Source organism: Chryseobacterium electrogenes (genome assembly GCF_053553015.1).
The window spans coordinates 1,438,325-1,495,995 of record NZ_JBNPPB010000002.1 but is presented as its reverse complement, the minus strand read 5'-3'; the positions used below and the strand labels follow the sequence as shown (position 1 = coordinate 1,495,995).

Here is a 57,671-nt window from a genome sequence, read left to right as displayed (position 1 = left end):
AAGATTATTTTTTAGGTTATAAAGAACCAAAATCTTCCAGAATTGCCGATACTCAAAAGTGTCTTAGAGTTTCTGGGAAGCATAATGATCTAGATGATGTTGGTCGTGATACGTATCACCATACGATGTTCGAGATGTTGGGCAACTGGTCTTTTGGTGATTACTTTAAGAAAGATGCGATAGGATTTGCTTGGGAATTATTGACAGAAGTCTATAAAATCCCGAAAGAAAATCTTTATGTAACGATATTCGAAGGAGATACCTCAGAAAATCTAGACCGAGATCAGGACGCTTATGATTTCTGGAAATCTCACATTGCAGAAGACCGAATTATCAACGGAAATAAGAAAGATAATTTCTGGGAAATGGGTGCTAGTGGACCTTGTGGCCCATGTTCTGAGATACATGTTGATCTTAGAAGTGAAGAAGAAAAAGCTGCTGTTTCTGGACTAGATCTTGTTAATAACGATCATCCACAAGTTGTAGAAGTTTGGAATCTCGTTTTCATGGAGTTTAACCGTAAAGCAGATGGTTCTCTAGAAAAATTACCAGCGCAGCACGTTGATACAGGGATGGGTTTTGAGCGTCTTTGTATGGCTTTACAAGATAAAAAGTCTAATTATGATACCGATGTTTTCACGCCGTTGATCGCTAAAGTTGAGGCGCTTTCTGGCAAAAAATATACTGGTGTTTTAGAAGACGAAAAAGATATCGCCATCCGTGTAGTTGTAGATCATATCCGTGCAGTTGCTTTTGCTATTGCAGACGGACAATTGCCTTCTAATGGAGGTGCAGGCTATGTGATTAGAAGGATTTTGCGTCGTGCTATTTCTTATTCTTATCGATTTTTAGATATCAAAGAACCATTCTTGTTTGAGTTGGTTTCGGTGCTTAAAAATCAAATGGGGAAATTCTTCCCAGAGCTAGAAAAGCAAGAAACGTTAATAACGGAGGTGATTAAGAGCGAAGAAGATTCTTTCCTTAAAACCATTGAGACAGGCCTTGTTAGAGTCGAAAAGCTAATCCAACAGACCATTACAGATCATAAGAAAGTATTGCCAAGCGAAGATGTTTTTGAGTTATATGATACTTTTGGTTTTCCAGATGATTTAACAAGAATTATCGCCGAAGAAAAAGGATTAACGATTGACGAAGCAGGTTTTGAAGCAGAAATGCAAAAGCAAAAGCAACGTTCTAAAAAAGATTCAGCAGCAAAAGTGCATGATTGGGTTGTTTTAGAAGAAAAGCCAGAAAATTTCGTTGGTTATGATAAAGTTGAAAACGAAGTTCTGATTACCCGTTACAGAAAAATTGAAAATAAAGACGGCGAGTTTTATCAAGTTGTTTTAGATAATACACCTTTTTATCCAGAAGGCGGTGGTCAGGTTGGTGACAAAGGCTTGTTAGAAAACGCAGAAGAATCTCTAGAAGTTCTTGAAACTAAAAAAGAAAATGGATTAATCATTTCTTTAATCCCGAATTTACCTAAAGATATTAGCGCAGTTTTTTATGCTAAAGTTAATGCTGTTGAGAGAAAAAATTCTCAAGCCAACCACTCTGGGACGCACTTGTTACACGAAGCTTTGAGAGAAGTTTTAGGCACGCACGTGGAGCAGAAAGGATCTTATGTTGGACCAGATTACCTTCGTTTTGATTTCTCTCATTTTGGGAAAATGACGGATGAAGAATTGACTTTAGTTGAAGATAAAGTCAATGCGAGAATCAAAGAAAATATCGCACTACAAGAATACCGAAATATTCCTATTCAGGAGGCTTTGGACAAAGGCGCAATGGCTTTATTTGGCGAAAAATATGGAGATAATGTAAGAATGATTGAATTTGGTTCTTCTAAGGAACTTTGTGGTGGAACGCACGTGAAATCTACCGGCGAAATTGGTCATTTCAAATTAGTGTCAGAAAGTTCTGCAGCTGCTGGTATCAGACGTATAGAAGCTATTTCTGGTGATAAATCAGAGGCTTATTTTAAAAATATTGAACATCAAATTACAGAGTTGTCTCAGTTATTAAAGTCTAAAGATATTGTAAAATCTATCGAGAAATTAATTGAGGAAAATTCAGCTTTAAAATCCGAAGTTGATGCTTTGAAAAAAGAGAAGGCTAAAGGAGAAATCGGCGATTGGAAAACTGCTTATGTACAAAGTGGTGACAAGCAATTATTGGTGAAGAAAACTTCTCTAGATGCGGCTTCTGTTAAGGATATTGTTTTCCAACTGAAGAAAGATATTGCTAATTCTGTAACGATTATTCTGTCTGATGCAGACGGAAAGCCAATGATTACAGTTGGCGTTTCTGCAGATCTAGAAGGAACTTATCAAGCTGGAACTATTGTGAAAGATCTGGCTAAAGAAATCCAAGGCGGCGGCGGAGGAAATCCAGGTTTTGCTACGGCAGGTGGTAAAAATCTTGACGGACTAGAAAATGCTTATCAAAAAGCCTTGAAACTTTAATTTTAAATTAAATACTATAAAAACAACAAACCAGCTTCTTAATGAGGCTGGTTTGTTTGGTTAACAATAAATTAAACTATAATATAGAATTAAAAATTTGGTTGCATTTTTATTTTGAACGATAAGGAAAGAAATTGGCAACTTTTTCCATCAGGTTATTCATGAGTTTGTCAGTTTCATCAATCAGTGAGTATTTAGATCCTGCATTTTCATCCATTTTCCAAACCCAATCTCCAGATTCTCCATCAAATAATGTGATTTTGATAATTCCGGATTTACTTTCTTTGTTGTTCATTTTTTGAGTATAATTCCCTGCGATGACAGCATCTACACCCAAGGCCTTGGCGATATCTTCCTTAGAAGTGGTGTATAATGTAGACATAATACCGCTGTTCTTAAGCTTAAGGTTGGTTGTGCTGATATCCTGAAACTCAATAGAATATTTGTTCTGATGTTTTAATAAGAACTTGTATAAACTTTCTTGGACTTTTTCCTCGATTTCTTTTTCGTTTCTTACTCTGTCTTTTTTGCTGGTAATTTGCTTTTTATTCTCGCCTTCGATGTCGACAGAAAAAGGAATAATGGCTACAACTTTGTGTGCTTTTGTATAATCGTCATATCTTTTAGACAGGAAAATATTTTGATTTTTGGATTTATCAATATTCTTCTGAAGATCGCTTCCTTTTAATAAATTATTGGTTAACAGACCGCTTCCAGGTAATGCAACTTCGGACACAACGGATAACGCACCTTTTAACAATTTGGAACCCATTGATTGTTTCTTCTCTTCTGTTTCGGTATTGAGAACATTGAGTGCCTGCTGAGTTGTATTTTGGTTGTAGTTATTATTATTATTATTATTATTATTATTATTATGGTTATTGTTACTTTGATTGTTATTAGCAGTAGAAAATACAATTGTGTTAATAAGTTCTGGCTTTTTAATAATACTTTTTAACAATGCAGGGTTCTCATTAAGTACATTCCCGATCTGAGGATTTAGGGTAAGTGTCATAAGTATCTCAGGCTTCTTGGTTAGTAATTTTAAGAAATCTGGACTAGAATTGATGGTGTTAAGAATTGCAGGATTGTTGCTGACCAAATTAAGAATCTGAGCATCATCCACGACAGCATCTAATAATTTGTCATTAACATTAAGAGAGTTAAGTAATTGAGGATTATTACTAATAGCATTAAGCAGCGCTGGGTTTTTCTTAATAGCTTTGGTAACATCTTTACTCGGTGCCATCATCATTTGTGCATTGGCTTGAGATAGTGATCCTAAAATAAAAGCAAATAGTATAAGTTTTTTCATGGTATGTTATTTATTTACAAAATATGGGAAATTCTTGTTAAGTCTCTTGATAACGGCTGTGATAGTTTTTGCCATGTCGTATATTCTCGTTTTGTTGTTGTCGTTAATGTATTGCCAAAGTACCTTGTCGCTATCTTTTGAGAAAATATTAATTGTGAATTTTGACTTGTCTTTCGGGTCTAAAGTTGGATCTAAAATTGAAGCTGTTGTCTGCGAAAAGGTTTTTTCTCTAAGGCTAACATTGTCGTATTTGTGAGAAATAGCATCTTTCCCGAAATCAAAAAACTGAAGGTCTATCATCTCATTAAGTAGCATCTGATTAATTTTAGAGTTGACAATCACTTCTGACACTGTTTTTTGTTCTTCTGTTAGTCCTTTAGAGATTTGCTTAAAGAGATTTTTGTCTATTCCGAGGTCATTTTTAAGATCTTCATTAGCGAAGTTGGAGAAAATTTCTTGTTCGTTGCCCTTGATAATGCCATTAAGTATGGATTTGCTGTCAGAGATTTTGTAAGCCATAACCGCTAGATCTTCAGGCGTTTTGGATAGAATTGTAAAATCCTCGTCATGTGCAATATTTAAGAGCTGATTAATTTTTGATCTATTGTTAATCAATGCTTCGGCTGTTTTGGACGCTTGCTCTCCTGTGCCTAAGTATTTTGTTAATTGCTCTTTTTCTCCTTTTAATAAAGAAGCTACAGCCTCTTTATTATTGATTAATAGGTCAGAAGTTTGTGACAAAGAGGACTTATCAACACCTAGATTAAGACCAGATAGCCACACGCCTAATGTGCCTTGGGCCGAGTTGTCATTAATTAGACTACTGATGACTTCGGTTGTATTTCCTAGGATTTGAGAAAATTCATTAATTTGGTTAAAGTTAAGATCGACACCAAATAAATTTCTATTCTGTTGTAATAAAGAGCTGATGGTATTCTGAATATTGCCGCTGTTGATATTACTTATAAAATCTTTATTATTGCTAATGAAAAGTCCTAAATGTTGGATGTCAACGCCTTGGATATTGTTTCCAAATAGTTGATTTCCATTCTGGCTAAGGTTAGAAATGATCGTTTCCTGATCTAGTTCTATAAACTTAGTGATGTTATTTTTGTCTGTTAAAATAGCAGTGTATTTTTGGATAACATCCACTGATAACTTATCACTGCCAATTGTAGTAGTGTTACTAATTGCCATAGAAACCAAACCGGAAACATCACCTTTTATAATATTGTTAATATGGTCTTTGTTTTTTAAGACAAGATTGGTGTAGAAAGATGTCGATTCGTCGCCAATACTTCCTACTAATTTGTTGACATTGTTGCTTAAGGCATCTTGCAAAGCATTGGATGTATCGCCATTGGCTAACTTTCCGATAAGCTCTGAGTTGTCCAGAAGAATATTCCCGAATTCTCCAATTTGTGATTTATCTAGTGCAGTTCCTAAAATATTGCTGTCTTTATTGAGTAAAGATGTCAACATATTTTTAGTATCACCATTCATTGCATTTCTGATGAAATCCTTATTATTTCCGATTAATTTTGCAAACTTTTGGACATCAATATTTTCTATTTGGTCACCAAATAATTCTAATCCATTTTCTGTAACAGTGCTTATGATAGCTTGTGTGTCACCAGATAATAGGTCTTGTATAGCTTGCTTATTAGCTAGTAATGATGCGTATTTATTAGCTTCTTCAGATGGTAGTATTTCACCAATCAGCACGCTGTTGCTGGCTAATAAATCCGAAGTGAAATCCGTGAAATCACCAGTAAATGCTTTAGAAACTAGATTTTTATTTTTAAGGATAATGTCAGTATAGAAAGAGGCAGATTTACTGGGCATAACGCCCGCTAGAGAAGAGATGTTTTTATCTAAAGTATCTTGTAATAGGTTAGAAGTATCGCCGGAAGCTAGTTTTACGATAATTTCAGAATTGTTATTTAGTATCTCTCCTAATTTTCCTAATTGTGCGCTGTTAAGAGCTGTACCAAGCAAGTTACTGTCTTTGCTTAGTAAAGTGTTGAGCATTTTTTTAGGATCGCCGTCTATTGTGCTTTGTAAAAAATCCTTATTGTTAGCAATGATTGTCGCAAATTTCTGTACATCGGCATTTCCTAATTTATCCCCAAAAAGTTGTACCCCGCTTTGAGTTAAGGTTTGTACAATAGATTGTGTATTGCCAGATAATAAGCCTTTTATTGCTTCTTTATTAGAAAGGAGTTCTGCGTATTTTTGAGCTTCGCCTAATGGTAGCTTTTCACCAATTAATGATATATTATTGGTTAATAGATCTGTTGTTAATGATGTAAAATCACCTTTAAGTGCTTTGCCTACGAGATCTTTGTTCTTAAGGATTAAGTTAGAATAAAAAGAGGCATTATTACCACCAATCATGCTGGTAACTTGCCCAATATTTTTGTCTAAGACATTATTTAATAGGTTAGATGTGTCACCAGTCGCTAATTTTGCGATGATACTTGCGTTGTTGCTAATTGTAGAAGTCAGAAAAGAATTCTGTTCGCCAACATATTTACTCGTGACACTCTCAACATTGCTGGATATGATATCGAACATAATACCTTTCGTATTACCATCAATGATGTTCTGAGCAACTTTGGAGTTATTCTGAATTAACTTAACAACTTGAGGATTAAGTTTTAATTCGCTTCCTAATAAAGTAGCATTGTTAGCGACAAGATCACTAAAAAGATTGGAGGTATCACCTTTTGCGACTTTAACAATTGTTTTAGAATTTTTTGCGGCAATATCTGCAACTTTTTGCCAGTTTCCTTCAGGTAGCAAAGTTCCGGCAACCGAAGTTATCGCGGCAATATCACCGGATTTTAGTTTTTCATAAAACTCACCAGGCTTGGTAATAACATCAATAAGCGCATTAGGATTTTTAATAAATTTTAAAGCTTGTAAGCCAGGTATATTTCCTTTTAGTTGAGATATTGCAAGATCTGTTACGGCTTTGGATAGATTTTGCCAACCTGTTTTTTGATTATCAACTTCTAGATCATAAGTACAGATAAGCACGGCATCTACATTAAGTAATTTAGCAAGGTACGAAGGCGGGAAATCTGCGGGATGTAGCGCATAACCAATATCCTGAAGAATTTTATTGGTAATTCTGATATCTTGCAAGTAGATTTCGGAACGGTAATTATCAAAAACGTCCCAGAATTGTTCTTGGAGAAGCTTGCCGACCATTTGTTGATTTTCAAACTGTTGCTCAGCATCTTCGGTTGAATATTCTACAGGTTTTATATAGCTAATCATTGTATTAAAAGGAATGATAGCTATTTTAACATGGTCGTTAATTTCTTCGTTTAAATTTTCATCTGCATAAATAACGTCATTTTGATTAGATTTTAAGAGTGTAGCATACTTGCTTGCAATGCTAATTACGGACGTAATCTGACCAATCTGAGCTTGTACAGATGGTGCTAGAAAAAGCCCAAATACAATTAAAATGGCCTTTGTTCTTTTGATCATTATATGGTTATTTTGTTAGTTTTTTGTTGCAAGTCATCTATGCTATTGTAGTATTAGGGAATATACCAAAGCACAAATGATGCAGTGTTGCAAAAGTCAAAATTATTATTGTCATAATCATTTTTTTTTGAGGTAGTGGAGGGGTAGTTAGTGGACTACCCATAGGGTAGTGGGTTATTAAATCATTGGCATTTAGTTATTTATGTGTGTTTTTGTTGCTATAAGAGTTTTAGGAGATGGCAGATGCATAATGCCTGATCTCGGATTGTTTTACAAGAAAAAGGGATGGTTTCTGGAGCTGAAATTATGACCTAACATAAAATCAATGGAGGAGAAATTAATGCGTTTGTTACCTAGGATATTTTGGATCAATATTAAAACTAGGCGGTAAAAAAGTCGTAAAGATGAGTTTTGTTATAGGTCTGATGATGACGAAGAATAGTCCTACTTAATGCTAAACTCCTCAAACAAACTAAGTAGGCTTTCCTTTAATTACACGAGCTTACAAAAAGCCTTGTTTGGGACAAAATACAATTTCAGGCTGTGAAGTATAGAGCTTTTTTTGATGCTGATAATCTCCATGCTTTTGAAAAGGATGCTGTATTTTATTTATTCTATAATATTGTCTCGTCCTAAAAAATCAGTTTCTTAATGAGGTAGTTTTTTTCGGTTATTTATTGCAAATTAATACATTACAGAAGATTGATTTTAGCCAAAAAATATTGTGACCATAATAGAGGGAAATATTAGATAAAAAAATATATAATAAATAGTTAAATTTTTTGTAGTATATTTGTATCATTAAATAGGTGTCTGCCTTTGCTCTTTCTTTAAGTTTAGAATATACATTTTTCTCTCTCAGTTTTTGCTTCCTCAGTTGCCTTATTTTTGCACAATTTTTGTGGTTTGGCTAATGTTTTTATGAATTCATAATTCATAAAATTAGATTGTAAGGTCAAACAATATTTCAAATTATTAACTTAAAATCAAAAATAATTTATGGCAGATTCTTTCTCCAAAAAAGAAAATTTCAAGAAAAAAGCTCAAAAACAAAAAGAAAAAGCACAGAGACGTGAAGAGCGTAAAACCAATAACAACAAAGGAAAAGAATTGGATGATATGCTAATGTACGTGGATGCTTATGGACAGTTGACGTCTACGCCTCCTGGCGAAAAACAAGATGTTAATCTTGACGAAATCCAATTAGGTGCAGCTCCAATTCCGGAAGAAGAAACTACCAAATCTGGTATTGTTACATTCTTTAGTGAGAAAGGTTACGGTTTTATTACAGAAGATAGCACAAAAGAAAATGTCTTCTTCCATAGTAATAATTGCTCGCAAGTTATAAAAAAAGGTAATAAAGTATCCTTTGAAAAAGAAAGATCTGTTAAAGGTTTTTCTGCGATTAATGTACAATTAATCAAGTAATAAAAAGAAAATATTAGAAAGCTGTCTTATTATAGACAGCTTTTTTTTTGGACTATATTTAAAAAGAGTTGAGATATTTATCATTTTTTTTTTTGAATTAAATATTCCCTCAAAAAATATTTCTATAAAGATCTGACGGATTTTTGATCATGATTATTAGGCAAATATTGCTAAAATTAATTGTTAGATAATTTTTTAATAGTAACTAACTTTTGTATCTTTGAGATATGAATTCTTTGACTGAAGAAAATTATCTTAAAGCACTTTATCATCTTATTAATGAGCATAATGAAGTTTCTGTAAATGATCTAAGTAAACATCTACAAATCAAAATGCCTTCTGTAAATAGCATGATAAAGAAATTTGCAGATAAAAAGTGGGTGATTTATGAGTCTTACAAACCAATTGTATTAACCGAGGTAGGCAAAAAAGAAGCTGCATTAATTGTGCGTAAGCATAGATTAACAGAAATGTTTTTGGTCGATAAAATGGGATTTGGATGGGAAAATGTTCATGAAATTGCGGAGCAAATAGAACATATCCATTCTGATGTTTTTTTTAATAAAATGGATGAAATTCTTAATTATCCCAAAATTGATCCACATGGAGAGCCTATACCAGACAAAGATGGCGTAGTGGTACATCCTGATTTTAGAAAACTGAGTGCTTGCAAAGAAAGTCAATTAGTAATTGTATCTGCTGTTACGACTTCTGAGGAAGATTTTCTAAATTATCTTAATAAACGCGAAATTGCTCTGGGAACACAAATGAAAATAGTAAGCATCGAAAATTTTGATCAATCGATGTTGATAGATATTGATGGCAAGCAAGAGCGTTTTAGTAAGCTAGTATGTGATAGATTATTGGTTAGTATGTGATTTCCTAAAAATCTAGTTAATATGCTATAATTCTTGTGTTAAGAACTTGAAACCAACAGTTATCATAATCTAAAATAAATATTTTAAAATAAAAAACCGCAATCGACTGTTTTATAAGTGATTGCGGTTTTGTTTTGTGGAGAATACGGGGATCGAACCCGTCACCTTTAGACTGCCAGTCTAACGCTCTAGCCAGATGAGCTAATTCCCCAATTTTTTTTAGTATTGCAATTTTATAACAAAAAATTGACTTTCGCAACTTGATTTTATCAGTTTTATCTTATATATTTGATTGATAGAAAGTTTTTTAATGAAAAGGTTCGTATTTATTCTTATTGCTGCAGTTACTTTATACTCTTGCTCTAGTCGCAAAAGTAGCTCTTACAAAAAACCTACTCACACGGTTAAAAATACTAATATTAAAAAATTTGAATCAAAAAATACTGGCAATGTCAGTGGTAATCGTAATTCTATCGTGAAAGGCGCTAACCAATATATGGGTGTTCCGTATAAATATGGAGGCAATACCAAGACAGGATTTGATTGTTCTGGATTAGTTGTTAAAGTCTTTGATGAGAATAGTTATAAAATGCCAAGACGTTCTTCTGATCAAGGTAGTGCCGGGAGTTCTGTAAGGATAGAAGACGTTAAGCCTGGTGACTTACTATTTTTTGCAACATCTGGAGGAAGTACGATTTCTCATGTTGGGATTGTTAATAATATCGAAAATAGTGGCGAAATCAAATTTATCCACGCCTCTACAAGCAAAGGTGTGATTATTTCGTCGCTAAATGAATTCTATTGGAATAAAGCTTTTCTTTTTGCACGAAGCGTGCTATAATTTTGTTATTTTTGCGTCGAGTGATTCGCGTGAGGTCGAAGCGCATTGTTGGAGCTCTTTATAATGTGCTGGTGATGAGGCAAAGCCGAAGTTATCAGCACATTATAAAAGCGACTGCGCGTAGACCGACCCGATGTGGCACGGCGCGAGCGTAGCAAGCTGGCAGTGGGAGAACGAGGGTCACACCATAATAAATTAGATAACATTAATTATAGAAATATGTCTTTACAGGAACTAAAAGAAACGATTGAAAAAGTATGGGATAACAGAGATCTTCTAAAAGATTCTCTTTATACAGATGCGATTAGAAATGTTGTAGAAAAATTAGATTTAGGTGAGCTAAGAGTGGCAGAGCCTACAGAAAATGGTTGGCAGGTTAACGAGTGGGTGAAGAAAGCGGTAGTTTTATATTTCCCAATCCAGACCATGGAGACAATTGAAGTAGGTCCATTTGAGTTTCATGATAAAATTCCGTTAAAGAAAAATTATGCAGAGAAAGGTGTAAGAGTAGTGCCTCACGCGATTGCAAGACATGGTAGTTTTGTGGCAAGTGGTGTGATCTTGATGCCTTCTTACGTTAATATTGGAGCTTATGTAGATAGCGGAACAATGGTAGATACTTGGGCAACTGTTGGTAGCTGCGCACAGATTGGTAAAAATGTTCACCTTTCTGGTGGCGTTGGTATTGGTGGTGTGCTAGAGCCATTGCAAGCTGCACCAGTTATTATTGAGGACGATTGTTTCATAGGGTCTAGATGTATCGTTGTAGAAGGTGTACATGTAGAGAAAGAAGCTGTGCTTGGTGCTAATGTTGTATTAACAGCGTCTACTAAAATTATAGATGTAACAGGAGATACGCCGATAGAGATTAAAGGAAGAGTGCCTGCTCGTTCTGTAGTAATCCCAGGAAGTTATACTAAGCAATATCCAGCTGGCGAATATCAGGTACCTTGCGCATTAATCATAGGTCAACGTAAGGAATCTACAGATAAGAAAACGTCTCTTAATGATGCTTTGCGTGAGAATAACGTAGCTGTTTAAGATCAAATAAAACTAAAAACCATTTTAACTTTTGAAAGAGAAACTTTTCAAGTTTATATCTAACCCAAGATATATTGCAATTATATATGTTATTGTAGCGGCTTTGTCTGCTATTTCTAAATATAATAGAGGTCCTGGCGGCTACAATAATTATTTGATTTTTAAAAATGTGTTTTTCAATACATTAAAAGAACGTAATCTCTATTCTCACTATCCTGATTTATATTTTGATTGTAATCATTATGGCGTATTTTTCAGTTTGTTGATTGCGCCTTTTGCGGTAATGCCAGATTGGTTAGGGATTGTCCTGTGGAATGTTGCCAACACTTTATTATTTCTTTATGCGATAAAAAGTTTGCCTTTTTCTAATCAGTACAAAGCCTTTTTTGCATGGTTATGCCTGCAGGAGTTTATTACGGCGGCAGTGAGTTTACAATTCAATATTGCGTTAACAGGCTTATTAATTCTGTCTGCAACTTACATCTATAAAGAGAAAGAAGTTAAGTCTGCTCTTGCTATTATGATAGGTGTTTTTGTTAAAATATATGGCATTGTAGGATTGTCTTCTTTTTTCTTTGTTAAAAATAAATTGAAGTTTATCGCTTCATTGGCTGTTTTTGGAGTATTATTTTTAGTAATTCCGATGGTGTACTCTTCTACAGATTTTGGGATTCAGACGTATGTGGATTGGTTTACAGAATTGAAAATTAAGAATAATGGCAATCAAGTCTTAGATAGCTATCAAGATATTTCATTAATGGGTTTTGTAAGGAGAATATTGCAAGATGCAAGTATTTCTAATTTATATTTTTTTGCTTTAGGTTTGCCTTTATTTGCCTTGCCTTATGTTAGGATAAAACAATATAAGAATCAGGCTTTTAGATTATTAATTTTAGCTTCAACTTTATTGTTTACGGTATTGTTCAGTTCTGGATCTGAGTCTCCAACTTATATTATTGCTGTAGCAGGTGTTATGATTTGGTTTTTAATTCAGAAAGAAAAAACACCTTTCGTTATAGGATTACTCATCTTTGTAATTGTCTTAACGTGCTTCTCTAATTCGGACTTATTCCCGAAATATATTAAAGAAAATTATGTTGTCAAATATTCTTTAAAGTCATTACCATGCACCATTGTTTGGTTCAGAATTATATATGAGTTGATGACCAGAAATTTTGAAACCGACTATAAACTTGCCGCATGAAACTAGTTTCTATTGTAATTCCTGCCTTTAATGAAGAGGGTAATCTTGAGGTTATCAGACAGGCGATTGATGTGACTTTTGCGACGCTTCCTCATTATCAATACGAAATTATTTTTGTTAATGATGGTAGCCGTGACAATACACAATCTGTATTAGAAGGATTAGCACTGGATTTTAAAGAAGTGAAATACGTAGAGTTTTCTAGAAACTTCGGACATCAGAATGCCGTTAAAGCTGGACTAGATTTAGCAAAAGGTAATGTGGTGATTTCTATGGATGCGGATATGCAGCATCCTCCAAGATTAATCCCTGAGATGCTTAAGAAATGGGAAGAAGGTTTCGATATTGTCTACACGATTAGAGAATATTCTAAAAATATAACGTTGTTTAAAAGAAAAACCTCAGACTTTTTTTATAAATTATTAAGTGTTTTGTCAGACGTGGAGTTCGAGAAAGGAAGTTCTGACTACCGATTAATGGACAAATCTGTCATAGATAGCATGCGAGAAATAGGAGAGTCTGATCTTTTCTTACGCGGATTGGTAAAGTGGATGGGTTATAAGCAAAGCTCCATTAGATTTGTGGCAGAAGACCGTTTTTCTGGAGAAAGTAAGTATACAGTTACCAAGATGCTTCGTTTTGCCTTTACGGGGATTACAGCTTTTAGCGTAAAACCTCTTTATATTGCTGCCTATTTAGGTTTTTTCTTTTCATTAATTTCATTGCTTTATATTCCTTATGTAATTTATGCTTTTGCGACAAAAACAGAGATTTCTGGTTGGGCATCTTTAATTATGACTATTGTTTTTTTTGGAGGTATTCAGTTGATTATTTTGGGGATTATAGGAAGTTATATGGGGAAAATTTTCACACAGATAAAACACAGACCTAATTATATTATTAGATCTAAAAATTTTTAAATCATGATTCTGTTAAGTTTTGATATCGAAGAATTTGATATGCCGTTAGAATATCAAGGTCAAATTAATTTTGAAGAACAGATTGCTATTTCTCAACAAGGAACAATTGCTATTCTTGATATTCTCAAAAAATATAATATTAAGGCGACTTTCTTTTCTACTGTGGTTTTTGCAGAACATAGTCAAGATATTATCAAGCGATTATTGGCAGAAGGTCATGAGTTAGCAAGTCATACTTGGTACCATTCTGATTTTAAAAATGAACATCTTAAAACGTCTAAAGTAAGATTAGAAGAACTATTTAATACCGAAGTTGTAGGACTAAGAATGCCAAGAATGATGCCTGTTAACGAGACTGAAGTTGCAGATGCTGGTTATCTTTACAACTCGTCTGTTAATCCAACTTTTTTGCCTGGACGATATAATAATCTTCATGTAAAACGCACTTATTTTGTTAAAGATAAAGTGTTGCAGTTGCCCGCATCGGTGTCGCCATTATTGCGAGTACCATTGTTTTGGTTAAGTTTTCATAACTTTCCGGTGGGACTTTATCGTTTTTTTGCGAAACGTTGTATTAATAATACTAAATATCTCAATGTGTATTTTCATCCGTGGGAATTTTGTAATCTAACTAATCCTGATTTCAAATTGCCAGGTTTTACTATAAAAAATACCGATGACAAAATGAAAAATAGATTTGAAGAGTTTATTAAATGGAGCCTGAAAAATAATTATACCTTTGGCAGAACTGTTGATTTTGTTAAATCTATTAAAGCTTAACTTTTGAAAATTGCATACGACGCCAAGCGTTTTTATCATAATACATCAGGATTAGGAAACTATTCTAGAGATCTTGTTCGGATTTTAGCGAGTTATTTTCCGGATAACAAATATGTGTTGTTGTCTAAAAATAGAAATGATCGCGCTAAAGATATAGAAGCCTTACCTAACGTTAATTTCTCACCCATTAGCAAAGGGAAATTTTCTCGTCAGCTGAAAATGGGAAAAGATGCGCAACAACTCCAAGCGGATATTTTTCATGGATTATCGGGCGAAATTCCTTTTAAATGGAATCAACAACCGATTAAAAAAGTGTTGACCATTCATGATCTTATTTTTGAACGTTATCCACAATTTTACTCTTTTTTTGATCGTAAAATTCATTTTTGGAAATTTAAAAAATCTGCTCATTTGGCTGATATTGTGATTGCGATTTCAGAACAGACTAAGCAAGATATTATTCAATATTTAAAAATATCAGAAGACAAAATTAAAGTTGTTTATCAAGGTTGTCATGCCGCTTTTAAACTTCAATATTCTGAAGATCTTAAAGCAGAAGTAATGGCTAAATATCAATTGCCTCCGCATTTTATTCTAAATGTTGGGACGATAGAAGAGCGTAAGAACCTTTTGGCTGTGGTCAAGGCATTGCACGGGACAGATATTCCGTTGGTGGTTGTTGGTAAGAAAACCAAGTATTATCAACAGATTGAAAAATACATTTCTAAACATCAAATGAAAACGCAAATTCAATTTCTGGAAGGCGTTAATATGGATGATCTTGCGGTAATTTATCAATTGGCGGATATATTTATCTATCCAAGCTTGTTCGAAGGGTTTGGGATTCCTGTGATTGAAGCTCATTTTTCTAAAACGGCGGTCATTACGAGTAATGTGAGTTGCCTGCCAGAAGCGGGTGGTCCAGATGCTTTGTACGTTAATCCATTAGATGAGACTGATATTAGAGCAAAAATAAAATTCCTTTGGAACAACGAGTCAGAAAGATTGAGAAGGGCAGAAAAGTCAGCGCAATTTGCACAAGATAATTTCAGCGATGCGATTATAGCACGCAATTTGATGGTTGTTTATAATGAACTATTTAATTAAAATAATATGCTGAGGAAACATTTTATAATAAGTTTAGTTTTGATTTCTAGCTTTGCTTTGTCTCAAAAAATTGAAAATAACATTATTTATAATGGAAAAGAGAAATTTGCTAAAATAAAGATTGAAGGATGTAATCGCTTTGCTAATAATTGTGTTTATTACATTAGTAATTTAGAGGACAAACCTTTGATGACTATTGCATATCTAAGTACGACTAGCTCGATGCAATTAAGGTATATGCGATATATTTTTAATAATATGGATAAAGCTGTAGAGGTTAATTATGGTGTATCATATGCATCTCCTAGGCAAATTGCAAAAACCATTATTAATAATAATTTGGTTGTAGATAATCAACTTAATGAAGTGTCCATTAAAAATTTCTATAATCTATATGGTGAGCGCTATTCTGATAAAGATAGCCAGCCACAAGAAGTTTTTTTAGTAAAATAAAAGCAGCTTAAATTATTAGGCTGCTTTTATTTTTAATATTCTCTTTGCCCGAAAATTGCAGAACCGACTCTTACAGAATTCGCACCACATTGTATTGCGAGAGGGAAGTCGTCTGACATGCCCATGGATAAAATGTCTAATTTTTTCTGCAACGATAGTTGGTCAAACAATCTTTTGAGGAAAGAAAATTCTCTTTCGACTTGGGCTTTATCGTCTACAAAGCTTGCCATTCCCATTAATCCAATAATGTTGATGTTAGGGAAATCACCTTGCTGGTATTTAAGGAAAATCTCTTTAGTTTCTGATATTTCTAATCCAGTTTTGGTATCTTCTTCAGCAATTTTAACCTGAAGAAGAACGTCTATTTTACGATTGTTTTTTAAAGCTTGCTTATCAATTTCAATTAAAAGTTTTTCGCTGTCCACACTTTGGATAAGACTTACGAAAGGCGCAATGTATTTGACTTTATTAGTCTGGAGATGCCCAATTAGATGCCATTGTATGTCCTGAGGAAGTACAACTTGCTTTTCTAACATTTCTTGCACTTTATTTTCGCCAAATACCCGTTGTCCCAAGTCATAGACTTCTTGTATTTTATCAGAAGGATGGTTCTTAGAGACTGCAACTAAGGTTACGTCGTCAGGAAGTTGTTTTTTAATATTATTATATTGATCGGTTAAGCTCATAATTAGATTTTAAAAATAAATAATACTATAATTTAAATAATAGTTTTATGATTTCAGATTAATAGTGTCATAGAGATCTCTACGGCGATCTGTCATCGTCTGTACAGCACCGTTATAATGAAGTTCTTTGAGTAAGTTAAGATCTACATCTACAATTAATGTCATTTCTGTATTAGGGGTTGCTTCACCTTTTATAGCATTGGAAGGAAATGCAAAATCTGATGGCGTAAAGACGGCAGCCTGACCAAATTGGATGTCCATATTACTCACTCCCGGAAGATTACCAACACAACCTGTAATCGCTACATAACATTCGTTTTCTATGGCTCTTGCGGCAGCGCAGTTTCTCACGCGTGTGTAAGCATTTTGTGTATCTGTTAGATAAGGAACAAATAATATCTTCATGCCTAGATCAGCTAATAGCCTTGGCAACTCAGGAAACTCAACGTCATAACAAATTACGATACCTATTTTACCACAATCCGTATCAAAAACTTTTATATTATCGCCACCTTCCATGCCATAATACTTTCGCTCATTGGGTGTGATATGTATCTTTCTGTATTCTTCAATTTTACCATCTCTGTGTAGAAGGTAGCTGGCGTTATACATCTTGCCATCTTCCATAATTGGCATACTTCCGGATATGATATTGACGTTGTAACTAACAGCAAATTGAGAAATTCTGTTTTTAATCTCTTCAGTTAATTTGGATAATTCTTGCATAGACTCTCGCTCATTCAATTCATTAAACTGAGCTAGAAGAGGTGTGTTGAATAATTCTGGAAATACGCAAAAATCAGACTTATAACTTCCTAATACATCCACAAAAAATTCTACTTGTTCATAAAAAGCTTCAATATCTTTAAAGTGTCGCATCTGCCATTGCACTAATCCAAGTCTAATGACTTGATCTTGCATTGTGGTATTTTTGCGCTGTGTATAATAGATATTATTCCATTGTAGGAGTACAGCGTATTCTTCAGATTCTGTATCACCTTTTAAGTATCCGGTTAAGATTTTTATAGGAGAAAAATTATTGGATAGCTGAAAGCTAAGCACAGGATCATATATTTCTTTATCCCTAACCTTTTTTATATATTGTCTTGGTGTTAGTTCTTTACTATGAAGATGAAAATTAGGAATTCGTCCCCCTATAATAATGGATTTTAAATTCATAATCTCACATAATTCTTTTCTTGCATCATAAAGACGGCGTCCTAATCGCAATGATCGATAATCTGGATCTACAAAAACTTCTACACCATATAACGTGTTCCCAATATTACTATGTGTATTGAAAGAACCGTGTCCTGTTATTTCGTCATAAGAATGTTGATCTCCAAAGAGTTCATAAAGTACCACAATAGACAGAGCCGCTGCAGCTAATTTTCCGTCTACTGTGATACATAGTTGTCCTTCTGCAAATATGGAAGTTAGTTTTTGAATGTTTCTTTTGGACCAGACATTATCTTCGATGTCAGGATAAGCTTTTTGCATTGCTGTAGCCAATTCATCATAATCATCTACCGTAAGTTTTCTAATTTCTACTTGCATATTATGTTTTTATAGGATTATAGCTCAGTAATTTTTCGGTTTTGCAGTCTTTTGGTTAATCTTAAAAATCTGATAACAAGTAAGATTGCAGAAATTGTAAGCCCAAGACCTAGCGCAATCCACATGCCTAATGCGCCCATCTTAAGTGTAACACACAAGAAATAACCCAGCGGAATTGTCAGTACCCAATATGCCACAAAAGTAAGGATACTAGGGATTTTAACATCTTGTATGCCTCTAAGACTACCTAAAGTTGCCACTTGTATTCCGTCAGAAAGTTGAAATAAAGCTGCAATAATTAATAACTGGGAAGCCAGATGTGTGACTGCGACATCATTATCTTTAGTAAAGAATGTAGGTAAAATATCTCGGAAAACAACGAAGATTAATCCACAAACCAACATGAATAAGAATGTGATTTTGATGTTGTTAATACCAATTTTTCTAACACCAATAAAGTCTTGATTACCTAATCTATTACCGATCATTACAGTAGAAGCAACACTGAAACCAATACATAAGTTAAAGGTAAAAGATGCCATAGACAATGCAATCTGATGAGAAGCAATATCTTTTGCACTGATTAATCCACAGATAAAAGCGGCACCAGCAAAAGCAGTTACTTCAAAAAACATTTGTAGCGCTGTTGGTAAGCCTAGCTTTACCATTTTATCAAACATTGATCTGCTGAATTCTGATATTTTTAAGCTAAATTCTTTAATGTAACGCTTGGTTTTTGGTTCTTTAATTAAAACAAAATATAAGAAAATAACCATGACAATTCTTGATATTAAAGTTGCCAAAGCCGATCCTTGTACGCCCATTTCTGGGAAACCAAACATACCTTTTATGAAAACATAGTTCAATATAATATTAATAATATTGGCTAATATTGTTGCCTTGGTCACACCAATCGTATAACTAAGCCCCTCAGAAACTTCTCGCAAAGTCTGAAACATCATAAACGGAATAATACTTATCGCCATAATGTGCAAGAAATCTATGGTATCAGGAATAATCTCTGCTGGCTGATCCATATGGTAGAGTAGTGGCATCGCAAAGATTAATGCCAACATTAGAATAATACCAACACTCATATTAATAACGAATCCATGTCTGAAAACATTATTAATAACACCATGATCTTGTTTAGAATTAGCCTCAGAGACCAAAGGCGGAATGGCAAAGGAAAAGCCTAAAGCCAAAACAAAAATCGAGAAAAATACAGCATTACCTAAAGAAACCGAAGCTAATGCTTGCGATCCTAAAAGTTTGCCTACAATAATATTATCAAAAAGATTAACAGAAACCTGACCTACTTGTGTAAGCATTACGGGAAGCGCGAGCTTCATGGTTTCTCTTGTATAATCGGGATTTAGAAATTTCATATTTTAAATTTTAAAAACAAAAAACCGCAGATTTAACATTCTGCGGTTGGGTATAGAATATTATAATCTTTTAATTTTTCACAAAGTTAGCAACATCATCTGTAGTGACAGGATTATCACCTAAAATAATAAGTCTTTCTACAACATTTCTTAGTTCTCTAATGTTACCTGTCCAATCGTATTGCTGTAATGCTTTGATGGCTTTTTCGTCAAATTCTTTTACAGTATTGCCTTGCTCATCTGCAATTAACTTAGCAAAATGATTAATTAATAAAGGGATGTCTTCTTTTCTGTCATTAAGAGCAGGCACATTAATCTCTATCACGGATAATCTATGGAAAAGATCCTCACGGAATTTACCATTTTCTATCTCTTTGTGAAGGTTTTTATTGGTTGCTGCAATGACACGTACATCTACTTTTATTTCCTTATCGCTGCCTACTGGAGATACTTTGCTCTCTTGTAATGCGCGCAAAACTTTAGCTTGTGCAACAAGACTCATATCGCCAATTTCGTCCAAGAAAATTGTTCCGCCAGATGCTTGTTCAAATTTACCAGACTTATCCTTGATAGCACCAGTAAATGATCCTTTAACATGCCCGAACAATTCGCTTTCTATCAACTCAGATGGTATAGCAGCGCAATTAACTTCTATCATTGGACCTTTTGATCTTTCACTTTGTGAGTGGATAGCGTGTGCGACTAATTCTTTACCCGCGCCGTTAGGCCCAGTGATTAATACTCTAGCATCAGAAACAGCTACTTTGTCAATCATGTCTTGGATACGTTTTAATGCGGAAGATTCTCCGATCATAACGTACTTTTTGTTAACTTTCTTCTTGAGTTGAGAGTTTTCTGACTTTAGATTTTTATTAACTTTAGATAAATTCCCTTTGTCCAAAGCATTTTTAACACTAGTGATTAATCTATTGATATCAATAGGTTTTGATATAAAATCGTATGCACCTTCTTTAAGACAACTTACTGCCGTATCTATATCTGCATGACCAGAAATCATCACAAAAGTAGTGTCGGGTTTTAGCTGCAAAGTCTGTTTCAGAAGTTCAGTACCTGATAGTTTTGGCATTTTTATGTCAGAGATAACCAATGCATAATCTTGCTTTTCTAAAAGTTTATAGGCTTCTAGACCATCTTCGGCAATATCAAAATCATAATCTTGAATTTCGTCCGATAAGATACTATGAAGAACTCCCGATATGGCTTTTTCGTCTTCTACAATAAGAATTTTTCGCATTTCACAAATTTAGCAAAAATAATGGTATGAAATTACAAAGTATTAAAATCCAATGATGTTTTAGTCAATTAATATTTTTTGACTGCTGGATTGGCCTTCAATTTTTAATGTTCCGATATAGTAAGCTTTCGGAAGTTTAGGAATATTTATTTTGTCTGTATTACTAGTTTTAAGAACAAGTTTTCCGGATAAATCTGTAATCAAAAATTCATATTCTTTTTTGTTTTTATCAGGGAAATCTAATTGTATAAAGTCTTTTGCAGGATTTGGAGAAATCTTGAAATCTTTAATCATTAGTTCTGTTGCATTGACTGATAACTTTTCTTTAGAAGCATTAGCAAAGTGCATCATTGCACCTGTTGCTGCTTTTGTAACATTATAGACGTAGACAGGATCCATATTAACAAGGGTATCGTTAGCAGTGTGTGGAACTTTGCTTTCGATAAATTCATAAAAACCTGTAATTACTTCTCCATTAGATTGAAACGGAACATAATCCGAGCTGTAAGCATAAGATAAGTTAGGCTGTAGAGGAGAGTAGAACTCAACATATTTCATTAATTCTTGAGTAACAGTATTAGATGCTGCGTTATTAGTACTTGGTGTATTATTTGTATCTCTTTCGCAGTTAATTTTGTCATTTACTTTGCCTGCAACACCGCCAACTTCATCAATATTAAAAACTAACTTGATGTTCATTTTTGGAGTGGTGCCGTTCACGATGTTTTTAACATAGTTTTGACTCCCTATAAGACCTTGCTCTTCCCCAGAAAAATTAATGAATTTTACAGAATATTCTGTCTCTATATTTTGTAACAGTCGTGCTACTTCTAAGATGACAGATATACCGCTGCCATTGTCATTAGTGCCAGGACCATTAAGTGTATCATAATGACCACATATAATTACATAAGTGTCTGGATATTTGGTTCCCTTTTTTGTGACAATAAGATTAGACGATGTATTACCTTGATAAGTAAAAGGGTTTTCTTCAATGCTATTTTGATTGTAGCCGAAGCTAGTATATTTTGATTTTAACCACGTTAAAGCTTCTTTTTGCTTAACAGATCCTGTGGTTTTTATTCCAATATTTTGAAATTCTAATAAATTACTATTGATGTTAGTCTGAGAAACTTGATTGCTAACTGATGTATAATAGCTGACAGCTGTTTGTGAAAATAATAAATTAGCCGAAAGGGCTAATATAGTTGTGAAAAAATACTTTTTTTTCATGAATTTAGACTTTAATTATTCCACAAAGTTAGTTTTTTTTGCGTTTTTTTGAAAATAAAAAAGGAAGGGTAGATATTAATTCTCCCTTCCTTTGCTCGTTTTATGAATATTAAAGTCTCAGCTTATTAATTGTCTTTATTCCAATTTTCTTTAGCTTCGTTGGCTTTATCTTTAACTTTGTCAGTTAGTTCTTCTGTCTTGTCTTTTGTGGTCTCCCAAGCTTCAGAGGTTGCATCTTTGGTCTTATCCCAAGCGTCTTCTGCAAAGTCTTTTGTGCTTTCCCATGCATCATGAGCGCTGTTTTTTAGATGTTCAAAAAATCCTTCTTTAGATGCTTCTTGATTATTTTTTTTCTGTTCGTCAATGTAGTTTTTTGCTTTGTCAGCAAGATTTCTTACATTGTCTTTAGCATCATCTGCAAAATTATTTAGTGATTCTTTAGCATCGTTTACTACTTCTTTAGCTTTGTTGAAATCTTCTGGATTGCTCATAATTTTTTATTTTTGTGATTAATAATTGATTACGTAATTATTATCAATAAGTGTTCCGATAATAGTTAGTAAATGTTAAATAAAATATAATTTTCCTTAATATTGAGAATTGATGTCAATTTAAATAGACTGATATATTTGCTTACAGTTCTTTGATTATTAATGCTGATAATGATTATTATAAACAAAAAAACCAGTGCTGATATAACACTGGTTTTTATTAAAGTTTAAAAAAATAAACTATTTGATTACGCGCTCTAGAACCCACTCGATCATCATTTTTTCTGATGCATGGTGATCTGAAGCAAATTCTCCACGTCTTCTATTAGCAATCACACAGTTTACGGTGATAGCTTCGTGACCTAACAATTTTGACAAAGCATAGATTGCAGAAGTTTCCATCTCGAAGTTAGAAACGCCAAGGTCGTTAAGTGTTTCTAAGAATTTGTCATCCAAAGCTTTTAGACGAAGTTGTCTTCCTTGTGGTGCGTAAAAACCTGGGAATGTCGCAGTGTTTCCGTGGTATTTTGCGTCTTTATACAATTCTGCTAACTCTTCGCTGCAATCAGAGAAATATAACATTGGTTTGATGTTAGCATAAGGGAATTTTTCCATCATGTTTCTACTAAAATCATTCTCGAATTTATAATCCTGATAGAAGTGCATTAATCCATCTAATCCGACAACATTTTTAGTTACCAACAGGTTGTTAACTTCGATATCTGGATTAACGCTACCACAAGTTCCCATACGGAAAAGCTTAAGTGCTTTATGCTCTTTTTTGAAAGTTTTTTCTTTAAGATCGATGTTAACTAACGCATCCAATTCGTTCATTACGATATCGATATTTTCTGTACCAATACCAGTTGACATTACGGTGATTCTTTCGCCTCTTAATGTTCCTGTATGGGTATAGAATTCGCGTTTGTTTTTCTTAACTTCAATCGTGTCAAAATATTTAGAAACTCTTGGTACACGGTCTGGATCACCTACCAATAAGATTTTATCAGCAATATCTTCTGGTAATAGATTAAGGTGATAGACACTTCCGTCTTCGTTCAAAACAAGTTCTGAAGCTGCAAGTTGATTTAACATTTTATAATTTTTTATTGTTTTATTATTTAGTTGCTTTCCGTTAAAGGATAATGGTGCAAAATCTTCTGTTGATGATAAGTAATTTTTTGTAGAATGTATGTTGTAATTCGTAAACTATCCAATCATCACATCATCTATCCGCCGACACGTTTGGTTTTATAGCCCATGTCTTTTAGGATTTTCATGATTTTATCACGATTATCACCTTGGATAATAATGATACCATCTTTTTCGGAACCACCGATGCCAAGAGTTGTTTTGATTTGTTTAGAGATTTTTTTTAGCATCTCTTCATCGCCTTCAAAACCTTCAATTAAAGTGACAGGCTTTCCGTTTCTTCCTTTTTTTTCGAATTTACATACCAAAGGTTCTCTTTGTTTAAATTCTTCTTTTGGCATTTCAAAATCTTGTTCTTCATGCTCGGGAAAAAGATTTTTTAGTTGATCTCTTAGATCCATTGTTTTGATTTTAGAAAAAGATGTTAAAGATAAACAAATTATTGAAATCTAAAAATACTAATTTTTCATTCTATAACTAGCTTCATATTTCATACATTTGTATTTAGATTAAAATCTGAATAATAATGTCAAAAAAAGCAATCCTTGCAATATTAGATGGCTGGGGAATCGGCCTTAACGATAAAGTTTCTGCATTGGCGCAAGCTAACACACCTTTTATAGATAGTTGTCTTAAGAATTTCCCTAATACAACACTTGAAGCAAGTGGATTAGCAGTTGGTTTGCCAGCTGGTCAGATGGGTAACTCAGAAGTGGGACACATGAATCTTGGTGCTGGACGTGTGGTTTATCAAAATTTGGTAAAACTTAATATGGCTGTAGAAAGTGGTACTTTAGGCAAAGAAAAAGAAATCCAAGACGCTTTTGAATATGCTAAATTGAATAATAAGAAAGTTCATTTTATAGGTTTGGTTTCCAATGGAGGTGTGCATTCTCATATTAACCACCTCAAAGGGTTGTTGTCTGCTGCTCATGATTTTGGATTGGATAAAAACGTATTTGTCCATGCTTTTACAGATGGTAGAGACTGTGATCCACACTCCGGAAAAGGCTTTATTGCTGATCTTTTGGATCATATGAAGAACTCTACAGGTGCTTTAGCATCAATAATAGGTCGTTATTATGCGATGGATCGTGACAAACGTTGGGAGCGCGTAAAGTTAGCTTATGATGTATTGGTAAAAGGTCGTGGAGAAGAGACTAAAGATCCTTTGCTTTCTATACAGAAGTCTTATGAGGAAGGTGTTACAGATGAATTTATAAAGCCAATTGCTGTAGTCCAGAATGGATTACCAATTGCTACGATAGAGAATGGAGATGTTGTTATATGCTTCAACTTCCGTACAGATAGAGGACGTGAGATTACAGAAGTATTGTCTCAGCAAGATTTCCCTGATTATGAAATGCAAAAATTAGATTTGTATTATGTAACATTGACTAATTATGATAAAACCTATCAAAATGTAAAAGTTGTTTTCGACGAAAATGTTTTACAAAATACAATGGGAGAAGTGTTAGAAAATGCGGGTAAATCTCAAATAAGAATCGCTGAAACTGAAAAATATCCACACGTGACATTTTTCTTTTCTGGAGGAAGAGAAGAAGAGTTTAAGGATGAGCGTCGTTTGCTTTGTCCAAGTCCGAAAGATGTTGCAACTTATGATCTTAAACCAGAAATGTCTGCTTATGACATTACCAATGCTATATTGCCTGAGCTAGAAAACGAAACTGTAGATTTTGTTTGTCTTAACTTTGCCAATACAGATATGGTAGGACATACGGGGGTGTTTAGTGCTGCTGTAAAAGCTGCTGAAGTTGTAGATTCTTGTATAGAGAAAGTAGCAACAATGGCTTATGAACATGGTTACACAGTCTTTATATTAGCCGATCATGGTAATTCTGATGTAATGATTAATGCAGATGGATCGCCTAATACACAACATTCTACTAATCTTGTTCCGTTTATTGTGATGGATAAAGAACAAACTTGGGATCTTAGACCAGGTAAGTTAGGAGATGTAGCGCCAACAATTCTTAATGTGATGGGAGTTATAATCCCAGAAATTATGACTGGAGAGGTTTTAGTTTCGTAAGAATAAAATAAAATAGATACAAAAACGTTAAAAACAAATGGTTTTATGTTAAATAGAACTTATGCAATGGATAATATTTGTACTTTTGCAAAAAAAATAAATAAAGATAATACATGTACGCAAAGCTGGTAAGGAAAGAGGTAATGAAGAATTTGGAAGTAGAAATGTCGAATTTTATTTCGAAATTTCTTACGCCTATAGAAAAGATTTGGCAACCTGCTGACTTTTTGCCAGACACATCTAGTGCTGATTTTAAAGATCAACTAGATGAGTTGCAGACATTTGCGCATGAGATGCCATACGATCTTTTCGTGACATTAATTGGAGATTGTATCACAGAAGAAGCTCTTCCTAGCTACGAATCTTGGATTATGGGTATCGATGGGATTGATCAAGAAAATAAAGTAGGTTGGGCACAATGGGTACGTGCATGGACGGCAGAAGAAAACAGACATGGTGATCTTTTGGGTAAATATCTTTATTTGTGTGGACGTGTTAACATGCGTGAGATGGAAATTACAACCCAATATCTAATTAATGATGGTTTTGATTTACAGACGAGTATGGATCCGTACAGAAATTTTGTTTACACAAGTTTCCAAGAGACGGCGACTAATATTTCTCACCGTCGTGTAGGGACTTTAGCAAAACAGACAGGTAATACCAAATTGGCTAAAATGTGTGGCGTTATCGCTGCAGACGAAGCAAGACATGCCAAAGCTTATAAGCATTTTGTAGAGAAGATTTTTGAATTGGATCCAAGCGAAATGATGTTAGCTTTTGAAGATATGATGAAGAAGAAAATCGTTATGCCAGCACACCTTATGAGAGAATCAGGGCAGAAAGCTGGAGAATTGTGGGAGCATTTCTCAGACGCGGCACAACGTTGCATGGTGTATACAGCACAAGATTATATTGATATTCTTAAAGACCTATTAGTAGATTGGAAAATTGATGGTATTACAGGGCTTAATGAATCTGCCGAAAAAGCAAGAGATTATCTTATGAAGTTGCCGTCTAGATTGCAGCGTATTACAGATCGTATCAGTACGCCAGATAGAGAATATAACTTCAAATGGGTTAAAGGCTAATTTGAAATAAATAAATAGAATTAAATAAAATCCAACGCCCTAATGTGTTGGATTTTATTTTTAATAATCAGCAATGAGCTTTATATTTTCGTATATTTGCATACTTTTTAATTTAGAATAACATGATGATTAACAATAAGAAATTAGCAATCGATTTTGATGGTACAATTGTAGATGATGCCTATCCAGGTGTAGGAAAAGCGAAAATTTTTGCATTTGATACTTTAAAAAAACTTCAATCAGAAGGTTACAGATTAATTCTTTGGACATACAGACATGGTAAAGCTTTGGAAGATGCCGTAGAATTTTGCCGTAAAAATGGATTAGAGTTTTATGCTGTTAATTCAAGTTTTGAAGGTGAAGTTTTTGATTCTGAAACTCAAAGTCGTAAGATTGATGCTGATCTATTTATTGATGATCGTAACCTAGGCGGTTTTCCTGGTTGGGGAGAAGTCTATCAGATTGTGAAAGAACGCATCGAGTTTCAAGTTGCTGGTGGCGAAGTTCATGCTTATTCTAAAATGAAAAAAGAAAAGAAAAAAGGACTTTTCTGGTAAAATAAAACGTTAGATTTCAATAAAATATATTTTAATGTTAAAGCTTCTGTAAGCTATATTTTCATTAAAATCTAAAATCTAAATGTCTATTATAAAAATGTCTATTATAAAATGATTATATTAAAAACAATAGAGGAACTCCGATTAATGAAGGAGAGTGCAAGATTGGTATCTAAAACTTTAGGAATGATTGCTAAAGAAATCAAACCCGGAATTACCACTTTGTATCTTGATAAATTAGCACATGATTTTATTAAAGATCATAATGCAGAACCTGCTTTTTTGGGCTACGGAGGTTTTCCTAATTCACTTTGTATGTCGCCTAATGAGCAAGTTGTTCATGGTTTTCCTAACAAAGATGAGCTTAAAGAAGGTGACGTTATTTCTGTAGATTGTGGTGCTGTTCTTAATGGATATGTTGGCGATCACGCTTATACATTCGAGATTGGAGAAGTAAAGCCAGAGGTTAAAAAGCTTTTGAAAATTACTAAAGAATCTTTGTATAAAGGTATTGAGCAGTGTGTCCGTGGTAAAAGAGTAGGCGACATTTCGCATGCTATCCAGACCTATTGTGAGAAAGAAGGTTATGGTGTCGTAAGAGAATTAGTAGGTCACGGTCTGGGACGTCAGATGCACGAAGATCCTCAAGTGCCTAATTATGGTAAAAGTGGTAGCGGAAAAGTCTTAAAAGATGGTATTGCATTAGCGATTGAACCTATGATTAATCTAGGAACTGAGAAAGTTAAATTTCATGATGATGGTTGGACGGTAACGACCTTGGATAATCAGATTTCGGCACACTTTGAGCATGACGTTTGTATTATTAATGGTAAGCCTGTATTGCTGTCTACTTATGATTATATCTATGAAGCTCTAGGGATTAAATCTGATGAAGAAAAAGCTTTTCAGCTGGATTTTTAATTAATAAAAAAATAAATAGAATTCACTTTAGATAAAATGAATAAAGTATAATATTGCTTTGTTGTTAATTTTTATTTGAAGTGAATTTTAGTTTTTAGCACCAATTAGTTTTGAAAAGAATAGCTAAATTTCTACTTAATAAAATTCCTAGACCATTGCTTATTAAGGCAAGTATCTTGGCACGACCATTAATTGTTTTATTTTTTAAAGGTAATCGTTTTACCGATCCTATTGACGGAAAATCATACCGAAAGTTTTTGCCTTATGGTTATGGTAAACAACGAGAAAATGCTCTGTCACCAGGGACTTTGAGTCTAGAAAGGCATCGTCAAATGTGGTTATATCTTCAGAATGAGACAGACTTTTTTACAAAAAATTATAAAGTACTCCATATTGCACCAGAGCAAGAATTTTTAAGAAAATTCAAGAAACAAAGTAATTTAGATTATACATCAGCAGATCTATTTTCGCCGATTGTTGATGTTAAAGCTGATATATTGGACTTACCATTTGAGGATAATAGTTTTGATATTGTGATTTGTAATCATGTTTTAGAACATATTATTGATGATAATAAGGCAATGTCAGAGCTGTATCGTGTTATGCGTCCTAATGGTTGGGGTATTGTGCAAGTTCCTATGAAGAATTCTCTAGAAAAAAGCTATGAAGATTTCTCGATAATTGATCCGAAAGAACGTCAAAAGCATTTTGGACAATACGATCATGTCCGCTGGTATGGTATGGATTATTTTGATAGGTTGAGGCAAGTTGGTTTTAATGTTGATATTAATTACTATTCTCAGCAGTTTTCAGAAGAAGAGCAGCATCGCTTTGGTCTAAATAAAAACGAAATACTTCCTATAATCCGAAAATAATAAAAAATCGGATTTTTTTATGCAATGTATAGTAGTTTGGAAGCCAGTGGATTATAGAAAAGCTAGTGTTAATCAACTGTTAAATAACTATTAAAACGTTTGTTTAACTTTAACTTTCTGTTATTTAATCAATCTATTATATGTCATTGTTATTTTGTATCAATAAAGATAAGCTCTTTTTGATTATTTAAATAACTTTACCATTCTTTGAAATTTTAAAACTAAATTAACTTAAAATCTCCACATGAGAAAAATATCGATATTATTACTTACTGTTGTAATCATTACATCTTGTTCTAAATCTGATCCTAAAGATCAGAAAAAAGAGCAACCTCCACAGCCTTATTCTTATATTGTTGCTAAAGAAGGTGTTGCTCAAAATATCAATACACATCCTGCGAGATTAGAAGGTATAGAAAATGTAGAAATAAGACCAAAAATTGATGGTTTTATAGAAAACGTATACATAGACGAAGGAAGTATGGTGAGTAAAGGACAATCCCTTTTCCGCATTAGAAATCCGCAGTATGAGCAATTAGTTCGTGTGGCACAAGCATCTGTAAACAGTGCAAAAGCTGCAGTTGAAACTGCTCGTATGCAAGTCACAAAAACCAAACCTCTTGTTGATAAAAAAATTATTTCTGCTTACGAGTTACAAGCCGCAGAGCTTAATCTTAAGGCTTCTCAAGCTAATCTAGCAGAACAACAAGCTCAGTTAACCAATGCACAAGTTAATCAAGGTTATACGATTATTACAAGTCCAGTGAGTGGTGTAGCGGGGACGTTGCCGCTTAAAGCTGGTAGCTATGTAAGCAGCTCTACACAGCAACCATTAACTACTGTCTCTAATATTTCAAAAATATTTGCTTATTTTTCTATTAATGAAAAAGATCAATTAGAGTTTTTTAAACATTCTGAAGGCTCTTCAATAGCTGAAAAAATTAAAAATTCGCCATTAATTAATTTGGTTTTATCAGATGGTACAACTTACAACGAAAAAGGAAAAATAGAATCTATAAGTGGTATGGTAGATCCTAACACGGGTTCTTTTTCTATGAGAGCAACTTTCCCTAATCCTAATGGATTGTTGAGAAGTGGTTATAGCGCAACAGTACAATTACCTAATAATCTAGAGAATGTTATTATCGTTCCGCAAAAAGCAACGTACGAATTACAAGGAAAGAAATTCGTGTATGTTATTGATAAAGATAATAAAGTAAAATCTGTAGAAATTAAAATTCAGGAACTTCCAGACGGACAGACTTATGCCGTACAATCTGGCCTGAAATCTGGTGATAAAGTTATCGTAGAAGGCGTTGGATTATTAAAAGATGATACCAAAGTCGTTCCTAAAGAAGTATCTCTAGAAAGTGTTGTTAAGAAGTAAGTTTTTATAATCTATTGCTTCTAATGAGGTTTTAGAAGTATAATAGATTTCAAAATAAATTAGAAATATGTTTAAAAAATTTATAGAACGTCCGGTATTATCTACCGTTATTTCTATCATTATAGTCATCCTTGGTGTATTGGGAATCATTAGTTTACCAGTTGCCCAGTATCCAGATATTGCTCCGCCGACAGTAGTTGTTAACGCAAGTTACCAAGGTGCTAATGCAGATGTTATCCTTAAGAGTGTTATTGTACCGTTAGAAGAACAGATTAATGGAGTAGAAGGTATGTCTTACATGACATCTTCTGCGACCAATGATGGATCTGGCTCTGTTACAGTTTACTTTAAACAAGGGATTAATCCAGATATTGCTGCGGTTAATGTACAAAACAGAGTATCACGTGCCAATAGCTTATTGCCAAGAGAAGTTACCCAAGCAGGTGTAACGGTAACCAAACGTCAAAGTTCTAACGTTTTAATTTTTTCATTGTATAGTGAAAATCCAGAATATGACTTAACGTTCATTCAGAATTATGCTAACATTAATATCATTCCTCAGATTAAAAGAGTAACTGGTGTTGGAGATGCTACTGTTTTTGGTAATAAAGATTATTCTATAAGAATATGGTTGGACCCAACGAGAATGGCATCTTACGGATTAGTACCTTCTGATATTAGTACTATATTGGCAGAACAAAATATTGAAGCTGCTCCAGGGAGTTTGGGCGATCAATCGGATCAAAGTTTTAGATATACTTTAAAATATTCTGGTCGATTAACAGAGATTCCGGAATTTGATAATATTGTTCTGAAAGCTTCTAAAAATGGTCAAATATTAAAATTAAAAGATGTTGCCAAAATAGAATTAGGCGCGCAAGATTATTCTGGAGTAAGCCAGACGGATGGTAATCCAGGTATTGGTATTGCAATTGCGCAGACTGCTGGATCTAACGCCCAGGAAGTTATTGATGAATGTATCAAAGTTCTTAATAAATCTCAAGAATCTTTCCCTAAAGGTATTAAATGGACAACCTTAGTTAACGTCAACGATTTCTTAGATGCTTCAATAGAGAAGGTTATTCATACCTTGGTAGAAGCTTTTATTTTGGTATTTATTGTTGTATTTATTTTCTTACAAGATTGGAGATCAACATTAATTCCTGCTATCTCTGTTCCGGTTGCAATTGTTGGTACATTTTTCTTTTTAGAGATATTTGGTTTTACGATTAACCTATTAACTTTATTCGCGTTAATTCTTGCTGTAGGTATTGTGGTGGATGATGCTATTGTCGTCGTAGAAGCTGTACACAGTAAGTTAGAGCAAGGAGAGAAATCACCACTTAAGGCGTCTATCAATGCTATGGATGAGATTAGTGGCGCAATTATAAGTATTACTTTGGTTATGGCAGCCGTATTTATTCCTGTAAGTTTTATCACGGGATCTGCTGGTGTATTCTATAAACAATTTGGGTTAACTTTAGCAATTGCAATTATTTTATCTGCGGTTAATGCGCTGACGTTAAGTCCAGCTTTATGTGCATTGTTACTGAAACCTCATTCTGAAGAAGATAAAAAGAAGAATTTTTTAGAAAGATTTTTCCAGCACTTTAATACTATTTTTGATTTGTTTGTTAAAAGATATGCGCGTGGTGTATTATTTCTGATGAAAAAGAAATGGATTGCATTTGTAGGTTTAGCAGCTTTTGCAGGATTATTGGGTTGGCTTATGTATTCTACACCGAAGTCCTTTGTGCCAAGTGAAGATATGGGTGGTGTTTTCTCTGATATTACTTTACCATTAGGATCAAGTGAAGCAAGAACAAAAGCTGTTTTAGATGAAGTTGAAAAAATTGTAGAAAAATTCCCTGAGTCTGATCATATCCTGAAAGTTGCTGGGCGTGGTATGATAAGTGGTAGTGGTAGTAATAACGGGATGTTAATTATTAAGTTAAAACCTTGGAGCGAGAGAACAGCAAAAGGAACAGATATTCAATCTTTCATTGCTAAACTTTATAAGGAAACAGCGCATATTAAAGATGCCAAATTTACCTTCTTTGGAAGACCAACATTACAAGGATTCGGTAATGCAGCAGGTTTTGAGCTACAAGTGCAGGATCAAAAAGGTGGTAGCATAGAAGATCTCACCAAAGTAAGTAACGACTTTATCAATGCGCTTAAAGAGCGTCCTGAGATCCAAAATGCCTTTACAGCTTTCAATCCCAATTATCCTCAATACATGATTGATATTGATGTTGCAGCTACCAAGTCTGCTGGGTTTTCGGTATCTGATATTTTGAGTACAATGCAAGGTTATTATGGTGGAGTTTATGCTTCTAATGTTAATCTTTTTGGTAAACAATATCGTGTAATCTACCAAGCGCCTGCTAACTCAAGAGAAAATTTAGAAAGTTTTAATCAAGTAATGGTTCGTAATTCAGCAGGAGAGATGGCGCCACTTAGCCGATTTATTACGGCGAAAAAAGTATATGGACCACAATCTATAAGCCGATTTAACCTCTTTACCTCAGTCTCGATTAATGGTACGCCCAATGCGGGATTCAGCTCTGGAGATGCCATTAATATTGTTAATGAAGTAGCTGCAAAAACATTACCAACAGGTTACGGTTATGAGTATTCTGGATTGACGAGAGAAGAAGTTAATGCAGGTAGTCAGACGGTTTACATCTTTATACTATGTTGTATTTTCGTGTATTTCTTGTTGGCTGCACAGTATGAAAGTTATTTATTACCATTTGCGGTAATGCTTTCGTTGCCAGTTGGACTTGCTGGTGTTATGGTATTCTCAAGCTTTTTTGGAGGCTCTAATAATATATATGTTCAGATTTCGCTGATTATGTTGATCGGACTTTTGGCAAAAAATGCTATTCTAATTGTAGAATTTGCCTTGGATGCTAGAAGAAAAGGTTACACTATTGTACATGCAGCTATTAGTGGGGCAAAACAAAGAATTAGACCAATTTTGATGACATCATTTGCATTTATTTTTGGATTATTTCCTTTGGCAATTTCAACGGGAGCCGGGGCAGTAGGTAACCAATCTATTGGTATTGGTGCGATTGGCGGGATGCTTTTTGGGACAATATTTGGAGTGTTTTTTATTCCTGTATTGTTTGTTGTATTTCAATATATTCAGGAGAAGGTTTCTTCTAAAAAATATACTGCCGATGATTATCAAAACCGACTAAGCGAGTAATCTTTAACCCAATTCAAATTTTAAAAACAATGAAAATTAAAATATCAAATTTTATAATATTAGTTGGGGTTGCAGGATTTTTTCATTCTTGTAAAGTCACAGAAACTTATAAAAAGCCAGACATTAATAAAGATTGGCAGGACAACTTATACCGTACCAAAACCAGTGAGGATAGTACGAGTATTGCTAACTTATCATGGAATACTATTTTCACAGATGACAAGTTGCAAAGTATTATTAAGAAGACAGTAGAGAATAATGCGGATCTAAAAGTTGCCATTGCAAGAATACAAGAGGCAGATGCAGTTTTTAAGCAATCTCAGCTCAATAATTTGCCAACTTTAGATGGAATAGCTTCTGTAAAAGATACTAAAAATAGCCCAGCAGCTCAAGGAAATACTTTTAGAATGCCTGATATTATGAATTATCAGTTGGGCGTATCCGCAGGTTGGGAAATTGATATCTGGGGAAAAATGAAATCCATGAAACGATCTGCTTATGCAGGTTTTATGCAAACTGATGCCGCTAAAAGAGCCGTGCAAACGCAGTTAGTAGCGCAAGCAGCTAATCTATATTATCAATTATTATCGTTGGATAAGCAGTTAGAAATTACCAATCAGACGATAGAATTGCGTAAGAAAGATGTAGAAACGGTACAGTTGTTAATGGAAGCTGCGTATCTGACTGGTGCAGATGTTGAGCAAAGCAAGGCTAACTTATATTCTGCGCAGTTAACAGTTCCTGATTTGGACGTTCAGATTCAACAAACCGAAAATGCACTTAACCTTTTGATGAACGAGACGCCGCAAGCCATTACACGAAATAATATTGATTCTCAAACGATCTATACAGATCTTAAAACTGGTGTGCCAGCATCATTACTTAAGAATCGTCCAGATGTTGTCGCAGCAGAAATGGCATTTCGTCAAGCTTTTGAAAACAAAAATATAGCACAAGCACAAGTTTATCCATCGCTTAATATCACGGCGACTTTAGGATTGTCTTCTAAGAATCTTCAAGATTTTTTTAAAGAATCCTTGTTCTATACAGTGGGAGGCGCATTGACTCAGAATATCTTCCAACAAGGGAGCAGAAAGGCGCAAGTTAAAGTGACTGAAGCCAGAAAGCAACAAGCCTATTTCACCTTCGAAAAGACTTTGTTAACGGCAGGTTCAGAAGTTTCTAATGCTTTGATAACCTATACCAAAGCTAAAGGAAAAGAATCTACAAGGCAACTTCAAATTCAGTCTTTGCAAAAGGCGGTAGAATTTAATAATGAGTTGTTGACTTATTCTTCCAAAGTTAATTACGTCAATGTATTAACCTCAGAACAAGCATTGCTACAAGCCAGATTAGCTGCGGTTAATGACAAGTTGCAGCAATTGCAAGCGGTCACTAACTTTTATCGCGCTTTGGGTGGAGGGCAATTTTAATATCACAAAAACCTGACTATAATTGGTCAGGTTTTTTTGTGTCTTATTTGGTTTCTAATCCAATTAAGAATTTGGATTTTTACTTCAATAAGCTTCCGAAAATATAATGTTTTGTCACATTGAGCTTGTCGAAATCTTAGCATAACATTTTTTAGGAGCAATTCCCACTATCCGCTATATCTTTACTGGGCTCACTCGGACGGCTCCGCTACGCTCCGCCGCCTCATTCGCCCAGTAAAGGATGCCGCTTCTATCGGGGCTAAAAAAGCACCTCAGAAAAACTTCTGAGGTGCTATATTATTAGTTGTTAATCAAATTATCCAACATCAATACCGTTTTCTACAGAATCGTCTGGCGTAACAAAAGATAGTTTTCCGTCAGGTTTTGTTGTTAGAAGGAACATACCTTGAGATTCTATGCCACGGATTTTTCTTGGAGCAAGATTAGCTAATACCATCACCTGCTTACCAATCAATTCTTCTGGAGAAAAGCTTTCTGCAATACCAGAAACTACAGTTCTTACGTCAATCCCTGTGTCTACTTTAAACTTCAATAATTTATCTGCTTTTTCAACTTTTTCTGCTTCTAAGATGGTTCCGATTCTAAGATCTACTTTACTGAAATCGTCAAAAGAAATCTCTTCTTTCATAGGTTTTGCGTTAGGATTTGTTTTTTTATTATTGATTTTGGTATTCTCTAATTTTTGAATTTGCGCATCAATTACATCATCTTCAATTTTAGAAAATAATAGAGAAGCCTCGTTAATTTTGTGTCCTGTTTCGATAAGAATTGGCGTATTTTCTACGTCAGTCCAACTCATTTTTTCAACATTAAACATGGTTAATAATTTCTCAGAACTGAAAGGCATGAAAGGCTCACATAACTGTGCAAGTCCAACAGCAATCTGAGCACCAACAAATAATGATTGCGCTGCTTTTTCTGGATTATCTTTAATAGTTTTCCAAGGTTCTTCTGTCTGTAGATAGCCGTTCCCGAATCGTGCTAAATTCATCAAAGCTGTAAGAGCATTTCTAAATTCGAATTTCTCCAAGAACTCATGAATTTCTTTAGCCGACTTAGAAACTTCTGCTAATTCTGGTGCATTAAGATCACCTTGCGGAATGACACCGTCGTAATATTTATGCATTAAAACTGCAACTCTGTTAATAAAGTTCCCAAAAATACCAACCAACTCTGAGTTGTTTTTGGTTTGGAAATCCTTCCAAGTAAAGTTATTATCCTTGGTTTCTGGCGCAGAAGATAACAGCGCATAACGCAATACATCTTGTTGCCCAGGGAATTCTTCTACATATTCGTTAGCCCAAACTGCCCAATTTCTTGATGTCGAAATTTTATCATTTTCGAGATTTAAAAACTCAAAAGCTGGTACATTAGTTGGCATGATATAATCACCATGAGCCTTCATCATTGCTGGGAAAATAATACAATGGAACACGATGTTATCTTTACCAATAAAATGTATCAAATCAGATTCCTCACTTTGCCAATAATCTTTCCAATCTTTGCCATTTTTTTCTGCCCATTGTTGCGTAAAAGAAATGTATCCAATTGGCGCATCAAACCAAACGTAAAGTACCTTTCCATCGGCATTAGGAAGTGGTACAGGTACGCCCCAATTAAGATCTCTGGTCATCGCACGAGGCTTAAGACCATCGGTTAACCAAGATTTTACTTGACCGTAAACATTGGGTTTCCAGTCGTCTTTATGCCCTTCTATGATCCACTCATTAAGGAAGGTTTCATAATCATTAAGCGGAAGATACCAGTTTTTAGTCTCTTTAAGAATAGGACTGTTACCGCTCAACATAGATTTTGGATTGATTAACTCTGTAGGAGAAAGAGTAGAACCACATTTTTCGCATTGATCGCCGTAAGCATTCTCGTTACCACAATTAGGGCAAGTCCCTACAATATATCGGTCTGCTAAAAATTCTCCAGCTTGCTCGTCGTAATATTGTTCTGATATTTCTTCAGTAAATTTCCCCTTATTATATAAGTTTGAGAAGAAATCCTGACTTACTTCGTAATGTTTCTTATCTGTCGTTCTAGAATATTCATCAAAAGAAATTCCTAAATCTGAGAACGATTTTTTTATAATTCCGTGGTATTTGTCCACAATATCTTGCGGTGTAACACCTTCTTTTTTTGCTCTAATAGTAATAGGAATCCCGTGCTCATCTGATCCACAGATGAAAGCTACATCTTTTCCTAATCTTCTTTCGAATCTTGCATAGACATCAGCCGGAATATAAACTCCCGCCAAATGTCCTATATGAACCGGACCATTCGCGTAAGGCAAAGCTGCCGTAATCAGTTTTCTGTTTGACATTTTACTTTGAAAATTTTATAATACAAAAGTACGATTTTTAAATGTTTTGTGAATAGATTAAGACGTAGATTAATCAAGTTGTGTTCAATTTTAGAGAAAGTTTAATGCTAAGAAAGTTAAACGATTATTTAGAGTTTATATATTGCTAATAATTAATTGACTTGATGGTGAGTTACAAGGTGTTTTTTATGTTGAGTTTCTTTAAACCATGTAATCATTTTATAATTTAGCAAAACTATTAGAAGACTTATTTGCAATCATCAAAATTAGAAAAATACTATCTTTATAAGCGGAAAACTATAATAACAAAGGTTTTTAGGATTTTGTGTGTTTTGTGTGTTTTCTGTGTTTTCTGTATGCATTAATCATTATTAAATTATCACTTTATGAAAAAATATAATTTTATTGTCGTAATTTTTATTTTACTTTTAAGTTCTAATTCTTTTTTTGCGCAGAAAAAAGGCTTTTATGAAAACGTTCAAAAGAAGAATATCAACACACTCTTGGATAACTTCAACACTTTTGCAGCCAATGCAGAATATGATAATTATTTTAATTGCTTTGCAGAAGAATCTAACTTTATAGGTACAGATGCTACAGAAATTTGGAATAAACAAGAATTTAAAGCTTGGGCAAAACCTTATTTTGATAAAAAAACAACGTGGAATTTCAAATCTTTAAAGAGAAATATATATTTTAGTAAAGATGGTAATTATGCTTGGTTTGACGAAGTGCTAGATACTCAGATGAAGATATGTCGCGGTTCTGGAGTTTTAGAAAAAGTAAAAGGACAGTGGAAGATTAGACAATATGTACTCTCAGCCACGATTCCTAATGAAGTTATTGATGAAGTGACTAAGATTAAAACTCCAATTGAAGATGCCCTTATTTTAGATTATAAAAAATAAATTAAAATAAAAAAAAATATAGAAAACCGTCTAACAAGACGGTTTTTGCATGATAAGACCCAAGATTTAGTTTGGGCTTAAAATAATATTAGAATCATCCTTAGCTACCCATGCTTCTTAACACACATCAATGTGATAAGAATTTTGTTTAGCGACATTTGTACTATCAAAATGAAATAATATGAAAACAATATTTTATAAATCAGACGAAAGAGGATATGCTAATCATGGTTGGTTAAAAAGCCATCACACGTTTAGCTTTGCCAATTTTTATAATCCTGAAAGAATGAATTTTGGTGTTCTTAGAGTGATTAATGATGATTTTGTAGAAGGCGGAATGGGCTTTGGGAAACATCCACATCGCAATATGGAGATTATCTCTATTCCGCTAGAAGGAGAGTTGCGTCACGGCGATAATATGGGAAGTTCTGGTATTATCAAGAAAGGAGACATCCAGGTTATGTCTGCCGGCACAGGGATTATGCACAGCGAAGAAAATGCTAGTGACACTCAAGCTGTGAAGTTTTTGCAGATCTGGGTCATTCCTAACAAGACGGATGTAAGTCCTCGTTATGATGAGCAAAATTTCGAAAGCCAATTAGTGCCTAACCAATTTTTACAGATCTTGTCGCCTAATGCGGATGATGATGGTGTCTGGATTCATCAAGATGCTTGGTTTAATTGGGGCAGATTTACAGAAGATAGAACTGTCGATTATCAATTAAAAAAAGAAGGAAATGGGCTTTACATCTTTGTGCTTAATGGTAGTGTAAAAGTTGGAGATCAGCTTGTAGATACCAGAGATGGATTGGGCATTTGGGGTATTAATCAAGTTAAAATTGAAGTAGCTCATAACTCAGAAATATTATTAATGGAGATTCCGATGGAGCTTCCTGCCTAAAATTTAAGAAATATTTAAGTCTTACAATGTAATTATTGTGAGGCTTTTTAATGAAAAATTAGTATTTTTGACACAATAAATTGTAAAAAATAAAAATAATATAATGAGAGTACTTATCGTTGGGAACGGAGGTCGAGAATCAGCTATTGCACAAAAGCTAAGTCAAGATCAGCGCATTACTAAAATGTATTTTGCTCAAGGCAATGCGACAACCGAAAAATTAGGAGAAAACATATATGAAAGCGATATTTTCAAATTAAAAGATTTTGCCATTCAGCACAAAGTTGATTTAACCATCGTAGGTCCAGAAGCACCATTGGTAGAAGGATTGGTAGATGAGTTTAAGAAAGCAGATCTTTTAGTGTTTGGTCCTTCCAAGAAAGCCGCATCTTTAGAAGGAAGCAAGGCTTATTCTAAAAAATTCATGCAGACGTATAACATCAAGACAGCGAGAGCAAAAGTTTTTGATTCTTATAGCGATGCAATGGAGTATCTAGAAGACGAAAAGTATCCATTAGTAATTAAGGCAAGTGGTCTAGCAGGAGGCAAAGGTGTTGTAATTTGTGAAAACAAAGCAGAAGCAGAAGCAACCTTACACGATTTTATGATTAAGCGTATCTTCGGAGATGCTGGGATCAAGGTGGTTATAGAAGAACACCTTAATGGTTTCGAAGCTTCTATCATTGCATTCTCTAACGGGAAAAAATTGTTCCCATGTATTTCTGCTAAAGATTATAAAAAAGTAGCCAATGGAGACAAGGGCGCTAATACAGGAGGTATGGGATCTGTGGCACCAAGCCCAGAATTTACGGCAGAACATCAAGAAGACTTTGAGAAGAATATTCTTGCTCCAACAGTAGAAGGACTTAAGGAAGAAGCATTAAGCTTCAAAGGATTTATTTTCTTTGGGCTAATGGTGACCAAAAACGGAACTTACCTTCTAGAATATAACATGAGATTAGGCGATCCAGAAACGCAGGTACTTTTACCACTTTTGGAGAATAGCCTTTTGGATGTGATTAACGATTGTCTTCACGGCAAAGATGTGGAGCTTAAGTTTTCTAATCAGAAAGCAGTTTGCCTAGTGATGTGCTCAGGTGGTTATCCTAAAAATTACGAAACAGGTTTCGAGATCAGAGGACTAGATAAAGTAAAACACAGCCAAGTCCTTCTAGCGGGCGCCAAATATAAAGGCGAAACCGTGGTAACAGACGGCGGGCGAGTGCTTAACATTGTGGCAGTGGGCGACACTTACGAAGACGCACGAAATAAAGTATATGAAGATGCTGTCCCTGTGGATTTTGACTACAACTTCTACAGAGAAGATATCGGCAAATTCTAATAAAGGATAAGAGATGTTGGGCAACCAATGTCTCTTTTTTATTTTATGGCTTTTTTGGTAATAAGATGTTTTTGAGAGACATATATTACTTTTAGGAGCAATTTCCCGCTATCCGCTGTATCTTTTTTGTTCGGCATAGCCTCTCACAAAAAAGGATGCCGCTTCTATCGGGGCTAGTATCGGACTATTAATTAAAGTTCGGTATTTTCTAAAATTTTTTAAAAAAAATATATTATATAATGCAAAACGGAATTATCATCTTAGACTTTGGATCACAGTACAATCAATTAATTGCACGCAGAATCCGAGAGTTTGGGGTTTACACAGAAATTATTCCATACAACACATCCATAGAGGATATCCAACAACTTAAGCCTAAAGGTATTATTTTATCAGGAGGTCCTTCATCTGTTTTCGGAGAAGAAGCTGCTTTGGTAGACAAAGAGTTGTTTAATCTAGGAATTCCTGTTTTAGGAATTTGCTACGGTATGCAGCTGATTTCTCACTTATTGGGTGGCGAAGTAAAAAAAGGAGAAAAAGGCGAATATGGTAAGTCAGAGCTAACTATTTTATCTGAGAATAGCCTGTTTAATAATGTTCCAGAGAAGTCTACTGCTTGGATGAGCCATTTCGATGAAGTGATAAAAGCGCCAGAAGGTTTCGTAGTTTCTGGTAAGTCTAATATTGATATTGCTGCTTTAGCTAATGAAGAGCGTAAGATATTTGCGGTACAGTTTCATCCAGAAGTAACACATACAGAGTTTGGTGCTGTTATGTTAGATAATTTTGTTTTCAATATTTGTAAAGCCGAAAAAAACTGGGTCTTGTCAGACTTCATAGAAACCGAAATTGCTCGTATCAAGAGAGTAGTTGGTGATAAAAGAGTTATTCTTGGATTGTCGGGCGGTGTAGATTCTTCTGTGGCAGCAGTGTTGATTCATCGTGCAATTGGAGATCAGCTGACATGTATTTTTGTAGATACAGGATTACTAAGAAAAGACGAAGGCAAAAAAGTCATGGAAAATTATGGCAAGCACTTCAAGATGAATATAAAAATGGTGGATGCCTCTGAGCGATTTTTATCAAGCCTTAAAGGTATAGATGAGCCAGAAGCAAAACGTAAAGCTATTGGTCATGATTTTGTCGCTGTTTTTGATGAAGAATCTAAGAAGATAGAAGATGCATCATTCTTGGCACAAGGCACAATTTATCCAGATGTTATCGAGTCTCAGTCTGTAAAAGGACCTTCTGCAACGATTAAGTCTCACCACAATGTAGGTGGATTACCAGAAGAAATGAAACTTCAGTTATTAGAACCTCTTAGAGAATTGTTTAAAGACGAAGTTAGAAAAGTTGGAGTAGAGTTGGGTATTCCGCGTGAGTTAGTCTATCGTCATCCTTTCCCAGGACCAGGATTAGGCATTCGAGTTTTAGGTGAAGTAGACGAAGAGAAAGTAAAAATCTTGCAAGAAGCAGATCAGATTTTTATCGATGAGTTGTATGCGCATCAATTATATGATGAGGTTTCTCAGGCTTTTGTAGTGTTACTTCCAGTAAAATCTGTTGGTGTAATGGGCGACGAGAGAACCTATGAATATACAGCGGTGGTAAGATCTGCTAACACTATAGACTTTATGACGGCGACTTGGAGCAAGTTACCTTATGAGTTTTTAGAGCTCGTTTCTAACAGGATTATTAACGAAGTTAAAGGTATTAATCGTGTTGCTTATGATATCAGCTCGAAACCACCTGCAACCATTGAGTGGGAATAAAACTTTATTCCAAAAAAATAAAAAAGCCAACGCAGAATATTTGCGTTGGCTTTTTCTTAGTCTTCTAATAAGTTATCTCTGGTATTTTTTTGAACAGCAATCGCACCAAAAAGTGCTAACAAAAATGCAAATGCGTAAAATCCTTTTTCGCTAGGAAGTATTGTTGCATTCCAGAGACCAATTGCTAGTAATACAATAGATGATAGTGTCGCAAACCAACAGATGCCGTAATAGATATCTGTTACTTTAATATTCTCCATTTTATCTCTAACTGCTTTTTGTAAAGAAACCACGGCAAATAAGCCATATAATAATATAGTGAAATAGTAGCCTTTTTCATTAAGTTCCATTTCTGCTCGAGATAATCCAACGATGAAGCCTATCATTCCAGCTCCTAATGCTACCCAAGATGCAGCAACAAAGGCATTGGATACTTTTTGTTTTTTCATAATTTATTTTTGTTAACTTCAAATATATTATTTTTTATTGAATATCTATTAATTGAATTAATCCTTAGCTTTTTATTCATTTTTATTAATCCTTAATTAAGAATATATAGATTAAGCTCTTTAAAATAAAAGTTTTCTGAAAATGATGTTGATAAATACTGCTTTTAAACTTTTTTGACTCATGTTTATGTGATTAATTATGAATAACTTCAATTATTAATAGGTGATTTCTATTTTAATGGACTATTTTATTTTGTAAAACTCTTGTAAAATAGAATTTTTAACGATTTATTAAAAGTGTGATGTGCCTGTAAAAGCCTTTGGATAAAGGGTTTTTTGAGATGTCCCCCAGATGTCCCCCTTTGCAATTTGTTTTTTTTTGATTTGAGCGATATTTTTGTATCAGAAAAACAATTAGAAAAACACACATTTTATAAATCACACAAATGATGATTAATTTGTAAAAAATAAAAACTAATAACCATTTTTTATAATTTACTCAGAACTTAACAACCATGCAATAACTTTATTGTTAAAGCTCAACTAGTATTAGTTGAGCTTTTGGTTTTATAGTACTATTCATAGTTTATAAAATATAAAATATTCTTATTTTTGAACAAATTTAGAATCAATGTCAACATTTATTGATTTTGGACTAGCCAAAAGATCTATCGAAAAACAGCAACAAAGCATGAATAAGATAACGGAACTTTTCCATATAAAATACCCAATTATCCAAGGTGGGATGATATGGCATAGCGGTTGGAGGCTTGCTTCTGCAGTCTCTAATAATGGAGGCTTGGGACTTATAGGTTCTGCTAGTATGTATCCTGATATTTTGAGAGAAAATATCAAAAAGTGCAAAGCAGCAACAGATAAGCCTTTTGGGGTTAATGTAGCGCTATTATATCCTAACCTTGAAGAGATTATCAATATCATTCTCGAAGAAGGGGTGAAAATTGTTTTTACCTCTGCGGGAAATCCTAAAGCTTACACTGAGACACTTAAAAAAGAAGGTGTAAAAGTGGCACATGTTGTATCTAGCGTTAAGTTTGCAGTAAAATGTCAAGATGCTGGCGTAGATGCTGTTGTGGCAGAAGGTTTTGAAGCTGGTGGTCACAATGGGCGAGATGAGACAACGACCTTGTGTCTTATCCCTAATGTGAGAAAGCATATCGATATTCCGCTGATTGCAGCGGGTGGTATTGGACTTGGTAGCCAGATGAAAGCTGCGATGATTTTGGGGGCAGATGGTGTCCAGATTGGATCTCGCTTTGCAGCAACCGAGGAGGCGAGCTCTCATATTAATTTTAAGAATAAAATTGTAGAACTTGGTGAAGGTGATACGCAGTTGACTCTGAAAGAGTTAGCGCCAGTAAGAATGGTTAAAAATCAGTTTTTCCATGAGTTAGATGCTTTATATGACACGGGCAGAAATACTGAGGCGCTTAAAGAAACTTTAGGCAGAGCACGTGCAAAACGTGGGATGTATGAAGGAGATTTAGTTGATGGTGAATTAGAAATTGGGCAGGTTTCTGCTTTGATAGATGAGATTCTTCCGGTTGATAAAGTTTTTCAGAATTTGATTAAAGAGTTTAATGATGCTAAAGTTGATTTGACTTTATAGCAAAATTTTTTAAAAAAAAGACGGCTAGCAATACAGTCGTCTAATATGAACAGATAAGTAACTATAATGTTTTCTAAGCAAGAAGCACAATTATTAAGAAAGGAATTTTGGACAGCCTTTGGGAAATCATTTCCTAGAAAATGGTTGTTATATGATACTAAAATAAAGGATTTTTCTTTTAAATTTCATGCCGATAATAAGAAGGCAGAAGTCTCTCTAGATATCGAAATGAAGGACGAATTGTTCCGAAATGCCTATTATAATAAAATATGGTCATTGGAGTCGTTATTGGAAGAATCCATTGGCGATTTTACCAAAGAAGAATTCTATACCTTAGAAAACGGGAAGGTTATCGCTAGAATTTGGGTAGAAAAAACAGGTGTAAGCATTTTTAATAAACAAAGTTGGCCGGATATTTTCGAGTTTTTTGTGGAAAAGATGGATGCTTTCGAAAGATTTTTCTACGAATATGAAGATTTTATTAAAGATATATAATGAAAGTAATCACAATAAAAGCCAAAGATTTTTTTGAATTGTTAAAATTGAAAGGAGAATCTATGTGGGATCTTTTCGCATCGCTTATTGATGGCGAAGAAAAAGAATTAATTTTTTTAGACGAAGAAGAAAAATGTCTTTTTAACTACATTTTGCCAGATAATTTAGAGAAGCTCAATCAAGATAGAGAGACTTTTTCTAAAGAATATGCCGATAAGTTGAGTCACCTTAACTAACTGTTTTCGGACAAAGGAAAAATATAAATTATTAGCCCCGGTTGCAGCGGATAGCCTGCAACCAGTGTTGGTTAAGCTCTGGCGTGAAGCCTATGAGCGGAAAACGGGACCCATATTGGTAGAATGTGGTTATAGTCTTGCTCCTAAATTATTTAGTCTGTTTTAAGTTTTTGCGCCATTCTATATAGCCGATAATTGCCATAAATGTAAATACAAAATATTGTATTGAGGTAATGCCAAGTCCTTTGTATAGCATCATTGGGATGCAGATAAGATCTCCAATAATCCAAAATAACCAGTTTTCTACACAACGTTTTGCCATGAGTAGCATGCCTACTAGAAATAGGGATGTGGTGAAGATATCTAAGTAATTAGCCCAATCTAAATGATATAAACCTAATTCTGTGCCTTGCATGGAAAAATGATTATCTATGAATGGTTTGAAATAGTATACCACTCCTACAAATAATAGACTGGTGAAAAATAAAAGTATAGAGTTTTTCCAATCTTTAGAACTTGCTTTTTGTATGTTAACATGGATGCTGTCATCAGAATGTCTAGCCCATAATATCCAACCGTAGATACTCATTATTGTGTAGTAAACGTTAATTAACATGTCTCCTAATAATCCGAAAATGTACATAATGTATATAAAAAGAATCGTAGAAATGAGACCAGTTGGGTAAACCCAAATATTTTTTGTGATAGAAAAATACACGCTTGAGATACCGAAAATGGTTGCAATAGCTTCTAATGTAACGAGATATGTAGGGTAACTGTCGTATTGTGCAGTCAGGTTGCTGAAGAAATCAATCATAATTGTAAAGATACATATTTCATAAAAATTATCGAATATTATTAATATATCTTTAATGTTAAATTTTAGGGATTACTATAATGAATTTTAATATTTTGTTAAGAATTGATGTTGTAATGTCTTTTTTTTTATATTTTCGTAACCTGAAATAGATATTAAAAGAAAATAATATGTCAAGTATTTGGACAAAAAAACCAATCAGCGCCTACGAAGCTGATATGAAGAAAAGCGAGCTTAAGCGCGTTTTAGGAAAATGGAGTCTAACAGCCATTGGGGTAGGAGCAATTATTGGAGGAGGTATTTTTGTACTTACTGGGACAGGGGCTTATTATCATGCAGGACCAGCTTTGGCAATTTCTTTTATTGTAGCTGGTATTGCTTGTGTTTTTGCAGCATTATGTTACGCAGAATTTGCATCTATTATACCTGTAGAAGGCTCTGCTTATGCTTATGCCTATGGTACGGTAGGAGAGATTTTTGCTTGGGCAATGGGTTGGTGTCTGATATTAGAGTACGCCATGGCAAGTATGGCTGTATCGGTCAGCTGGTCAGGGTATTTCAATAAGTTTCTTAAGATATTTGGCGTGCATCTGCCATCCTATTTGACTACCGATCCATCTAGTTATACGGGAGACGGATTTTCTATGAATTTACCAGCATTTATCTTAGTGTTATTAATAACAGCGCTTCTGGTAAAAGGGACAAAAGAAGCTGCTAATACTAATAATCTTATTGTGGTAATGAAAACTGCCGCAGTTATCTTTGTAATTATTACCGGGATTTATATTATATATTCTAATACTGATTTTTATACACCTACAGAAGGTGTTAAAAACTGGAATCCTTTTATTCCCGCAGAAACCCTTATAAAAAACCATGAAGGTGAAATGGTCTCAGCTTATGGTGTAAAAGGTATTATATCAGGTGCGGCGGCTATTTTCTTTGCTTACATTGGCTTTGACGCTGTTTCTACTCAAGCCGGTGAAGCTATTAATCCTAAGAAAGATGTTCCGTTTGCTATTATTACATCACTTTTAATTTGTACAGGACTATATATTTGTGTATCATTAGTATTAACAGGGATGATGCATTATACAGACTTTAATCCAGCTGGGAAATTTCCAGATGCAATAAAAGCACCTGTTGCTTATGCATTTGAGATTGCAGGTTACCATTGGGCGAGTAATATTATTACAATTGCAGCAACAGTAGGTCTTATATCTGTAGTCATGGTTATGATGATGGGGCAATCGCGTATCTTTATCGGGATGTCAAAAGATGGATTAATTCCTAAATTCTTTGGAGAATTACATCCAAAAACTAAAACACCATATAAAGGAATTATTTTGCTAGGTATTGTTGTTGCATTTGTTGCGGCATTTACTCCTATTTCTACATTAGCTGAAATGACGAGCTTTGGGACATTGTTTGCTTTTACTTTAGTATGTATTGCAGTATGGGTACTGAGAAAAAAAGAACCTAATCTTGAAAGAACTTTTAAAGTACCAGCCTATAAAGTAATTGTTACATTAGGAGTATTAATAAATCTCTACTTAATTACTAATTTAAGCGTTCATGCCATACAACTTTCTGCTGGCTGGCTTGTATTAGGTATTTTAGTTTATATTTTTTATGGTAGAAAAAATAGCCATCTAAATAATCCAGATAAATATAAGGACACCAATTATTAATTATATTCTTTTTAAGACCCGCTTTCTGGCGGGTTTTTTATTGCGTTAAAGCTAATTTTTCAATGTTTTAAAAGGTATGTTAATAATATAAAATTATTATAATAATCGTCTTATAATTGTAATTAAAGAATGAAATGGTTTTCTGGAGGTAATTCTCTAATTAATGTAATATATACTTAATTATTAATTGCATTTTATGTCATAACGATTGTGTTTCGAGCTAATTATTATTTTTATCTTACATTCTGTTATGATTTTATATATTGTTTTTTATGATTTTATTAACAATACTTTGCCCTATTTACAAGGCTTTATTGATAAGATTTTTCTAATTTAGCAGAAAAATTTATTGATGTCAAAGACTGTAGATGATATTAACAAAAGTAGATTACGTAGTAGTAACATTACCGTAGTGATTAGTATTGCTTTAGTTCTTTTTTTAGTAGGACTATTCGGGTTAATCCTTATTAATGCTCAGAAATATTCTGATTATATTAAAGAGCAGTTGGTCGTACAAGCGTATTTTGATGAGCATTTGGATCCTAAAGATTCTTCCAAGGTAGAAAAGCTTAATCAAGAAAGTTTTGAGACGATTAAGAAGTTTCCATTTGTAAAAAAAGCAACTTATATTTCTAGAGAACAAGCTTCTAAAGAAGCAAAAGCTAGTATGGGGATTGACTCTGAGGCGCTTTTTGATGCCAATATTTTCCCACCTTCTGTAGAAGTATCGCTTAAACCAGAATATGTAGATCCTGCCAAAATAGAATCTGTAGTACAAGAGCTTTCTAAAGTACCTGGGATAAAAGAAGTGAAAAATGATGATTCTCTAACGAAATATGTATATAACAATCTTAATCGTATTCTTAAGTGGATTTTAGGATTCTCTATTTTGTTTTTGATTTTAGCTATAGTTTTGATTAATAACTCAATACGCCTTAAGATTTTTTCTAAACGTTTTATCATTAAAACAATGCAATTGGTAGGCGCTAAGAGAAGATTTATTCTTAAACCTTTCATCATAGAAGCTGTCGTATTAGGCTTATTAGGTGCTGTAATAGGGTTATTGGTATTAGGTGGCGTATGGTATTTCTTTACAAGGGAGATTGATACGGACTTTATCCAGGATCCTAACAAATTTACTTTGTTAATAGTTGTTGTTTTCTTAGTCGGAATCGTTATTACAATTCTTAGTACTATATTTGCAACTTGGAGATTTTTACGATCTAACGTGGACGATCTTTATTACTCATAGATTATGGCAAAAAAAACTAAAAATACAGCAGATAAATACGGAGCACCGCAGGCTAAAGCACCAGCAAAGGAAAATACCTTTTACTTTGGTAATAGAAATTTTAAATTGATGTTATTAGGTTTAGCTTTTATCGTTGTTGGCTTTTTATTAATGATGGGTGCAGATGCCAATACAACGCCAGAAGGGAAATTAGATCCTAATTATTGGAACGAAGGTATCTTCTCCATTAGAAGAGTTAGGATTGCTCCAATTTTTGTAATCGCAGGATTTGTGATACAAATTGTAGCTATCTTAAAAAAGAAATAAATAGATTCTGGAAACAGATTTTAATATTAAATTAATTAAGCTTTAGGTATTACCTAGAGCTTTACTTATATCAACACATATGGATTTATTACAAGCAATAATTATCGCAATTATAGAAGGATTAACAGAATATCTTCCGATCTCTTCTACGGCGCATATGGGCTTTACTGCCAGTCTGATGGGCATGGAGGAAACAGAATTTCTTAAGATGTTTCAGGTGTCCATACAATTTGGTGCTATCTTATCGGTTGTAGCTGCTTACTGGAAAAAGTTTTTTGATTTTAGTAATCTTAAATTTTATTTCAAGTTAGGTTTTGCAGTAATTCCAGCTTTAGGACTTGGTTATTTGTTTGATGATAAAATCGAAGCCGTTTTAGGAAACCAAATTGCCATTTCATCCATGTTAGTTTTCGGAGGAGTTATATTATTGTTTGTAGATAATTGGTTTAAAAATCCAAAAATCCATGACGAAAAAGATATGTCCATAAAGACTGCTGTAACCATTGGATTTTGGCAATGTCTGGCGATGATGCCTGGGACAAGCCGAAGTGCAGCCTCTATTATTGGAGGTATGACACAAGGATTATCCAGAAAAGCCGCCGCCGAATTTTCTTTTTTCCTAGCGGTGCCTACCATGTTGGCGGTAACCGTTTATTCAGTTTTTGTAAAAACTTGGGGCAAAGAAACTGCCACTCCCATGAAAGGTTATGAGATGATTTTGGAATCTCAAAATCATATTATCGCCTTTGTTGTCGGTAATGTTGTGGCCTTTGTTGTGGCACTAATTGCGATCAAAACATTTATAGGATTGCTTAACAAATATGGCTTCAAACCTTGGGGATGGTACCGTATTTTTGTGGGTGTTGCTTTGTTAATTTATTTCACTTGGTTTAAGTAAGTTATTACTTTCAAACATTTTTTTCATTTGGGCAGCTTTTCCGCCTTCCGTTCCCGCTTTTTTACCTTCACTACGTTTCGGTAAAAAGAGCTCTACTCAAGTCGGGCTGCGAGCGATTCGATGTTTTAATGCAAAATCCTTAAGAGATAAGAATTAAGGAATAAGGAAAAATACCTAAGAACTTAGCACAAAAAACTAAAAACCATCAACCAAAAACTAAAAACCAAACACTACCAACCAATCTAAAATGACAGCAGAAGAATTACAAGAAGGATACGTATTTTTATTAGATAAGCCATTAGATTGGACGTCTTTTCAGGCGGTAAATAAATTGAAATACAAACTGAAAAATCAGTTCAAAACATTACCTAAAAAGTTCAAAATTGGGCATGCCGGGACTTTGGATCCACGGGCGACGGGACTTTTAATTGTTTGTACCGGTAAGTTTACCAAGAAGATTCCAGAGATACAAGATGCGCCCAAGGAATATTGGACAGAAATAAAAATCGGTGCACAAACCGAATCTTACGACACCGAAAAGCCAGAAATTCTACACCAAGATATATCTCATATTACAGAAGATGCTATACATAAAGCTTTAGAAAAATTTGTTGGAGAGATCGATCAGACGCCGCCTATTTTTTCGGCGATTAAGATTGATGGCAATAGAGCTTACGATCTAGCAAGAGCAGGTAAAGACGTCGAAATGAAATCTCGTAAGACCACTATATTTTATATCAATGATGTTGTCATTAACGATAATATTATTAGTTTTACGGTAGGTTGTAGCAAAGGCACTTATATCAGAAGTCTGGCGCATGATATTGGGCAAGAGTTAGGTGTTGGCGCTTATCTTACGCAACTGAGACGAACTAAGATTGGAGATTATTCTGTAGAAAATGCAACGTCAGATTATCTCGATAATGAGTTTGCATTTCCTGAGTAAGAATTTTAATTTGATTGCTTGTTTCAAGAAAATATAGATGTAAATTATAAAAACACGAATGATTAGTTCGTGTTTTTTCATGTTATGATTTTTATTTCTATTCTCTCATTCTATTTATTTTAACTTTTTCAGTCAGAAGAACTATACCGTTTATGACAATGATTAATTTTATTTTCGATGATAAAAGTCTTATTTTTGCATCGTGGATAAAATTAGAATTAACAAATATCTTTCAGAAGTAGGATATTGCTCAAGAAGAGCTGCTGATAAGCTATTGGAAGAAGGTCGTATCAAGATTAATGGCGTAGTCCCGGAAATGGGAAGTAAAGTGTCTGATCAAGACGAAATTCTCGTAGACGATGTGTCTATCAAAAAGACCGAAGAAAATCATGTTTACATCGCTTTTAACAAGCCTGTTGGGATTGTTTGTACTACCGACACTAAGCGAGAACAAGATAATATCATAGAATATATCAACCATCCTAAGCGTATTTTTCCTATCGGTAGATTGGATAAACCCAGCGAAGGGCTTATCTTGCTGACGTCTGACGGAGATATTGTTAATAAAATATTGCGCTCTCGTAATAATCATGGTAAAGAATATGTGGTGCGTGTAGACAAGCCGATAACGCTTAGATTTCTTGAGAAAATGAGAAATGGCGTGCCGATTTTGGATACTGTGACTAAGAAATGCGAAGTAGAGCAGATAGATACCATGACTTTTAGGATTGTGTTAACGCAAGGTCTTAATCGTCAGATCAGAAGGATGTGTGAACATCTTGAGTACGAAGTAAAAAAACTAAAACGTATCCGAGTGCTTAATATCAAGCTAGATATCCCTGTTGGGCAATGGCGAGATCTTACCAAAGATGAGTTGCATGCGCTTAATTTCCTGTTAGATAAATCAGCTAAAACTGCGGATTAAATTAAAAAAGCCTAAAAATAAAATGCTAAATCGAGAATGTATCAACCAATCGATTTAGCATTTTGTTATTTTATAGAATATCACCGCATCTCCGTATTATCACATCATCCAATCAACTATTTAACATACCAACGCATTCTCGCTTCGTATTCTGGTTTTAGTTTGAGATATTTCCAGATTTTTTGATCGTCGGGATTACTGATTCTATAGAAGATTATTTTGTCTGCAGAATATTTGAAATAAGGATGATTCTTTAGCCAATCTTCTGGCGCATCTACCAAAGAATATCTTTGTACATCATCTGTGGAGAATTTACAAGTATTAATCAGCTTTTCCATCATTTCTTTGTCGATGTTGTAGGTGTCCAGCATTTGTTGCTTGTTCATGAAGCCACCTAATTTTTTTCGGAATCCAATGAAACTTCCTGCCGCTTTTTCGTCAAAACCAAATTCTATCAATTGCTTAAAACTTATTTTGTTAAGATCAAGATTGGCAAAGTCCGTTTGTTGAGAAGTTTTTGATACTGTTTTTTCACTGGAATTAGATTTGAAATTATTAGGATCCAAAACAATATAAGGTTTCATTTCGTTGTATTTTTCTTCAGAAATAACAAAACAAGCTTTAATATCTTCTAATGTTTTGAAACTTCCTCTCAGGTTTCGATCTCTATAATTGACAATTGTTTGTGCTTGTTTGTCGCTAAATCCTAGTTTTTTCCAAGCTTCAAAATCTAAAAGATTAGGATCAAATTTTTTATATTGAATTTTCTCTTTTTGCTGAAATTTAGCAAAAGATCTGTAATTTTCTGGTGTTTTGTTGGGTAATATCAGAAAAGGAGACATCTGGGAAAACTGATTGTCATTAATCATAAAACATTCCTTCAGTTTTTCTTTACTGACGAAACTTCCGCCAAGATATTGTTTGTATTTTAGAATTGCGGCAGCTTGTTTTTCAGAAAAACCCATGGTTTGCCAATCTGTTTGAGATAATTGATCTGGATTGAATTTGCCGGAAATATTCAGTTTTTTGTCAGAATAATTTTTGTCGAAACCAACTTTATTATTGTCGTCTAATAAGATGTAAGGCTCTAGCAGATTATATTTTTCCTCAGAAATAGCATAACATTTTTTAAGCTGTGCTTTAGAAGTAAATTGTCCGCCAACAATCTGTTTGTACTTTAGAATAGTTGAAACTTGCTTTTCTGAAAAGCCTAATTTTTCCCAATCTTTTTCGTCAAGATTATTGGGATTGAAATTGGTGAGAAAGATATCTTCAGCTTGTTTTTTCTCAAACTTAATATCTGGAAATGGAGGCGGAGTAGACTTTGGGTAAAATTCTAAGCTTAACTTGATACAAAATAATATAATCCCAAAAGTGAAAAGTGCATAAAATTGTTTTCTGCGCGTCTCAAAGGCTAAATTTGATTTCATAACTTAATGTTTTAAATAAAGTTATGAAATCAAAGAATAGCTTCGGAAATTATTTTATTATGTTAATAATCAGTGGTTTTTGTATCCAGTGATTGTTTTAGTTTTAGAAGTTCAGATTTAATAAATTCTAAACGATCTATTATGGTAATGGTTTCTGATATTTTAGAATTGGTGGTTAATGCGACACGTGCACCGTCCAGTGTGTAGCCTTTTTCTTTAACCAAATGAAATATCATTTTGAAATTACTAATATCTTCTGGTGTAAAATATCGATTGCCTTTTTTATTTTTTTTAGGCTTTATAATAGGAAATTCTTGCTCCCAATAACGTATAAGAGACGCATTAACATCAAAAGCTCTGGCAACTTCACCAATAGAGTAATATAGCTTGTCCGGAAGATTAATTTTCATACTAAAATCAAAGATAAAAAAAACTCAGAAGTATTGCAACTGTATCTATTAATAAGCAATTTCCATTTTTACTTTTTTGCCTTTCAGTTTTTCTGTTGACAATTTTTTAAGCAAATCTTTTACTTTTTTTCTAGAAACAGCAACGTATGATGTCGTGTCTTTTACTTCGATAAGTCCAACATCTTCTTTGTTGAGTTCGCCTTTTTTGATCAGATAACCTACGATGTCAACCTTGTTAACTTTGTCTTTTTTGCCAACACTAATATATATAGTCTCGAAAGGTGTTTCTGCAGGAATTTTTGTGTCGCCCTGTACGTTGACAACTTTGATGTCATTTTTAAGAAACGGAAAATTGTCATCTTCCTTCATGATAAGATAGGCAAATCCTTTAGCATTCATCCTTGCAGTACGACCGTTTCTGTGGATAAAAGCATCTTCCTTAGGCGGTAATTGATAATGCACGATAGATTCTACTTCAGGAATGTCAAGACCACGAGCAGCAAGATCTGTTGTGATTAATATTCTTGCAGAGTCATTTCGGAATTTGAGCAATGCACGCTCTCTGTCATCCTGATCCATCCCACCATGGAAGGTCTCACGCTCTATTCCTTTTTCCTTTAACAAATCAGAAATTCTGTCAACGGCATCTCTATGATTACAGAAAATAAGCGTTCTTTTGTTTCCGATTTTACAAACTAGATTAAATAAAGCGTCCAACTTTTCTTCCGATGTTGTAATGACTTTTTTAAACTGAATATCAGGCACATTTTCTCCTAACTTTAGGAAATCGATGATTTTTTCGTTTTTTAAACCTGCAAATTCTGGGATTTCTTCCATCATCGTTGCAGACGTCAAAATGCGTTGAGACAGATTTCTCATAGACTGAATGATGAAACTCATTTCTTCTTGAAACCCAAATTCTAATGACTTATCAAACTCATCTAATACCAATGTTTTAATCGTTCTTGGGTCAAATTTTTCATTTCTCAAGTGATCTGCCACACGTCCTGGCGTGCCAATTAATAAAGCTGGCGCTTCTATAAGATTGTTGGCTTCGATTTTTTTGTCATGTCCACCATAGGCAAGCGTAACCTTGAAGTCCGTCTTCATCGCTTTGAAAACTTGCTCTATCTGGATCGCTAGTTCTCTTGCTGGGACTAATACCAAAGCTTGTATGCCAGAGGTGTTAGGATTAAGATTTCTAAGAACGGGCAATAAGAAAGCCAATGTTTTTCCTGATCCTGTTGGGGATAACAAGACAGTATCTGTATTATTTTCGGTGATTTTATAAGTAGACTTTTGCATTTGATTCAATTCCTGAATCTGCAAGTTTTTTAAGATTGAATTTAATTCCATTTTGCAAAGATAAGATTTTGAATACGTAATAATTTGTTTTCGTGTTTTGCTTTTTAAATATTTAAAATTAAAAATAATAAAGATTGAAAGTCATTATTTTATTTTAGCCCAAAGGATAATATAAAAACAAGTCTATATAATATGTTTTGTATTGAAAAAAGTCGTATTTTTGCAACGCTTTTTATGGGTAATAATCGACGAGGTAAAATATTAATAATTAACAACTTCCATTTTCCTAGACCATAAGTTAGTCGAAGCTAGAAAGAAAACGGAATACAAATTTTATTAGAAAATGTCAAAAGAGACAAATTCAGCAGAGGTTTTATTAAACCAAAACGTAGCACCAGAACAATTTGATTGGGAATCTTTCGAATCAGGATTAGACGCTAACGACAGATCAGAAAAGAAAGAATTAGAAGAAATCTACAATGGTTCTCTTAACGATCTTGCAGAAAACGACGTTATCGTTGGTAAAGTTGTAAGATTAACTGATAAAGAAGCTATCGTTGATATCAACTTTAAGTCAGAAGGTGTTATCTCTCTTAACGAATTCCGTTACAACCAAGGCCTTAAAGTAGGTGACGAGGTTGAAGTAATGGTTGACAGAAGAGAAGACAAGTCAGGTCAATTACAATTATCTCACAGAAAAGCAAGAACGCTTAAAGCTTGGGATAGAGTTAATGAGCTACACGAAACAGGAGAAATCGTTAACGGTTTTGTTAAGTCTAGAACTAAAGGTGGTATGATCGTTGACGTACACGGCATCGAAGCATTCTTACCAGGTTCTCAGATTGATGTTAAGCCTATTAAAGATTACGATCAATATGTTGGTAAAACTATGGAGTTCAAAGTGGTTAAAATTAACCCTGAGTTCAAGAACGTAGTTGTATCTCACAAAGCATTGATCGAAGCAGATATCGAAGGTCAGAAAAAAGAAATCATCGCTCAATTAGAGAAAGGTCAAGTACTTGAAGGTACTGTTAAGAACATTACTTCTTACGGTGTATTTGTTGATCTTGGAGGTGTTGATGGATTGATCCACATTACAGACCTTTCTTGGTCTAGAGTTAACCATCCATCAGAAATCTTGGAAGACGGTCAAACTGTAAAAGTGGTTATCCTTGATTTTGATGATGAGAAAACAAGAATCCAATTAGGTATGAAGCAATTAGAAGCACACCCTTGGGATGCTCTAGATGCTAACCTTAAAGTTGGTGATAAAGTAAAAGGAAAAGTAGTTGTTCTTGCTGACTATGGTGCTTTCGTAGAGATCGCTCCAGGTGTAGAAGGATTAATCCACGTTTCTGAAATGTCTTGGTCTACACACTTAAGATCTGCTGGTGACTTCGTGAAAATCGGAGACGAGGTAGAAGCTGAAGTATTAACATTAGACAGAGAAGACAGAAAAATCTCTCTAGGTATGAAGCAGTTATCTCAAGATCCTTGGGCTAACATCGAAGCTAAATATCCAGTAGCTTCTCAGCATGTAGGAACTGTAAGAAACTTTACTAACTTCGGTGTATTCGTAGAATTAGAAGAAGGTATCGATGGTCTTATCTACATCTCTGATCTTTCTTGGACTAAGAAAATCAAGCATCCATCTGAGTTCTGTGCAGTTGGTGATAAATTAGACGTAATCGTTCTAGAATTGGATACTCAAGCTAGAAGATTATCTTTAGGTCACAAGCAATTGACAGAAAACCCTTGGGATAAATTCGAAACTAAATATGCAGAAGGAACAGTACACGCTGGTAAAGCTGTAGACGTTTTCGATAAAGGTGCTGCTGTACAATTCGAAGATGCTGAAGTTGAAGCATTCTGCCCATCAAGATTATTAGAGAAAGAAGATGGATCTAAAATCAAGAAAGGAGAAGATGCTCAATTTAAAGTAATCGAATTCAACAAAGAATTCAAAAGAGTAGTTGTTTCTCACACAGGAATTTTCCGTGATGAAGAGAAAAAAGCTGCAAAAGAAGTGAAAACTTCTTCATCTTCTAACAACGAAGAGAAATCTACTTTAGGTGATATCGACGTATTAGCAGAATTGAAAAAGAAAATGGAAGGAGGTAACTAATCTCTAGACCTTATCTTTATATACTAACCGTCTCTTTGGAGGCGGTTTTTTTATTTATTTTCGGCAGATTAAAAAATATGCCGTAATTTTGCAAGTCTTGCCCAAAATAAAAGGAGCAAGTTTTAAATTAAGATTAATATGGTACAAAATAATGTATTAAAAGGAGTTATCCTTGTAGGATTAGGCGCTAGTTTTTATGGTATGTTGGCAACTTTTGTTAAGTTGTCTTATAAAGAGGGTTTTACGACGGCAGA

The 57,671-nt window shown here is 34.1% G+C and carries 49 protein-coding genes and 1 tRNA gene (2 of these 50 running past the window's edge); 33 read left to right on the top strand and 17 right to left on the bottom strand.

Features of this window, described 5'->3' with window-relative positions:
- Positions 1-2,468, top strand: partial view of an alanine--tRNA ligase gene (alaS, locus tag ACQQ6V_RS06885; protein ID WP_448844812.1) — the 3' portion only. 136 nt of this gene lie to the left of the window's left edge; 2,468 of the gene's 2,604 nt are visible here — the last part of the coding sequence; its start codon lies off the left edge, out of view; the stop codon is at positions 2,466-2,468.
- Positions 2,469-2,577: 109 nt separating this feature from the next.
- Here alaS and ACQQ6V_RS06880 read toward each other — a convergent pair whose 3' ends face one another.
- Positions 2,578-3,783 carry a hypothetical protein gene (locus tag ACQQ6V_RS06880; protein WP_448844811.1) on the bottom strand — a complete coding sequence of 402 codons (1,206 nt, stop codon included), beginning with the start codon at positions 3,781-3,783 and terminating at the stop codon, positions 2,578-2,580.
- A gap of 6 nt (positions 3,784-3,789) precedes the next feature.
- Positions 3,790-7,284 (bottom strand): hypothetical protein, encoded by a 3,495-nt coding sequence (locus ACQQ6V_RS06875; RefSeq protein WP_448844810.1) that lies wholly within the window; start codon positions 7,282-7,284, stop codon positions 3,790-3,792.
- 999 nt (positions 7,285-8,283) lie between these two features.
- Between ACQQ6V_RS06875 and ACQQ6V_RS06870 the strand changes: the two genes are divergently transcribed.
- Positions 8,284-8,712 carry a cold shock domain-containing protein gene (locus tag ACQQ6V_RS06870; protein WP_448844809.1) on the top strand — a complete coding sequence of 143 codons (429 nt, stop codon included), beginning with the start codon at positions 8,284-8,286 and terminating at the stop codon, positions 8,710-8,712.
- A gap of 227 nt (positions 8,713-8,939) precedes the next feature.
- Entirely contained in the window at positions 8,940-9,590 is a 651-nt protein-coding gene (locus ACQQ6V_RS06865; RefSeq protein WP_448844808.1) for a metal-dependent transcriptional regulator, read from the top strand.
- Positions 9,591-9,727: 137 nt separating this feature from the next.
- Here ACQQ6V_RS06865 and ACQQ6V_RS06860 read toward each other — a convergent pair.
- Positions 9,728-9,801: transfer RNA gene (locus ACQQ6V_RS06860), tRNA-Ala, on the bottom strand.
- A 99-nt stretch (positions 9,802-9,900) separates the two neighbouring features.
- On the opposite strand from ACQQ6V_RS06860, the gene ACQQ6V_RS06855 reads away from it, so the two are divergent.
- From ACQQ6V_RS06855 to ACQQ6V_RS06825, 7 genes are all read left to right on the top strand, one after another.
- Positions 9,901-10,431: a C40 family peptidase gene (locus tag ACQQ6V_RS06855; protein WP_448844807.1), complete on the top strand. Its 531-nt coding sequence runs from the start codon at positions 9,901-9,903 to the stop codon at positions 10,429-10,431.
- Between the two features lie 219 nt (positions 10,432-10,650).
- The gene (locus ACQQ6V_RS06850) at positions 10,651-11,472 is read left to right on the top strand and encodes a 2,3,4,5-tetrahydropyridine-2,6-dicarboxylate N-succinyltransferase (RefSeq protein WP_448844806.1); all 822 of its coding nucleotides are present in this window, start codon (positions 10,651-10,653) and stop codon (positions 11,470-11,472) included.
- A gap of 31 nt (positions 11,473-11,503) precedes the next feature.
- Positions 11,504-12,676 (top strand): glycosyltransferase family 87 protein, encoded by a 1,173-nt coding sequence (locus ACQQ6V_RS06845; RefSeq protein WP_448844805.1) that lies wholly within the window; start codon positions 11,504-11,506, stop codon positions 12,674-12,676.
- Positions 12,673-13,596, top strand: a complete 924-nt coding sequence (locus ACQQ6V_RS06840; RefSeq protein ID WP_448844804.1) for a glycosyltransferase family 2 protein — start codon at positions 12,673-12,675, stop codon at positions 13,594-13,596. Before ACQQ6V_RS06845 ends, ACQQ6V_RS06840 begins: the two co-directional genes overlap by 4 nt.
- A 3-nt stretch (positions 13,597-13,599) precedes the next feature.
- Entirely contained in the window at positions 13,600-14,376 is a 777-nt protein-coding gene (locus ACQQ6V_RS06835; RefSeq protein ID WP_448844803.1) for a polysaccharide deacetylase family protein, read from the top strand.
- Positions 14,377-14,379: 3 nt separating this feature from the next.
- Positions 14,380-15,483 (top strand): glycosyltransferase family 4 protein, encoded by a 1,104-nt coding sequence (locus ACQQ6V_RS06830; protein ID WP_448844802.1) that lies wholly within the window; start codon positions 14,380-14,382, stop codon positions 15,481-15,483.
- A 6-nt stretch (positions 15,484-15,489) separates the two neighbouring features.
- The gene (locus tag ACQQ6V_RS06825; protein ID WP_448844801.1) at positions 15,490-15,936 is read left to right on the top strand and encodes a hypothetical protein; all 447 of its coding nucleotides are present in this window, start codon (positions 15,490-15,492) and stop codon (positions 15,934-15,936) included.
- Positions 15,937-15,968: 32 nt separating this feature from the next.
- Here the strand turns inward: ACQQ6V_RS06825 and ACQQ6V_RS06820 are convergent, their stop codons facing one another.
- The 8 genes from ACQQ6V_RS06820 to ACQQ6V_RS06785 all read right to left on the bottom strand — a co-directional run bounded on the left by ACQQ6V_RS06820 (position 15,969) and on the right by ACQQ6V_RS06785 (position 24,099).
- Positions 15,969-16,622, bottom strand: a complete 654-nt coding sequence (locus ACQQ6V_RS06820) for a YggS family pyridoxal phosphate-dependent enzyme (RefSeq protein ID WP_448844800.1) — start codon at positions 16,620-16,622, stop codon at positions 15,969-15,971.
- A gap of 45 nt (positions 16,623-16,667) precedes the next feature.
- The gene (locus ACQQ6V_RS06815) at positions 16,668-18,179 is read right to left on the bottom strand and encodes a carbon-nitrogen hydrolase family protein (protein ID WP_448844799.1); all 1,512 of its coding nucleotides are present in this window, start codon (positions 18,177-18,179) and stop codon (positions 16,668-16,670) included.
- Positions 18,180-18,196: 17 nt separating this feature from the next.
- Positions 18,197-19,567: an MATE family efflux transporter gene (locus ACQQ6V_RS06810; RefSeq protein WP_448844798.1), complete on the bottom strand. Its 1,371-nt coding sequence runs from the start codon at positions 19,565-19,567 to the stop codon at positions 18,197-18,199.
- A gap of 70 nt (positions 19,568-19,637) precedes the next feature.
- Positions 19,638-20,822 carry a sigma-54-dependent transcriptional regulator gene (locus tag ACQQ6V_RS06805; RefSeq protein WP_448844797.1) on the bottom strand — a complete coding sequence of 395 codons (1,185 nt, stop codon included), beginning with the start codon at positions 20,820-20,822 and terminating at the stop codon, positions 19,638-19,640.
- A 60-nt stretch (positions 20,823-20,882) separates the two neighbouring features.
- Positions 20,883-22,055 (bottom strand): M28 family peptidase, encoded by a 1,173-nt coding sequence (locus ACQQ6V_RS06800; protein ID WP_448844796.1) that lies wholly within the window; start codon positions 22,053-22,055, stop codon positions 20,883-20,885.
- A gap of 125 nt (positions 22,056-22,180) precedes the next feature.
- Positions 22,181-22,546, bottom strand: a complete 366-nt coding sequence (locus tag ACQQ6V_RS06795; protein ID WP_448844795.1) for a hypothetical protein — start codon at positions 22,544-22,546, stop codon at positions 22,181-22,183.
- 240 nt (positions 22,547-22,786) lie between these two features.
- The gene (locus ACQQ6V_RS06790) at positions 22,787-23,641 is read right to left on the bottom strand and encodes a nucleoside phosphorylase (RefSeq protein WP_448844794.1); all 855 of its coding nucleotides are present in this window, start codon (positions 23,639-23,641) and stop codon (positions 22,787-22,789) included.
- Between the two features lie 134 nt (positions 23,642-23,775).
- The gene (locus ACQQ6V_RS06785; protein WP_448844793.1) at positions 23,776-24,099 is read right to left on the bottom strand and encodes a translation initiation factor; all 324 of its coding nucleotides are present in this window, start codon (positions 24,097-24,099) and stop codon (positions 23,776-23,778) included.
- A 125-nt stretch (positions 24,100-24,224) separates the two neighbouring features.
- Here ACQQ6V_RS06785 and gpmI point away from each other — a divergent pair, with 125 nt between their 5' ends.
- From gpmI to ACQQ6V_RS06745, 8 genes are all read left to right on the top strand, one after another.
- Complete coding sequence (gene gpmI, locus ACQQ6V_RS06780; RefSeq protein WP_448844792.1) at positions 24,225-25,751, top strand: 2,3-bisphosphoglycerate-independent phosphoglycerate mutase; 1,527 nt, start codon at positions 24,225-24,227, stop codon at positions 25,749-25,751.
- Positions 25,752-25,864: 113 nt separating this feature from the next.
- The gene (locus ACQQ6V_RS06775) at positions 25,865-26,842 is read left to right on the top strand and encodes an acyl-ACP desaturase (RefSeq protein WP_448844791.1); all 978 of its coding nucleotides are present in this window, start codon (positions 25,865-25,867) and stop codon (positions 26,840-26,842) included.
- A 125-nt stretch (positions 26,843-26,967) separates the two neighbouring features.
- On the top strand, positions 26,968-27,399 hold the full coding sequence (locus ACQQ6V_RS06770) for a BT0820 family HAD-type phosphatase (RefSeq protein WP_448846179.1): 432 nt from the start codon (positions 26,968-26,970) through the stop codon (positions 27,397-27,399).
- Positions 27,400-27,510: 111 nt separating this feature from the next.
- Positions 27,511-28,320 carry a type I methionyl aminopeptidase gene (gene map / locus ACQQ6V_RS06765; RefSeq protein WP_448844790.1) on the top strand — a complete coding sequence of 270 codons (810 nt, stop codon included), beginning with the start codon at positions 27,511-27,513 and terminating at the stop codon, positions 28,318-28,320.
- Positions 28,321-28,430: 110 nt separating this feature from the next.
- Positions 28,431-29,195: a class I SAM-dependent methyltransferase gene (locus tag ACQQ6V_RS06760; protein WP_448844789.1), complete on the top strand. Its 765-nt coding sequence runs from the start codon at positions 28,431-28,433 to the stop codon at positions 29,193-29,195.
- 244 nt (positions 29,196-29,439) lie between these two features.
- Positions 29,440-30,582, top strand: coding sequence for an efflux RND transporter periplasmic adaptor subunit (locus ACQQ6V_RS06755; protein ID WP_448844788.1), 1,143 nt, complete (start codon positions 29,440-29,442; stop codon positions 30,580-30,582).
- Between the two features lie 67 nt (positions 30,583-30,649).
- A complete protein-coding gene (locus ACQQ6V_RS06750) occupies positions 30,650-33,799 on the top strand; it encodes an efflux RND transporter permease subunit (protein WP_448844787.1) in 3,150 nt (1,049 codons plus the stop codon).
- Positions 33,800-33,828: 29 nt separating this feature from the next.
- Positions 33,829-35,232, top strand: coding sequence for a TolC family protein (locus ACQQ6V_RS06745; RefSeq protein WP_448844786.1), 1,404 nt, complete (start codon positions 33,829-33,831; stop codon positions 35,230-35,232).
- A gap of 316 nt (positions 35,233-35,548) precedes the next feature.
- On the opposite strand, the gene metG is transcribed toward ACQQ6V_RS06745, so the two are convergent.
- Positions 35,549-37,582: a methionine--tRNA ligase gene (metG, locus tag ACQQ6V_RS06740; protein WP_448844785.1), complete on the bottom strand. Its 2,034-nt coding sequence runs from the start codon at positions 37,580-37,582 to the stop codon at positions 35,549-35,551.
- 386 nt (positions 37,583-37,968) lie between these two features.
- Here metG and ACQQ6V_RS06735 point away from each other — a divergent pair, with 386 nt between their 5' ends.
- The 4 genes from ACQQ6V_RS06735 (at position 37,969) to guaA (ending at position 42,505) form a co-directional block, all read left to right on the top strand.
- Entirely contained in the window at positions 37,969-38,490 is a 522-nt protein-coding gene (locus ACQQ6V_RS06735) for a nuclear transport factor 2 family protein (RefSeq protein ID WP_448844784.1), read from the top strand.
- A gap of 181 nt (positions 38,491-38,671) precedes the next feature.
- Positions 38,672-39,391 carry a pirin family protein gene (locus ACQQ6V_RS06730; protein WP_448844783.1) on the top strand — a complete coding sequence of 240 codons (720 nt, stop codon included), beginning with the start codon at positions 38,672-38,674 and terminating at the stop codon, positions 39,389-39,391.
- 103 nt (positions 39,392-39,494) lie between these two features.
- Complete coding sequence (gene purD / locus ACQQ6V_RS06725) at positions 39,495-40,733, top strand: phosphoribosylamine--glycine ligase (RefSeq protein ID WP_448844782.1); 1,239 nt, start codon at positions 39,495-39,497, stop codon at positions 40,731-40,733.
- Positions 40,734-40,972: 239 nt separating this feature from the next.
- Entirely contained in the window at positions 40,973-42,505 is a 1,533-nt protein-coding gene (guaA, locus tag ACQQ6V_RS06720) for a glutamine-hydrolyzing GMP synthase (protein ID WP_448844781.1), read from the top strand.
- Between the two features lie 56 nt (positions 42,506-42,561).
- On the opposite strand, the gene yiaA is transcribed toward guaA, so the two are convergent.
- Positions 42,562-42,954, bottom strand: a complete 393-nt coding sequence (gene yiaA / locus ACQQ6V_RS06715; RefSeq protein WP_448844780.1) for an inner membrane protein YiaA — start codon at positions 42,952-42,954, stop codon at positions 42,562-42,564.
- A gap of 631 nt (positions 42,955-43,585) precedes the next feature.
- Here yiaA and ACQQ6V_RS06710 point away from each other — a divergent pair.
- The 3 genes from ACQQ6V_RS06710 to ACQQ6V_RS06700 all read left to right on the top strand — a co-directional run bounded on the left by ACQQ6V_RS06710 (position 43,586) and on the right by ACQQ6V_RS06700 (position 45,312).
- On the top strand, positions 43,586-44,581 hold the full coding sequence (locus ACQQ6V_RS06710) for an NAD(P)H-dependent flavin oxidoreductase (protein ID WP_448844779.1): 996 nt from the start codon (positions 43,586-43,588) through the stop codon (positions 44,579-44,581).
- A 66-nt stretch (positions 44,582-44,647) separates the two neighbouring features.
- Positions 44,648-45,076 carry a DUF4268 domain-containing protein gene (locus tag ACQQ6V_RS06705; RefSeq protein WP_448844778.1) on the top strand — a complete coding sequence of 143 codons (429 nt, stop codon included), beginning with the start codon at positions 44,648-44,650 and terminating at the stop codon, positions 45,074-45,076.
- Positions 45,076-45,312, top strand: coding sequence for a hypothetical protein (locus tag ACQQ6V_RS06700; RefSeq protein ID WP_448844777.1), 237 nt, complete (start codon positions 45,076-45,078; stop codon positions 45,310-45,312). Before ACQQ6V_RS06705 ends, ACQQ6V_RS06700 begins: the two co-directional genes overlap by 1 nt.
- Before the next feature lie 148 nt (positions 45,313-45,460).
- Here the strand turns inward: ACQQ6V_RS06700 and pnuC are convergent, their stop codons facing one another.
- On the bottom strand, positions 45,461-46,129 hold the full coding sequence (gene pnuC, locus ACQQ6V_RS06695; RefSeq protein ID WP_448844776.1) for a nicotinamide riboside transporter PnuC: 669 nt from the start codon (positions 46,127-46,129) through the stop codon (positions 45,461-45,463).
- Between the two features lie 170 nt (positions 46,130-46,299).
- Between pnuC and ACQQ6V_RS06690 the strand changes: the two genes are divergently transcribed.
- The 6 genes from ACQQ6V_RS06690 to ACQQ6V_RS06665 all read left to right on the top strand — a co-directional run bounded on the left by ACQQ6V_RS06690 (position 46,300) and on the right by ACQQ6V_RS06665 (position 52,147).
- On the top strand, positions 46,300-47,820 hold the full coding sequence (locus tag ACQQ6V_RS06690; protein ID WP_448844775.1) for an amino acid permease: 1,521 nt from the start codon (positions 46,300-46,302) through the stop codon (positions 47,818-47,820).
- A 352-nt stretch (positions 47,821-48,172) separates the two neighbouring features.
- Entirely contained in the window at positions 48,173-49,072 is a 900-nt protein-coding gene (locus ACQQ6V_RS06685; protein ID WP_448844774.1) for a cell division protein FtsX, read from the top strand.
- A 3-nt stretch (positions 49,073-49,075) separates the two neighbouring features.
- Entirely contained in the window at positions 49,076-49,378 is a 303-nt protein-coding gene (locus ACQQ6V_RS06680; RefSeq protein ID WP_448844773.1) for a DUF3098 domain-containing protein, read from the top strand.
- A gap of 79 nt (positions 49,379-49,457) precedes the next feature.
- On the top strand, positions 49,458-50,276 hold the full coding sequence (locus ACQQ6V_RS06675; RefSeq protein ID WP_448844772.1) for an undecaprenyl-diphosphate phosphatase: 819 nt from the start codon (positions 49,458-49,460) through the stop codon (positions 50,274-50,276).
- Between the two features lie 247 nt (positions 50,277-50,523).
- The gene (gene truB / locus ACQQ6V_RS06670; protein WP_448844771.1) at positions 50,524-51,222 is read left to right on the top strand and encodes a tRNA pseudouridine(55) synthase TruB; all 699 of its coding nucleotides are present in this window, start codon (positions 50,524-50,526) and stop codon (positions 51,220-51,222) included.
- A 202-nt stretch (positions 51,223-51,424) separates the two neighbouring features.
- Positions 51,425-52,147 carry a pseudouridine synthase gene (locus tag ACQQ6V_RS06665; RefSeq protein ID WP_448844770.1) on the top strand — a complete coding sequence of 241 codons (723 nt, stop codon included), beginning with the start codon at positions 51,425-51,427 and terminating at the stop codon, positions 52,145-52,147.
- 116 nt (positions 52,148-52,263) lie between these two features.
- On the opposite strand, the gene ACQQ6V_RS06660 is transcribed toward ACQQ6V_RS06665, so the two are convergent.
- The 3 genes from ACQQ6V_RS06660 to ACQQ6V_RS06650 all read right to left on the bottom strand — a co-directional run bounded on the left by ACQQ6V_RS06660 (position 52,264) and on the right by ACQQ6V_RS06650 (position 55,343).
- A complete protein-coding gene (locus tag ACQQ6V_RS06660) occupies positions 52,264-53,577 on the bottom strand; it encodes a ComEA family DNA-binding protein (protein ID WP_448844769.1) in 1,314 nt (437 codons plus the stop codon).
- Between the two features lie 62 nt (positions 53,578-53,639).
- Entirely contained in the window at positions 53,640-53,987 is a 348-nt protein-coding gene (locus ACQQ6V_RS06655; RefSeq protein WP_448844768.1) for a MerR family transcriptional regulator, read from the bottom strand.
- Between the two features lie 48 nt (positions 53,988-54,035).
- Complete coding sequence (locus ACQQ6V_RS06650; protein ID WP_448844767.1) at positions 54,036-55,343, bottom strand: DEAD/DEAH box helicase; 1,308 nt, start codon at positions 55,341-55,343, stop codon at positions 54,036-54,038.
- Positions 55,344-55,635: 292 nt separating this feature from the next.
- On the opposite strand from ACQQ6V_RS06650, the gene rpsA reads away from it, so the two are divergent.
- On the top strand, positions 55,636-57,417 hold the full coding sequence (gene rpsA, locus ACQQ6V_RS06645; protein ID WP_448844766.1) for a 30S ribosomal protein S1: 1,782 nt from the start codon (positions 55,636-55,638) through the stop codon (positions 57,415-57,417).
- A gap of 138 nt (positions 57,418-57,555) precedes the next feature.
- Positions 57,556-57,671, top strand: partial view of an EamA family transporter gene (locus ACQQ6V_RS06640; RefSeq protein ID WP_448844765.1) — the beginning only. Its footprint extends 865 nt past the window's final position; 116 of the gene's 981 nt are visible here — the first part of the coding sequence; its start codon is at positions 57,556-57,558; its stop codon lies beyond the right edge, outside the window.

What these genes read in the sequence shown, in the direction of transcription:
- ACQQ6V_RS06650 (WP_448844767.1), bottom strand. Translation starts at nt 55,343, where the DNA reads ATGGAATTAAATTCAATCTTAAAAAACTTGCAGATTCAGGAATTGAAT.
- ACQQ6V_RS06800 (WP_448844796.1), bottom strand. Translation starts at nt 22,055, where the DNA reads ATGAAAAAAAAGTATTTTTTCACAACTATATTAGCCCTTTCGGCTAAT.
- ACQQ6V_RS06655 (WP_448844768.1), bottom strand. Translation starts at nt 53,987, where the DNA reads ATGAAAATTAATCTTCCGGACAAGCTATATTACTCTATTGGTGAAGTT.
- gpmI (WP_448844792.1), top strand. Translation starts at nt 24,225, where the DNA reads ATGTCAAAAAAAGCAATCCTTGCAATATTAGATGGCTGGGGAATCGGC.
- ACQQ6V_RS06855 (WP_448844807.1), top strand. Translation starts at nt 9,901, where the DNA reads ATGAAAAGGTTCGTATTTATTCTTATTGCTGCAGTTACTTTATACTCT.
- pnuC (WP_448844776.1), bottom strand. Translation starts at nt 46,129, where the DNA reads ATGATTGATTTCTTCAGCAACCTGACTGCACAATACGACAGTTACCCT.
- ACQQ6V_RS06755 (WP_448844788.1), top strand. Translation starts at nt 29,440, where the DNA reads ATGAGAAAAATATCGATATTATTACTTACTGTTGTAATCATTACATCT.
- purD (WP_448844782.1), top strand. Translation starts at nt 39,495, where the DNA reads ATGAGAGTACTTATCGTTGGGAACGGAGGTCGAGAATCAGCTATTGCA.
- guaA (WP_448844781.1), top strand. Translation starts at nt 40,973, where the DNA reads ATGCAAAACGGAATTATCATCTTAGACTTTGGATCACAGTACAATCAA.
- ACQQ6V_RS06875 (WP_448844810.1), bottom strand. Translation starts at nt 7,284, where the DNA reads ATGATCAAAAGAACAAAGGCCATTTTAATTGTATTTGGGCTTTTTCTA.
- ACQQ6V_RS06735 (WP_448844784.1), top strand. Translation starts at nt 37,969, where the DNA reads ATGAAAAAATATAATTTTATTGTCGTAATTTTTATTTTACTTTTAAGT.
- ACQQ6V_RS06730 (WP_448844783.1), top strand. Translation starts at nt 38,672, where the DNA reads ATGAAAACAATATTTTATAAATCAGACGAAAGAGGATATGCTAATCAT.
- ACQQ6V_RS06750 (WP_448844787.1), top strand. Translation starts at nt 30,650, where the DNA reads ATGTTTAAAAAATTTATAGAACGTCCGGTATTATCTACCGTTATTTCT.
- ACQQ6V_RS06880 (WP_448844811.1), bottom strand. Translation starts at nt 3,783, where the DNA reads ATGAAAAAACTTATACTATTTGCTTTTATTTTAGGATCACTATCTCAA.
- map (WP_448844790.1), top strand. Translation starts at nt 27,511, where the DNA reads ATGATTATATTAAAAACAATAGAGGAACTCCGATTAATGAAGGAGAGT.
- truB (WP_448844771.1), top strand. Translation starts at nt 50,524, where the DNA reads ATGACAGCAGAAGAATTACAAGAAGGATACGTATTTTTATTAGATAAG.
- ACQQ6V_RS06685 (WP_448844774.1), top strand. Translation starts at nt 48,173, where the DNA reads ATGTCAAAGACTGTAGATGATATTAACAAAAGTAGATTACGTAGTAGT.
- ACQQ6V_RS06850 (WP_448844806.1), top strand. Translation starts at nt 10,651, where the DNA reads ATGTCTTTACAGGAACTAAAAGAAACGATTGAAAAAGTATGGGATAAC.
- ACQQ6V_RS06705 (WP_448844778.1), top strand. Translation starts at nt 44,648, where the DNA reads ATGTTTTCTAAGCAAGAAGCACAATTATTAAGAAAGGAATTTTGGACA.
- yiaA (WP_448844780.1), bottom strand. Translation starts at nt 42,954, where the DNA reads ATGAAAAAACAAAAAGTATCCAATGCCTTTGTTGCTGCATCTTGGGTA.
- ACQQ6V_RS06805 (WP_448844797.1), bottom strand. Translation starts at nt 20,822, where the DNA reads ATGCGAAAAATTCTTATTGTAGAAGACGAAAAAGCCATATCGGGAGTT.
- ACQQ6V_RS06870 (WP_448844809.1), top strand. Translation starts at nt 8,284, where the DNA reads ATGGCAGATTCTTTCTCCAAAAAAGAAAATTTCAAGAAAAAAGCTCAA.
- ACQQ6V_RS06825 (WP_448844801.1), top strand. Translation starts at nt 15,490, where the DNA reads ATGCTGAGGAAACATTTTATAATAAGTTTAGTTTTGATTTCTAGCTTT.
- ACQQ6V_RS06785 (WP_448844793.1), bottom strand. Translation starts at nt 24,099, where the DNA reads ATGGATCTAAGAGATCAACTAAAAAATCTTTTTCCCGAGCATGAAGAA.
- ACQQ6V_RS06835 (WP_448844803.1), top strand. Translation starts at nt 13,600, where the DNA reads ATGATTCTGTTAAGTTTTGATATCGAAGAATTTGATATGCCGTTAGAA.
- ACQQ6V_RS06840 (WP_448844804.1), top strand. Translation starts at nt 12,673, where the DNA reads ATGAAACTAGTTTCTATTGTAATTCCTGCCTTTAATGAAGAGGGTAAT.
- ACQQ6V_RS06810 (WP_448844798.1), bottom strand. Translation starts at nt 19,567, where the DNA reads ATGAAATTTCTAAATCCCGATTATACAAGAGAAACCATGAAGCTCGCG.
- ACQQ6V_RS06680 (WP_448844773.1), top strand. Translation starts at nt 49,076, where the DNA reads ATGGCAAAAAAAACTAAAAATACAGCAGATAAATACGGAGCACCGCAG.
- ACQQ6V_RS06770 (WP_448846179.1), top strand. Translation starts at nt 26,968, where the DNA reads ATGATTAACAATAAGAAATTAGCAATCGATTTTGATGGTACAATTGTA.
- ACQQ6V_RS06815 (WP_448844799.1), bottom strand. Translation starts at nt 18,179, where the DNA reads ATGCAAGTAGAAATTAGAAAACTTACGGTAGATGATTATGATGAATTG.
- ACQQ6V_RS06795 (WP_448844795.1), bottom strand. Translation starts at nt 22,546, where the DNA reads ATGAGCAATCCAGAAGATTTCAACAAAGCTAAAGAAGTAGTAAACGAT.
- metG (WP_448844785.1), bottom strand. Translation starts at nt 37,582, where the DNA reads ATGTCAAACAGAAAACTGATTACGGCAGCTTTGCCTTACGCGAATGGT.
- ACQQ6V_RS06675 (WP_448844772.1), top strand. Translation starts at nt 49,458, where the DNA reads ATGGATTTATTACAAGCAATAATTATCGCAATTATAGAAGGATTAACA.
- ACQQ6V_RS06700 (WP_448844777.1), top strand. Translation starts at nt 45,076, where the DNA reads ATGAAAGTAATCACAATAAAAGCCAAAGATTTTTTTGAATTGTTAAAA.
- rpsA (WP_448844766.1), top strand. Translation starts at nt 55,636, where the DNA reads ATGTCAAAAGAGACAAATTCAGCAGAGGTTTTATTAAACCAAAACGTA.
- ACQQ6V_RS06865 (WP_448844808.1), top strand. Translation starts at nt 8,940, where the DNA reads ATGAATTCTTTGACTGAAGAAAATTATCTTAAAGCACTTTATCATCTT.
- ACQQ6V_RS06745 (WP_448844786.1), top strand. Translation starts at nt 33,829, where the DNA reads ATGAAAATTAAAATATCAAATTTTATAATATTAGTTGGGGTTGCAGGA.
- ACQQ6V_RS06820 (WP_448844800.1), bottom strand. Translation starts at nt 16,622, where the DNA reads ATGAGCTTAACCGATCAATATAATAATATTAAAAAACAACTTCCTGAC.
- ACQQ6V_RS06660 (WP_448844769.1), bottom strand. Translation starts at nt 53,577, where the DNA reads ATGAAATCAAATTTAGCCTTTGAGACGCGCAGAAAACAATTTTATGCA.
- ACQQ6V_RS06790 (WP_448844794.1), bottom strand. Translation starts at nt 23,641, where the DNA reads ATGTTAAATCAACTTGCAGCTTCAGAACTTGTTTTGAACGAAGACGGA.
- ACQQ6V_RS06775 (WP_448844791.1), top strand. Translation starts at nt 25,865, where the DNA reads ATGTACGCAAAGCTGGTAAGGAAAGAGGTAATGAAGAATTTGGAAGTA.
- ACQQ6V_RS06690 (WP_448844775.1), top strand. Translation starts at nt 46,300, where the DNA reads ATGTCAAGTATTTGGACAAAAAAACCAATCAGCGCCTACGAAGCTGAT.
- ACQQ6V_RS06710 (WP_448844779.1), top strand. Translation starts at nt 43,586, where the DNA reads ATGTCAACATTTATTGATTTTGGACTAGCCAAAAGATCTATCGAAAAA.